This window comes from Streptomyces sp. NPDC088725 (assembly GCF_044751305.1).
Lineage (GTDB): Bacteria > Actinomycetota > Actinomycetes > Streptomycetales > Streptomycetaceae > Streptomyces.
In genome coordinates this window covers 501,731-558,274 of sequence record NZ_JBIVLO010000005.1, presented here as the reverse complement: position 1 = coordinate 558,274, position 56,544 = coordinate 501,731, and the positions used below count along the sequence as shown (strand labels likewise).

Annotated in this window: 49 protein-coding genes, 1 tRNA gene and 1 pseudogene (2 of these 51 only partly in view); 26 read left to right on the top strand and 25 right to left on the bottom strand. The window is 69.9% G+C overall.

The features are described 5' to 3' along the window. Positions 1–684 carry the 3' portion of a class I SAM-dependent methyltransferase gene (locus ACIP6N_RS15890; RefSeq protein ID WP_401816020.1) on the top strand. The gene continues 252 nt to the left of window position 1, outside the view, so the window shows 684 of its 936 coding nt (coding positions 253–936); the start codon falls outside the window, past its left edge; its stop codon occupies positions 682–684. 224 nt (positions 685–908) lie between these two features. On the opposite strand, the gene ACIP6N_RS15885 is transcribed toward ACIP6N_RS15890, so the two are convergent. The 3 genes from ACIP6N_RS15885 to mfd all read right to left on the bottom strand — a co-directional run bounded on the left by ACIP6N_RS15885 (position 909) and on the right by mfd (position 6,663). Next, positions 909–1,670, bottom strand: coding sequence for an HNH endonuclease family protein (locus ACIP6N_RS15885; protein WP_401816019.1), 762 nt, complete (start codon positions 1,668–1,670; stop codon positions 909–911). 99 nt (positions 1,671–1,769) lie between these two features. Next, positions 1,770–2,987 carry an acyltransferase family protein gene (locus ACIP6N_RS15880; protein WP_401816017.1) on the bottom strand — a complete coding sequence of 406 codons (1,218 nt, stop codon included), beginning with the start codon at positions 2,985–2,987 and terminating at the stop codon, positions 1,770–1,772. A gap of 124 nt (positions 2,988–3,111) precedes the next feature. Beyond that, positions 3,112–6,663 carry a transcription-repair coupling factor gene (gene mfd, locus ACIP6N_RS15875; protein ID WP_401816015.1) on the bottom strand — a complete coding sequence of 1,184 codons (3,552 nt, stop codon included), beginning with the start codon at positions 6,661–6,663 and terminating at the stop codon, positions 3,112–3,114. A 385-nt stretch (positions 6,664–7,048) separates the two neighbouring features. Between mfd and ACIP6N_RS15870 the strand changes: the two genes are divergently transcribed. After that, positions 7,049–7,318, top strand: coding sequence for a hypothetical protein (locus ACIP6N_RS15870; protein ID WP_401816013.1), 270 nt, complete (start codon positions 7,049–7,051; stop codon positions 7,316–7,318). After that, positions 7,311–7,997 carry a DUF6879 family protein gene (locus tag ACIP6N_RS15865; RefSeq protein ID WP_401816011.1) on the top strand — a complete coding sequence of 229 codons (687 nt, stop codon included), beginning with the start codon at positions 7,311–7,313 and terminating at the stop codon, positions 7,995–7,997. Before ACIP6N_RS15870 ends, ACIP6N_RS15865 begins: the two co-directional genes overlap by 8 nt. A gap of 520 nt (positions 7,998–8,517) precedes the next feature. Here the strand turns inward: ACIP6N_RS15865 and ACIP6N_RS15860 are convergent. The 4 genes from ACIP6N_RS15860 to ACIP6N_RS15845 are packed head-to-tail and all read right to left on the bottom strand — an operon-like array spanning position 8,518 to position 11,181. Beyond that, a complete protein-coding gene (locus tag ACIP6N_RS15860; RefSeq protein WP_401816009.1) occupies positions 8,518–9,321 on the bottom strand; it encodes an SDR family NAD(P)-dependent oxidoreductase in 804 nt (267 codons plus the stop codon). Next, a complete protein-coding gene (locus tag ACIP6N_RS15855; RefSeq protein ID WP_401816007.1) occupies positions 9,318–9,719 on the bottom strand; it encodes a carboxymuconolactone decarboxylase family protein in 402 nt (133 codons plus the stop codon). The genes ACIP6N_RS15860 and ACIP6N_RS15855 overlap by 4 nt, the downstream gene beginning before the upstream one ends. Continuing rightward, a complete protein-coding gene (locus tag ACIP6N_RS15850) occupies positions 9,713–10,927 on the bottom strand; it encodes a cytochrome P450 (protein WP_401816005.1) in 1,215 nt (404 codons plus the stop codon). The genes ACIP6N_RS15855 and ACIP6N_RS15850 overlap by 7 nt, the downstream gene beginning before the upstream one ends. A 59-nt stretch (positions 10,928–10,986) precedes the next feature. After that, positions 10,987–11,181, bottom strand: a complete 195-nt coding sequence (locus ACIP6N_RS15845) for a ferredoxin (RefSeq protein WP_401816003.1) — start codon at positions 11,179–11,181, stop codon at positions 10,987–10,989. Positions 11,182–11,341: 160 nt separating this feature from the next. On the opposite strand from ACIP6N_RS15845, the gene ACIP6N_RS15840 reads away from it, so the two are divergent. The 3 genes from ACIP6N_RS15840 (at position 11,342) to ACIP6N_RS15830 (ending at position 13,694) form a co-directional block, all read left to right on the top strand. Then, complete coding sequence (locus tag ACIP6N_RS15840; protein ID WP_401816001.1) at positions 11,342–11,989, top strand: TetR/AcrR family transcriptional regulator; 648 nt, start codon at positions 11,342–11,344, stop codon at positions 11,987–11,989. 134 nt (positions 11,990–12,123) lie between these two features. Next, positions 12,124–13,332 (top strand): serine hydrolase domain-containing protein, encoded by a 1,209-nt coding sequence (locus tag ACIP6N_RS15835; protein WP_401815999.1) that lies wholly within the window; start codon positions 12,124–12,126, stop codon positions 13,330–13,332. 170 nt (positions 13,333–13,502) lie between these two features. After that, positions 13,503–13,694: a hypothetical protein gene (locus ACIP6N_RS15830; protein ID WP_401815997.1), complete on the top strand. Its 192-nt coding sequence runs from the start codon at positions 13,503–13,505 to the stop codon at positions 13,692–13,694. Between the two features lie 105 nt (positions 13,695–13,799). Here ACIP6N_RS15830 and ACIP6N_RS15825 read toward each other — a convergent pair. Both ACIP6N_RS15825 and ACIP6N_RS15820 read right to left on the bottom strand, forming a co-directional pair. Further along, a pseudogene (locus ACIP6N_RS15825) lies at positions 13,800–16,407 on the bottom strand (ABC transporter permease). After that, positions 16,404–17,192: an ABC transporter ATP-binding protein gene (locus ACIP6N_RS15820; RefSeq protein ID WP_401815995.1), complete on the bottom strand. Its 789-nt coding sequence runs from the start codon at positions 17,190–17,192 to the stop codon at positions 16,404–16,406. The pseudogene ACIP6N_RS15825 and the gene ACIP6N_RS15820 overlap by 4 nt, the downstream one beginning before the upstream one ends. 405 nt (positions 17,193–17,597) lie before the next feature. Between ACIP6N_RS15820 and ACIP6N_RS15815 the strand changes: the two genes are divergently transcribed. Both ACIP6N_RS15815 and ACIP6N_RS15810 read left to right on the top strand, forming a co-directional pair. Then, entirely contained in the window at positions 17,598–18,146 is a 549-nt protein-coding gene (locus tag ACIP6N_RS15815) for an NUDIX domain-containing protein (RefSeq protein ID WP_401815993.1), read from the top strand. Between the two features lie 213 nt (positions 18,147–18,359). Continuing rightward, positions 18,360–19,820: an MFS transporter gene (locus tag ACIP6N_RS15810; protein WP_401816235.1), complete on the top strand. Its 1,461-nt coding sequence runs from the start codon at positions 18,360–18,362 to the stop codon at positions 19,818–19,820. A gap of 23 nt (positions 19,821–19,843) precedes the next feature. Here ACIP6N_RS15810 and ACIP6N_RS15805 read toward each other — a convergent pair whose 3' ends face one another. Together ACIP6N_RS15805 and ACIP6N_RS15800 are read right to left on the bottom strand one after the other, a co-directional pair. Next, positions 19,844–20,734 (bottom strand): DivIVA domain-containing protein, encoded by an 891-nt coding sequence (locus tag ACIP6N_RS15805; RefSeq protein WP_401815991.1) that lies wholly within the window; start codon positions 20,732–20,734, stop codon positions 19,844–19,846. A 237-nt stretch (positions 20,735–20,971) separates the two neighbouring features. Continuing rightward, a complete protein-coding gene (locus ACIP6N_RS15800; protein WP_401816233.1) occupies positions 20,972–22,993 on the bottom strand; it encodes an SUKH-4 family immunity protein in 2,022 nt (673 codons plus the stop codon). Here ACIP6N_RS15800 and ACIP6N_RS15795 point away from each other — a divergent pair. Continuing rightward, positions 22,929–23,234, top strand: coding sequence for a hypothetical protein (locus ACIP6N_RS15795; RefSeq protein WP_401815989.1), 306 nt, complete (start codon positions 22,929–22,931; stop codon positions 23,232–23,234). The genes ACIP6N_RS15800 and ACIP6N_RS15795 overlap by 65 nt on opposite strands. Before the next feature lie 70 nt (positions 23,235–23,304). Here the strand turns inward: ACIP6N_RS15795 and ACIP6N_RS15790 are convergent, their stop codons facing one another. Next, on the bottom strand, positions 23,305–24,282 hold the full coding sequence (locus ACIP6N_RS15790) for an HNH endonuclease (RefSeq protein WP_401815988.1): 978 nt from the start codon (positions 24,280–24,282) through the stop codon (positions 23,305–23,307). A 237-nt stretch (positions 24,283–24,519) separates the two neighbouring features. Between ACIP6N_RS15790 and ACIP6N_RS15785 the strand changes: the two genes are divergently transcribed. Beyond that, the gene (locus ACIP6N_RS15785) at positions 24,520–25,020 is read left to right on the top strand and encodes a YwqJ-related putative deaminase (RefSeq protein WP_401816231.1); all 501 of its coding nucleotides are present in this window, start codon (positions 24,520–24,522) and stop codon (positions 25,018–25,020) included. 10 nt (positions 25,021–25,030) lie between these two features. Beyond that, positions 25,031–25,519 (top strand): SUKH-3 domain-containing protein, encoded by a 489-nt coding sequence (locus tag ACIP6N_RS15780; RefSeq protein WP_401815986.1) that lies wholly within the window; start codon positions 25,031–25,033, stop codon positions 25,517–25,519. 186 nt (positions 25,520–25,705) lie between these two features. On the opposite strand, the gene ACIP6N_RS15775 is transcribed toward ACIP6N_RS15780, so the two are convergent. After that, the gene (locus ACIP6N_RS15775; protein WP_401815984.1) at positions 25,706–27,040 is read right to left on the bottom strand and encodes a sensor histidine kinase; all 1,335 of its coding nucleotides are present in this window, start codon (positions 27,038–27,040) and stop codon (positions 25,706–25,708) included. A 156-nt stretch (positions 27,041–27,196) separates the two neighbouring features. Between ACIP6N_RS15775 and ACIP6N_RS15770 the strand changes: the two genes are divergently transcribed. From ACIP6N_RS15770 to ACIP6N_RS15740, 7 genes are all read left to right on the top strand, one after another. Next, a complete protein-coding gene (locus ACIP6N_RS15770; protein WP_401815982.1) occupies positions 27,197–28,054 on the top strand; it encodes a hypothetical protein in 858 nt (285 codons plus the stop codon). A 27-nt stretch (positions 28,055–28,081) separates the two neighbouring features. Continuing rightward, a tRNA-Gln gene (locus ACIP6N_RS15765) sits at positions 28,082–28,154 on the top strand. 109 nt (positions 28,155–28,263) lie between these two features. Next, positions 28,264–29,712 carry a bifunctional UDP-N-acetylglucosamine diphosphorylase/glucosamine-1-phosphate N-acetyltransferase GlmU gene (gene glmU, locus ACIP6N_RS15760; protein ID WP_401815980.1) on the top strand — a complete coding sequence of 483 codons (1,449 nt, stop codon included), beginning with the start codon at positions 28,264–28,266 and terminating at the stop codon, positions 29,710–29,712. Between the two features lie 109 nt (positions 29,713–29,821). Beyond that, positions 29,822–30,799 carry a ribose-phosphate diphosphokinase gene (locus tag ACIP6N_RS15755; protein ID WP_401815978.1) on the top strand — a complete coding sequence of 326 codons (978 nt, stop codon included), beginning with the start codon at positions 29,822–29,824 and terminating at the stop codon, positions 30,797–30,799. 250 nt (positions 30,800–31,049) lie between these two features. Continuing rightward, positions 31,050–31,637: a 50S ribosomal protein L25/general stress protein Ctc gene (locus tag ACIP6N_RS15750; protein WP_401815976.1), complete on the top strand. Its 588-nt coding sequence runs from the start codon at positions 31,050–31,052 to the stop codon at positions 31,635–31,637. A 110-nt stretch (positions 31,638–31,747) separates the two neighbouring features. Next, positions 31,748–32,344: an aminoacyl-tRNA hydrolase gene (gene pth, locus ACIP6N_RS15745; protein WP_401815974.1), complete on the top strand. Its 597-nt coding sequence runs from the start codon at positions 31,748–31,750 to the stop codon at positions 32,342–32,344. Positions 32,345–32,513: 169 nt separating this feature from the next. Then, positions 32,514–32,981, top strand: coding sequence for a hypothetical protein (locus ACIP6N_RS15740; protein ID WP_401815972.1), 468 nt, complete (start codon positions 32,514–32,516; stop codon positions 32,979–32,981). A gap of 70 nt (positions 32,982–33,051) precedes the next feature. On the opposite strand, the gene ppc is transcribed toward ACIP6N_RS15740, so the two are convergent. After that, complete coding sequence (gene ppc, locus ACIP6N_RS15735) at positions 33,052–35,781, bottom strand: phosphoenolpyruvate carboxylase (RefSeq protein WP_401815970.1); 2,730 nt, start codon at positions 35,779–35,781, stop codon at positions 33,052–33,054. A 212-nt stretch (positions 35,782–35,993) separates the two neighbouring features. On the opposite strand from ppc, the gene ACIP6N_RS15730 reads away from it, so the two are divergent. Both ACIP6N_RS15730 and ACIP6N_RS15725 read left to right on the top strand, forming a co-directional pair. Continuing rightward, positions 35,994–36,998: an acyl-CoA desaturase gene (locus tag ACIP6N_RS15730; protein ID WP_401815968.1), complete on the top strand. Its 1,005-nt coding sequence runs from the start codon at positions 35,994–35,996 to the stop codon at positions 36,996–36,998. Continuing rightward, positions 36,998–37,792 carry a TetR/AcrR family transcriptional regulator gene (locus tag ACIP6N_RS15725; RefSeq protein WP_401816230.1) on the top strand — a complete coding sequence of 265 codons (795 nt, stop codon included), beginning with the start codon at positions 36,998–37,000 and terminating at the stop codon, positions 37,790–37,792. Before ACIP6N_RS15730 ends, ACIP6N_RS15725 begins: the two co-directional genes overlap by 1 nt. A 57-nt stretch (positions 37,793–37,849) precedes the next feature. Here the strand turns inward: ACIP6N_RS15725 and ACIP6N_RS15720 are convergent, their stop codons facing one another. Beyond that, positions 37,850–38,302: a Uma2 family endonuclease gene (locus ACIP6N_RS15720; RefSeq protein ID WP_401816229.1), complete on the bottom strand. Its 453-nt coding sequence runs from the start codon at positions 38,300–38,302 to the stop codon at positions 37,850–37,852. 67 nt (positions 38,303–38,369) lie between these two features. Beyond that, positions 38,370–39,296 carry a trans-aconitate 2-methyltransferase gene (locus tag ACIP6N_RS15715; protein ID WP_401815966.1) on the bottom strand — a complete coding sequence of 309 codons (927 nt, stop codon included), beginning with the start codon at positions 39,294–39,296 and terminating at the stop codon, positions 38,370–38,372. A gap of 132 nt (positions 39,297–39,428) precedes the next feature. On the opposite strand from ACIP6N_RS15715, the gene ACIP6N_RS15710 reads away from it, so the two are divergent. After that, positions 39,429–39,926, top strand: a complete 498-nt coding sequence (locus ACIP6N_RS15710; RefSeq protein ID WP_401815964.1) for a MarR family winged helix-turn-helix transcriptional regulator — start codon at positions 39,429–39,431, stop codon at positions 39,924–39,926. Here the strand turns inward: ACIP6N_RS15710 and ACIP6N_RS15705 are convergent. Beyond that, positions 39,885–40,658: a LuxR C-terminal-related transcriptional regulator gene (locus tag ACIP6N_RS15705; RefSeq protein WP_401815962.1), complete on the bottom strand. Its 774-nt coding sequence runs from the start codon at positions 40,656–40,658 to the stop codon at positions 39,885–39,887. The two genes, ACIP6N_RS15710 and ACIP6N_RS15705, sit on opposite strands and share 42 nt — an antisense overlap. A gap of 258 nt (positions 40,659–40,916) precedes the next feature. Between ACIP6N_RS15705 and ACIP6N_RS15700 the strand changes: the two genes are divergently transcribed. Further along, the gene (locus ACIP6N_RS15700) at positions 40,917–41,363 is read left to right on the top strand and encodes a GNAT family N-acetyltransferase (protein WP_401815960.1); all 447 of its coding nucleotides are present in this window, start codon (positions 40,917–40,919) and stop codon (positions 41,361–41,363) included. Positions 41,364–41,413: 50 nt separating this feature from the next. Here the strand turns inward: ACIP6N_RS15700 and galK are convergent, their stop codons facing one another. The 3 genes from galK to galT are packed head-to-tail and all read right to left on the bottom strand — an operon-like array spanning position 41,414 to position 44,596. Beyond that, positions 41,414–42,571: a galactokinase gene (gene galK, locus ACIP6N_RS15695; RefSeq protein ID WP_401815958.1), complete on the bottom strand. Its 1,158-nt coding sequence runs from the start codon at positions 42,569–42,571 to the stop codon at positions 41,414–41,416. A 19-nt stretch (positions 42,572–42,590) separates the two neighbouring features. Continuing rightward, positions 42,591–43,559, bottom strand: a complete 969-nt coding sequence (gene galE, locus ACIP6N_RS15690) for a UDP-glucose 4-epimerase GalE (RefSeq protein WP_401815956.1) — start codon at positions 43,557–43,559, stop codon at positions 42,591–42,593. Further along, positions 43,556–44,596 carry a galactose-1-phosphate uridylyltransferase gene (gene galT, locus ACIP6N_RS15685; RefSeq protein WP_401815954.1) on the bottom strand — a complete coding sequence of 347 codons (1,041 nt, stop codon included), beginning with the start codon at positions 44,594–44,596 and terminating at the stop codon, positions 43,556–43,558. Before galT ends, galE begins: the two co-directional genes overlap by 4 nt. A 249-nt stretch (positions 44,597–44,845) precedes the next feature. Here galT and ACIP6N_RS15680 point away from each other — a divergent pair, with 249 nt between their 5' ends. Further along, positions 44,846–46,516, top strand: a complete 1,671-nt coding sequence (locus tag ACIP6N_RS15680) for a sodium:solute symporter family protein (RefSeq protein ID WP_401816226.1) — start codon at positions 44,846–44,848, stop codon at positions 46,514–46,516. Between the two features lie 26 nt (positions 46,517–46,542). Then, on the top strand, positions 46,543–46,878 hold the full coding sequence (locus ACIP6N_RS15675; RefSeq protein WP_401815952.1) for a hypothetical protein: 336 nt from the start codon (positions 46,543–46,545) through the stop codon (positions 46,876–46,878). 36 nt (positions 46,879–46,914) lie between these two features. Here ACIP6N_RS15675 and ACIP6N_RS15670 read toward each other — a convergent pair whose 3' ends face one another. From ACIP6N_RS15670 to ACIP6N_RS15655, 4 genes are all read right to left on the bottom strand, one after another. Further along, positions 46,915–47,604 carry a LuxR C-terminal-related transcriptional regulator gene (locus ACIP6N_RS15670; RefSeq protein ID WP_401815950.1) on the bottom strand — a complete coding sequence of 230 codons (690 nt, stop codon included), beginning with the start codon at positions 47,602–47,604 and terminating at the stop codon, positions 46,915–46,917. Between the two features lie 114 nt (positions 47,605–47,718). Then, a complete protein-coding gene (locus ACIP6N_RS15665) occupies positions 47,719–49,593 on the bottom strand; it encodes a PQQ-binding-like beta-propeller repeat protein (protein ID WP_401815948.1) in 1,875 nt (624 codons plus the stop codon). A gap of 57 nt (positions 49,594–49,650) precedes the next feature. Then, a complete protein-coding gene (locus ACIP6N_RS15660) occupies positions 49,651–51,672 on the bottom strand; it encodes a PQQ-binding-like beta-propeller repeat protein (RefSeq protein ID WP_401815946.1) in 2,022 nt (673 codons plus the stop codon). Between the two features lie 324 nt (positions 51,673–51,996). Next, positions 51,997–53,832, bottom strand: coding sequence for an ABC-F family ATP-binding cassette domain-containing protein (locus ACIP6N_RS15655; protein ID WP_401815944.1), 1,836 nt, complete (start codon positions 53,830–53,832; stop codon positions 51,997–51,999). A 200-nt stretch (positions 53,833–54,032) separates the two neighbouring features. Between ACIP6N_RS15655 and ACIP6N_RS15650 the strand changes: the two genes are divergently transcribed. Together ACIP6N_RS15650 and ACIP6N_RS15645 are read left to right on the top strand one after the other, a co-directional pair. After that, the gene (locus ACIP6N_RS15650) at positions 54,033–54,848 is read left to right on the top strand and encodes a hypothetical protein (protein ID WP_401815942.1); all 816 of its coding nucleotides are present in this window, start codon (positions 54,033–54,035) and stop codon (positions 54,846–54,848) included. 52 nt (positions 54,849–54,900) lie between these two features. Beyond that, on the top strand, positions 54,901–55,422 hold the full coding sequence (locus ACIP6N_RS15645; RefSeq protein WP_401815940.1) for an ATP-binding protein: 522 nt from the start codon (positions 54,901–54,903) through the stop codon (positions 55,420–55,422). 301 nt (positions 55,423–55,723) lie between these two features. Here ACIP6N_RS15645 and ACIP6N_RS15640 read toward each other — a convergent pair whose 3' ends face one another. Further along, on the bottom strand, positions 55,724–56,544 hold the 3' portion of the coding sequence (locus ACIP6N_RS15640; RefSeq protein ID WP_401815938.1) for a hypothetical protein. It continues 541 nt past the right edge of the window; 821 of the gene's 1,362 nt are visible here — the last part of the coding sequence; the start codon falls outside the window, past its right edge — the gene reads right to left on this strand; the stop codon is at positions 55,724–55,726.

Genomic DNA, 56,544 nt, shown 5'->3' with positions numbered 1-56,544 from the left:
GCGGAGATGAAGGGGGTGACCGGCCTCGATGCCAAGGTGGCCCGCCGCAATCTCACCGTCGCCTTCCGCAATGTGATCGCCTTCGAGGCGCTCGCCGTCGGCCGTCTCGCGGGGTCCACGTCCAACGTGTGCGGCAAGCTCGCGACGGTGCCGCTGCTCGCCCCGGCGAACGAGGACGTCCTCGAAATCGGCACGCTGTACGGACTGTTCTCCGCCACGCTGATGCGCATGCTGCACCGCGCGGGCGTGGAGCCCCGGCTGACGATCGTCGACCCGCTGGCCGGCAGCCAGCTCCAGCCGGGCACGAAGCAGGGTTCGGACCCGACCGGCACACCGGTACGGATGGACGTCGTACGGGCCAACCTCGCGCTCGGCGGCCGCGCCGGGTCCGAGGCACGCATCGAGCAGGGCCTCTCCGGCGACCCCGCCGTACGGGCCGCGGTCTCCGACCGGCGGTACGGCGTGATCATCGTGGACGGTGACCACTCGGCCGACGGTGTACTCGCCGACCTGGCATGGGCCGAGGAGATCGCCGCGCCGGGCGGGATCGTGGTCCTGGACGACTACGGCGACGGCCACTGGCCCGGCGTCAAGGACGCGGCCGACAAGCACCTGGCGAGCGGCTCCTCCCGCTTCACCCTGCTCGGCACGGTCGCCACCTCGGCTTTCCTGCGCGCTTCCTGACGCGCGGCCGTCCCTCGCTCCGCCGCGCGGTCGCCCACCGCGAGCAGAAGCCACACCGACGCCGTGCGGATGCCGAAGGCGCGGTCGGGGCGCCTCCCGGCCTCACGCCGCTCTCGCGGTACGGCGGCACCGCGCGGTACTTCGAGAGCGCCGGACGCGCGGAGGTCACCACGCACGCGCGGAGGTCACCACGCCGCCCGCCCCGCCCCGCCCCGCCCGCCGTGCTACCCGCCGCACTGCGCCAGCATCGTCCGCTTGTCGTCCGTCGTCACCGGAAGCTCGTACTTGAGCGACACCTGTGCGAACCGCACCGCGTAGGAGCAGCGGATCTGCTTGCTGGGCGGCAGCCAGGACGCGGGGCCCGAATCGCCCTTGGAGCCGTTCTGCGGGCCGTCGACCGGGATCAGGTTCAGCGGGTCGTTGGCGATCTGCTCGCGCTTGGACGTGTCCCAGTGCGCCGCACCCATCTGCCAGTCGTACGACAGCGGCATCACATGGTCTATCTGGATCGCCGTCGCCTTCTGCTTGCGCCACTCGATCGTCTTGCCCGTGTACGGATCGTGCAGCGTCATCGAGGCCAGTACGCAGTCGGACCCCGCGCGGTACGTGACGTCCTGCCCGTCCCTCTTCAGGACGTCGTTCCTCGTGTCGCAGCCGTTCCTTGCCAGTGCGACCCCTTGGACGGTGTCCTTCCAGGCATAGCCGAACTTGTCCCGGGCGTAACCGGTCTTGGGACCCCGGCCCTTGGTGGCGACCTTGTCGATGATCTTCCGCGCGGCCTTCTTGTCCGCGTCCGACGTGAGCGGCGCGAGGCCCCGCTTCGTCCCGTCCGGGTTGTCCAGCGGGCTGGCTCCGTAACTGCCGCCGGAACCTGTCGCGTCGGTCCCGGCGGCCGGGGCCGACGAGGCGGAGGAGAGGTCACCGGCCTCCACCCTGCACCCCTGCAGCACGGCCAGGGAGAGGACAACGGCCCCTCCACAGAACATCGTTCGCGTAAGTCGATCTCCAGGTATGCGCACTTCCCGCACCTTACGTGGATGGCCTGCGGAGCCGGACAGAAGACGTATGCCCAGTGATGAGGCCGTTCAGCGTTCGGCGGGGGTGCCCAACCGTGAAAACACTCCGGTCAGGCCCTTCTTGAGGAAACCCGACAGCGGCCGTTCGACAAAGCGGTGGATGAGCCAGCTCAGCACGAGAGCCGCCGCGATCAGCCCGGCGACCAGGAGTCGCGCGTCCACCTTGTCGTGCAGGTAGTGGATCGCCGTGGCGCCCGCCGAGTAGTGCACCAGGTAGAACGGATACGTCAGCGAGCCCGCCGTGGCCAGCCACTTCCAGCGGATCCGGTCGGCGAATCCCAGCGCGATGGCCGCCATGAGCAGCAGAAAGACCGTGTAGAGGACCAGCGAGACGCCCCAGGTCGAGACGCTCTCGAACTGGACCCGCCCCATGATCTCCTTCTGTGCCATCACCCAGGACAGGCCGAGGATGCACCACAGCAGCAGGTCCTGACCGAAGCGGTACATGAGGTACAGCGCGAGGCCGGCGATGAAGAACCACGCGGATTCGGGGTTGGCGAACGTGACCAGGAGCGGTATCCCGGACTTCGCCGCGACCGCCGCGACCGCGCCCCAGCCGCAGCAGAAGACGACCACTTTGCGGTAGGTCAGGCCGGTCGCCATGACCAGCAGGAAGACGAGGTAGAAGCGCAGTTCGGACCAGAGCGTCCAGTACACCCCGTCCACGTGCGGCATCCCCGCGCCCTCCTGGAGCATGGAGAGATTCAGGATCCACTGCGTGGGTTCCAGCGGCTGGAAGACCACCGGGAAGAGCGTCAGAACCACGGTGGTGAACAACACCGCGATCCAGTAGGCCGGGTAGAGACGGATCACCCGCGAGACGAAGAAGTCCCTCGGCCGCTTTCCCCACGAGGACATGCAGATGACGAAACCGCTGATCACGAAGAAGAATTCGACCCCGAGCCAGCCGTATTCGGCGACCGGCGAGAGATTCGGGAAGATCTCCGAGACCGGACGGCCCCAGATGGGATTGCCCGACTCCTCGGCGCGCGCCGTGCCGATGTAGTGGTGAACCGCCACCATCAGCGCCGCCACCAGGCGCAGCCCGTCGATCACATAGAGCCGGGGTCTGCGCCGCTCGGCCGGCCGCCGCGCCGCCTCGCTGTCAGCGGTGGCGGTGTTGGTGTTGGCGGTGGCGGCGGTGTTGGCGCCTGGGGAATCACTGGTCTCGGCCCCGGCCGGCTGGGGCGCCCGATCCCCGCCGGCACGTTGTTCAACCTGCTGCATATGTCATTTCGTTCCGCCTTCGGATCACGTCCACCGGGACGTCTCGTCAGCACGGGCGTACGAACCCGCGCGATTTTGCGGCTGCCCCGCCCCGGGCAGCCGCAAAATGAAGGCGAGTTGAACTCTACGACCCCAGAATCGTCGTCAGGAATTCACCCGTCCACGCGAGTAGTTCACGCCCCACCACGGGCTTTCCGCCGATCTTGCCCGCCGTCGGCCTGGGCACCAGGATCTGGTGGGCGCCGGCCTTGATGACCGTACGGGGATGCAGCCGCTTCAGCCGCAGCTCCTGCGATTCGCGCAACTCCACCGGCGCGAAGCGGATGTTGGATCCCTGGAGCACGATCTCGCCGACCCCGCAGGCGCGCGCCAGCATCCGCAGCCCCGCCACCAGCAGCAGGTTCTCCACCGGCTCCGGCAACTTGCCGTAGCGGTCGGTCAGTTCCTCACGGACCGCCTTGATGTCGTCCTCCGTACTGGCGGAGGCGATCGCGCGGTACGCCTGGAGGCGCAGCCGCTCGCCGGGCGCGTACTCGTGCGGGACGTGCGCGTCGACCGGCAGCTCGATCTTGACCTCCAGCGCCGGCGCCTCCTCCGCACCTCCGTCGACAGCGGCGCGGTAATCGGCGACCGCCTCGCCCACCATCCGTACGTACAGGTCGAATCCGACGCCCGCGATGTGCCCGGACTGCTCGCCGCCGAGGAGGTTGCCCGCGCCGCGGATCTCCAGGTCCTTCATCGCGACGTACATGCCCGCGCCCATCTCGGTGTGCTGCGCGATCGTCGCGAGGCGTTCGTGGGCGGTCTCGGTGAGCGGCTTCTCCGGCGGGTAGAGGAAGTACGCGTAACCGCGGTCCCGGCCACGGCCCACCCGGCCGCGCAGCTGGTGCAGTTGGGAGAGGCCGAAGTTGTCGCCGCGTTCCACGATGAGGGTGTTGGCGTTGGAGATGTCGATGCCGGACTCGACGATCGTCGTGGATACCAGCACGTCGAACTTCTTCTCCCAGAAGTCCACCACGACCTGTTCCAGGGCGCTTTCGCCCATCTGCCCGTGCGCGGTGGCGATCCGCGCCTCCGGCACGATCTCGCGCAGCCGCGCCGCGGCCCGGTCGATCGACTCGACGCGGTTGTGGATGTAGAAGACCTGTCCCTCGCGCAGCAGCTCACGGCGTACGGCCGCGCCGATCTGCTTCTGCTCGTACGGCCCCACGAAGGTCAGCACCGGATGGCGCTCCTCCGGCGGGGTGGTGATGGTCGACATCTCACGGATGCCGGTGACGGCCATTTCGAGCGTACGGGGGATGGGCGTCGCGGACATCGTGAGCACGTCGACGTTGGCGCGGAGCTTCTTCAGCTGTTCCTTGTGCTCCACACCGAAGCGCTGTTCCTCGTCCACGATGACCAGGCCGAGGTCCTTGAACTTGGTCTCGGACGAGAACAGCCGGTGCGTACCGATCACCAGGTCGACCGAGCCCTCGCGCAGCCCCTGGAGCGTCGCCTTCGCCTCCGACTCCGACTGGAAGCGCGACAGCGACTTCACGACGACGGGGAACTGCGCGTACCGCTCGGAGAACGTGCCGAAGTGCTGCTGCACCAGCAGTGTCGTCGGCACGAGGACCGCGACCTGCTTGCCGTCCTGCACCGCCTTGAACGCCGCGCGCACAGCGATCTCGGTCTTGCCGTAACCGACGTCACCGCAGATCAGGCGGTCCATCGGGACCGTCTTCTCCATGTCTTCCTTGACCTCGGCGATGGTGGAGAGCTGGTCGGGCGTCTCCACGTACGGGAACGCGTCCTCCAGCTCACGCTGCCACGGCGTGTCCGGGCCGAAGGCGTGGCCGGGGGCCGCCATCCGCGCCGAGTACAGCTTGATCAGGTCGGCGGCGATCTCCTTGACGGCCTTCTTGGCGCGCTGCTTGGTCTTCGTCCAGTCGGCGCCGCCGAGGCGGTGCATCGTGGGAGCCTCGCCGCCGACGTACTTGGTGACCTGTTCCAGCTGGTCGGTGGGGATGTACAGCCGGTCGCCGGGCTGGCCGCGCTTGGCGGGGGCGTACTCCACGAGCAGGTACTCGCGGGTCGCGCCCTGCACCGTACGCTGCACCATCTCGACGTACCGGCCGACGCCGTGCTGTTCGTGGACGATGTAGTCGCCCGCCTCCAGCGTGAGCGGGTCGATCGTCTTGCGGCGCTTGGTCGGCATCCGTACGCCGTCCTTGCCCGCCGCCTTCTGCCCGGACAGATCCGTCTCGGTCAGCACGGCGAGCTTCAGCGCCGGGTCCACGAAGCCGTAGTCGATCGAGCCGCGCGCCACATGCACGAGGGCCGGCGTGATCTCGGTGAGGCCCCGGCCGTCCTGTGCCTCCGGGGTGTCGAGGCGGGCCGGGATGCCCTCGCCGCTCAGCACCTCGACGGTGCGGGCGGCGGTGCCCTGGCCCTCCGTGACGAACACCGTGCGCCAGCCGTCCGCCAGCCAGCCCTTGGTGTCGGCGAGCGCGCGTGCGGTGTCGCCGCGGTACGCCTCCGGGGCGCGCATGCCGAGTGTGATCGTCTCGGGCGAGATCTCCTCGTCGACCGCGAACGGCGAGACCGACCACCACATCATGCCCAGCTCGCGCGCCCGGTCCCGGACGTCCGCGATGCCCCACAGCGAGGCCGCGCCCACGTCGATCGGGGCCCGGCCGCCGTCCGAGGCCGCCGCCCAGGACGCCTGCAGGAACTCCTGGCTCGTCGCCACGAGGTCCGCCGCCCTGGTCCGTACCCGCTCGGGCTCGCAGACGAGGGCCATCGAGCCCTTCGGCAGCACGTCGAGCAGCAGCTCCATGTCGTCCACGAGGACCGGGGCGAGGGACTCCATGCCCTCGACGGCGATGCCCTCCGCGATCTTGCCCAGCAGCTCACCCAGCTCCGGATGCAGCTCGGCGAGCGCGGCGGCCCGCTCCCGTACCTCCGGCGTGAGCAGCAGCTCCCGGCAGGGCGGCGCCCACAGACCGTGCTCGGCGACCTCCAGGGAACGCTGGTCGGCGATCTTGAAGTAACGGATCTCCTCGACGTCGTCGCCCCAGAACTCCACCCGCAGGGGGTGCTCCTCGGTGGGCGGGAAGACGTCCAGGATTCCGCCGCGCACGGCGAACTCGCCGCGCTTCTCGACCAGCTCCACACGCGCGTACGCGGCGGCGGCGAGTGCTTCCGTGACCTCGTTCAGATCGGCGGTCTGCCCGTTCCTCAGCGACACGGGCTCCAGGTCGCCGAGGCCCTTGACCTGCGGTTGCAGTACGGACCTGATGGGCGAGACGACGACGCTGACGGGCCCGGCGGTCGGATCGTCCTTCGACGGGTGCGCCAGCCGGCGCAGCACGGCGATCCTGCGGCCGACGGTGTCGGAGCGCGGCGAGAGCCGTTCGTGCGGCAGCGTCTCCCAGGACGGGTACTCCACGACGGTGTCCGGATCCAGCAGCGTGCGCAGCGCCGCCGCCAGATCCTCCGCCTCCCGCCCGGTCGCGGTCACGGCCAGCACGGGCCGCCCGGCCTCCCGGGCGAGCGCGGCCACCGCGAAGGGCCGCGCGGCGGGCGGCCCGACGAGGTCGACGTGCGTGCGGTGACCGTCGGCGGCGGCCTTCACCGCTTCGGCGAGTGCCGGGTCCTTGGTGACGGCGTCGAGCAGACCGTGCAGGCTCATGAAGGGTGGCTTCCGTCCGGGTCCGAAAAGTCGCGAAAAGCGAGGGACAACGCGAGGGCCCGACACGTCTCACGGGCCGGGGTCTCCCAGAGTACGACGCCCATACGACACCCGGCGGCGGGGCGGCGGCACGGGGGGCCGGGCCGATCGACGGCGGGCGGAGCGCCTGCGCCTCGGCCCTCGTCACCACGGGGACGCCACGGGGGCGCAACGGGGGCAGCCTGCGCCGTCGTGGGTCTGTCCGGCGCGCGGGGTTCCGTCCAGCGCGCGGGCAGACCTCGGCCGACGATGGCGCGAACCGGACCACACGAGACATTGCTCTGCGTAATCACTCCTCGTACAATGGGCAACATTCCGCTGTCGACATCGCCACCCGGGGGGACGGATGCATCGTCTGTGGGAAGCAGATCCGACCGCGTTATTCAGGCGCCGCCTCGGCAAGGCGGCCCAAGAGCTGGGAAACTCGCGGGACGATGACGACTGCCCGGACATCTGGCAGCTCGAAAACGGTGACATCGCGGTGATCGGCCGCGATCTCACGGCGGCCTATTCGTCGCATCTGCCCGCCGGAGTCACTTTGGCAGCGGACGAACGCCTCGTTGTCATTCCCGGCAACATGCTGAGCGCGGCGAAAGCGGACATCCCTGATGCGTGACCCGGATGTGCCGACGGTCGCTGAACCGGATGTGCCGGCGCTCACTCCCGAGCTGGGCGAGCGGCTTCTCAGCAAGGACTACAAACGCGATTTCCGCGAGAGGCAGGCAGCGATCCACGACGGCGCCTCGTGGAAGCTGGAGCGGCGGCAGCACTTCGAGGAACAGGGCGACGCCAGCCGGGACGCCCTCAGCCGCGGCGACTGGCACGAAGCGCTCCGCGTCTTCGACGAGGAGCGGGACGCCCTGATCACCAAGGCCAGGGAGAACAAACGCCGGGGATACGTCTTCCACCGGGTACGCGTCGTCGAACAGCCCGTCACCCCCTACGTGCAATGGGAGTTGCACGCACTGCACCAGCAGGCCGAACTGGGCGGCAACCGCGTACGGATCGTGACGGCGGACGCGGATGAGGTCGCGCGAGCGGAGAGAACACAGCCGCTCCCGGAAATCGTGGTGCTGGGAAGCAGGACGCTCTACCACGTCCTGTACACCGACACGGGCCGCCCGTCGGGCGCGATCCGCTTCACCGACCGGCAGCAGGTCGAAGCCTGGGAGCGGTACATCCGGTCGCTCTACGAGGCGGGCGAGGACATCACCACGTACTTCCCCCGCGAGATCGCGCCACTCCCCGAGCCCCTGTCGGCGCTGTCGCCCGCGCCCGTCTCCTTGCCGGAGTAACCCATCGACGAACACAGCGATGCGTCAGACGCCCCCCGCAGCTCGGACAACAGCATGTCGGGAACGTCTTCCCACGACGTCGTCCAGGCGGGCAGCATCAGCGGTGGCGTCCACTTCCACCAGCACAGAATGCCGGGAGGAGACGGGCACGGAGACGAAAGCCGCGACGGCCCCGTGCCACGGCAGTTGCCGGGAGACGTTCGCCGCTTCATCAACCGTGCCGCCGAGCTGGACCGGCTGAACGCCGTCCTGCCCAGCGCGGACGGCGCTCCTCTGGTCGTCTCGGTGTGTGTCGTCGCAGGCACGGCGGGTGCGGGCAAGACCTCCCTCGCGCTGCACTGGGCGCATCAGCCGTGGGGGCGGTTTGCGCCTGGTCAACGCGGCCCCTCCGGTAAACGTCACGGCCGCGCAGCCGGGATCGCACGACAGGCGGCACGTCTTCGCGGCCGGCGGCGCCCGATCGGCTCCGGGTGCCCCACGTGAAGTTCAGGACACCCGGTGCGTCGTCCGGTACGGCGGGCTACCGCGTGCCCGCTCTGAGCGTGAACCCGCCGTCGACCACGAGAACCGTGCCGGTGATGAACGCCGCGTCGTCCGAGGCCAGGAACAGCGCGGCGTTGGCGACGTCCCAGCTGGTGCCCTGGTGGCCCATCGGGACCATCGCGGCGCGCCGGGCGGCGACTTCCGTACGGTCGACTCCGCCGGCGCGGGCGACGGAGTCGACGCCCATCGGTGTGTCCATCATGCCGGGCGCGACGCAGTTGACGCGTACGCCGTGCGGCGCGTACTCCAGCGCGAGGCTGCGGGTCATCGAGTGCACCGCCGCCTTGGAGGTGCTGTAGGCGATGGCGTCGCCGCCCGCGAGCAGTCCGGCCATGGACGAGATGTTGACGATCGAGCCGCTGCCGCGCTCCCGCATGTGCGGAAGCACGTACTTGGACGTCAACCACATGCCGGTCAGGTTCACTTCGAACCCGTGCCGCCACGCCTCGGCCGTCAGGTCCTCGGTGCGGCCCGCGGGCACGATGCCGACATTGTTGTGCAGGACGTCGACCCGGCCCCAGGCGTCGAGCGCCGCGTCGAGGATGCTCGCGCAGTCGCTCTCCACGGTGATGTCGGCCTGGTGGGAGGCCGCGGATCCCCCTTCGTTCCTGACCAGTTCGGCGGTGTCCTCGGCGGACTGTGCGTCCCGGTCCACCACCAGGACCGTGGCACCTTCACGGGCGAACGCCAGCGCGGCGGCGCGGCCGTTGCCGGTGGTCGTGCCCGGAGTCTGGCCGCCGCCGACCACGACGGCGGTCTTTCCTTCCAGTCGCCCACTCATTCGGCGCCCTCTTTCGTCGCCTCGTCCACGAGCCAGGACAGCGAGGTCGCCAGCGGCCAGCCCGCGTAGTAGGCCATCTGCACTGCCACTTCCCGCAGTTCACCGGCCGTCAGGTCTCCGCTGTCCAGGGCCGCCTGTACGTGCAGGGGCCCGTGAATCCGGTCGCGGCCGAGCATGGTCAGCACCGTGAGGGTGACGATGCGGCGTTCACGGCGGGACAGCCCCGGCCGGTTCCACAGGTCTCCGAAGACGACCTTGGTCGCGAGGTCGTCGATCGTCCCCGTCCCGACCGGGATGGAGTCCTCCGGGACGCACATGACCTCGGCCATGGTCGCCCGGCCCAGCTCTTCGAGGTGACGGAAGTTGTCCGTACGCTCCTCTCCGGCCTCGCTCACCATGTCGCGGGCAGTTCTTCGAGCCCGTACGTGAGAGCGGTGTTGTGGAAGCGCAACTCGTCCTCCCCGACGGCCAGTCGGAGGTCCGGAATGCGCTGGAACAGCCGGGGCCAGGCCACTTGCATCTCCACGCGGGAGAGGTTCTGTCCCAGGCACTGGTGCACGCCGAAGCCGAAGGCTATGTGCTTGCGCTCCACGCGCGTGATGTCCAACTCCTCCGGCGCGGCGAAGACTTCGGGATCACGGTTGGCGGCGGGGAGGTTGCAGATGATGCCTTCCCCGGCCTTGATGAGGACGCCGCCGACCTCGGTGTCCTGGAGCGCGATGCGACGCGGCTCCGTCTGCACCATGCTCCAGTAGCGCAGCATCTCCTCGGTGCAGGTGGCCGCGTACTTCGCCGGGTCGGAGAGCAGGATGCGGCGCTGCTCCGGTTCGCGGATCAGGGCGAGGATGCCCAGCCCGATCATGTTGGCGGTGGTCTCGTGGCCCGCGCCGATCACCAGCGTGCCGAGCCGGACGGCGTCCTCCAGGGTGACGTCGGACCTCTCGTCCACATGGACGTTGATCAGCCGGGACAGCAGTCCGTTGTCGGGCTCGGTGCGCTTGCGCTCCATGTGCGTACGGAGGTTGTCCTGAAGCGCGGTGATCGCGGCCAGCTTCTCCTCCGCGGGAAGGTTCAGCTGCACGAGCTTCTTCGAGGACTCGTGGACGACGTGGCTCTCCTCGTACGGAACCCCCAGCACCTCGCAGATGACGACGGTGGGCAGAGCGAGCGCGAAGTGCTCCACCAGGTCCACCGGCCCGCCCTTGGCGAGGAGTTCGTCGATGAGCTTGTCGGTGAGCTCGGCGACGCGCGGGCGCAGCGCCTCTGAACGCTTCACGGTGAAGTCGGGCGTGAGGATGCGGCGGACCGGCAGATGCTCCTGGCCGTCCTTGCGGAAGAAGATGTCTCCTTCGACCTGCGGCTGGGCGGCGCTGGTGCTCGGGAAGCCCGGCGCGGTGACATCAGCGCCGAACCGCTCGGGAACGCTGAGTACTTGCTGCACGTGCTCGTGCCGGGTGATCAGCCACGGCGTACTGCCGTTCCAGATCTTCACGCGGCGCGGTGCGCCCGCCTCGCGGAACTCGGTGGCCTGCTCGGGCGGGGCGAACGGGCAGCCGCGCCGGAGCGGGAAGTCGGGTACCTCGGTGTGCTCGGTGAGGGTGGTCACGGGGTGCTCCTTGTGAGGGGACAACGGGTCGGGCGAGTACCGCGATGCCGTGGTGGGGTTCACGCGTCCAGCACGATGGCGGCGGCGGGGCAGACGGCCGCGGCGTTGCGTACGTTCTCGTGCTGCCCGGCGGGCGGCTCGGCGTCGAGGAGGACGACGACACCGTCCTCGTCCCGCTGATCGAAGACCTCAGGAGCCACCAGAACGCACTGCCCGGCGCCACAGCACTTGTCTTCCTCGATGGAGATACGCATGGCGGAGGGGTCCTTTCGTATGGAGGGCGGGCGATGCACGCCCAGTAAGTAATCGAGTATTAATTTACGTTCGTTTATTTAGAGTCTCCACCGCGCACGGCCGACGATTCTGTGACCTGCGCCACTCACCCGCGGAGACCGCCTGTGCGATTCTGGGGATATGGCCAGAATCATCAACCCCGCTGCGACGACTGCGACATCCACCGCCGCGGCCCGGTCGCGCAACGCGCGCGGAGAGGGGGACAAGCTCCGTACGGAGATCGTGGAGGCGATGCTCAGGCTGCTCGCCGACGACGAGCGGATGCGGCCCGTACCGCTGTCGCTGCGCGAGGTCGCCCGGGAGGCGGGCATCACCGCACCGGCCATCTACCGCCACTTCGCGGGCAAGGACGACCTGACCCGCGCCGCTCTGGACATCCTCTTCGAACAGCTCCTGGCCGCCATGGACCGCGCCGACGCCGAAGCCGCCGGACAGGAACCGAGCGTGCGACTGGCCGCGCTGGCACACGCCTACTGCCTTTTCGCGCAGGAGAATCCGCCCAGCTTCCGCATCATGTTCAACGCCGCGCCGGACCTCTCGGGCGACGGGACCGCGCGGATCTCGGAGCGTTGGCGCACCTCGATCGCACGACTGGCCGAGACGAACGCCCGAGTGGCACGAGCCCCGGAAACGGCGGCAACATGGGTGTGGTCAGCGGTCCACGGACGGCTGATGCTGGACCTGTCGTCTGCCGGAGCCCTGGGCCCGCTGGGCGACATGCACACCTTCATCGACGACCTCACGCACGACCTGAAAGACGTCAGCTAGGACTGTCTCCGACGGCCCCGATGAGTTCGGGCCGGCCGCGAGGTCTACCCCGTGCGCAGAGAACCGCGTGCGAGCCGCGCGCGAACCGCGCCGGGAGCCGCCTCGAGAGACACGTCGAGAACGAGGAGCCGACGATGACCACCGCCGCGCTGTCGAGCGCAGGCCTCACCCGCCTGCACGACGTCATGACCTCCCACGTCGAGGCCGGCGAACTGCCGGGGCTCATCACGCTCGTGGCCCGGGGCGACGACGTGCACATCGACACCATCGGATCCCCGTCGTTCGCCGACCCCACGCCCCTCCTCCGCTCGTCCCTCTTCCGCCTCGCATCGCTCTCCAAGCCGATCACGGCGGTGGCGGCGCTTTCGCTGGTGGAAGAGGGGGTGCTGGGTCTGGACCGGCCCGTCGACGCTCTGCTGCCCGAGCTGGCCGATCGCAGGGTCCTGCGCGCCATCGACGCCGAACTCGACGACACCGTCCCGGCCGGCCGGCCGATCACGCTGGAGGACCTGCTCAGCTCCCGGCTCGGACTGGGTGTGATCCTGGCGCAACCGGGCAGCTACCCCATCCAGCGGGCGGAGGCCGAGTTGGGCCTCCGGACCATCGGGGGGCCGCCGTGGCCGCCCGGGACGTACGAGACCGACGCGTGGATGGCGGCGCTCGGCACCCTGCCCCTCGTGTACCAGCCGGGTGAGCGGTGGCTCTACAACACATCGGCCCAGGTGCTCGGCGTGCTGCTGGCCCGGGCCACCGGCAAGGACATCGAAACGGTGCTGCGCGAGCGCGTCTTCGACCCGCTGGGCATGCCCGACACCGGATTCACCGTCCCGCGGGACCAGTTGAGCCGCCTGACGACCGCGTACGCCTCCGATCCGCAGACCGGCAGGCTGTCCGTGCTCGACGCCCCCGACGACAGCTGGTGGAGCACCCCGCCGGCGTTCCCCGACTCCGGCGGCTGGCTGGTCTCCACGATCGACGACTACTGGACGTTCGTCTCCATGCTGCTGGCCGGAGGAAGCCTGCGGGGACGGCGGATCCTCTCCCCGGAATCGGTGACGCTGATGACGACGGACCGGCTCACGAAGGCCCAGCGTGAACCGTCGGAACTCATCCTCGGCGAACACATGGGCTGGGGCCTGGGCATGGCGACCCAGGCAACGGACAGCACCGCGCCCCTGCCGAGCGGCTTCGGCTGGAACGGCGGCATCGGCACCACCTGGCGCACCCATCCCGGCAGCGGAGTGACAGGAATCCTGCTGACCCAGCGCCAGGCCAACTCGCCGCTGCCTTCCCCTTTGATCAACGACTTCTGGTCAGCGGTCAACGCAGCCGCCACCCCGTAACCACAACCGAGCCACACGCCGCGCGAGCGAGCCCCTCCGGACCAACAAAGCGCCCACGACGGCCGCTTGCGCAGCACGCCGGAGAACAAACGACCTCCCCGGGCCCACCTCGTACGGGGCGTCCTTCAACCTCAAGGAGCGCACGCCATACCGACACTGCCCGCCTCAACGTGAACGAGCCGGGCCTTCCCGGCAGAATCGGTCTGGGCGTCGCCCTGCGCGACGGTCAGGGAAAGGTCCTCGTCGGCAACACCGCGCTGATGGCCGCGCTGCCTTCCCTGGTCCCGGACGAACTGGAATGGAACACCTCGCCGGTCCAGGACCCGTACTGCACGGCGGTGTACGACTTCACGCACTGGTGACATACCGATTTCCACGCCCCGCGGCCCCGGCAGGCGCCATAAGGCAACGCCTCCCGGGGCCGGACGACCCGCCCCCTACCGCGTCAAACTCCGCGGAGATCGCGATCACTCCGTGGCGATCGCGTTCAGCACGTTCATCCGTCCCGCCCGGAACGCCGGAACCAGCGCCGCGATGAGGCCCACGAAGGCCGAGCCCACGAAAACGGTCAGGATGGTCGGCCACGGTATGTCCAGCACTCCCAGCCCCTGCAAGGCCAGCAGCTTCTGTGCCGCCGTTCCCCAGCTCATGCCGAGGCCGAGGCCCAGCAGTGCGCCGAAGAGGGCGATGACCACCGACTCCAGGCGGATCATGCGGCGCAGCTGCCTGCGGGAGAGGCCGATCGCGCGCAGCAGTCCTATCTCGCGGGTCCGCTCGACCACCGACAGCGCCAGGGTGTTCACCACGCCCAGCACCGCCACGATGATCGCGAGGGCCAGCAGGCCGTAGACGATGTTGAGCAACTGGCCTATCTGGTCCTTGAGATCCTGCTTGAAGTCGGCCTGGTTCTGCACCGTGTACTGCGGATACGCGGCCAGCGCGTCCTTGAGGGCCGCGTACGCCTCTTTCTCCTTGCCGTCGTCGGCGACCGCGAACATGATCAGGTTCTTGGGCATCTTGTCGGCGGGCACGTATTGTCCGGCGGTCGTGACGTTGAGGTACATCACGCCCCCGTCGATGCTCGATTCGTCCGACGTGATCGCGGCGACCTTCAGCCGGGCGCGCTCGCCGGCCTGGAAGGCGACGGTCATCGTGTCGCCGACCGTGATGCCGTGTGCCTTCGCGTACGTGTCACCTACCGACATGGCGTCCTTGCCGTACGCCGCCGCCAGCTCACCGGCCACGGTCTCCCGGCGCAGATCCTGCGCGTACGTCGGGTCGGCCGCGACGAGGTCCTCGTTCCGCGACGTGCCGTCGGGCGCGGTCAGCTTCGCCTCGACCAGCTTGTACTGGGTGACGTGGTCGATGTCGGGCACCTTCTCCAGCGCGGCCTGTGCCTGCGGCACGATCGGCTGGCCGGTGCTCGACTGGACGATGAAGTCCGCGCCCACCGTCCTGTCCAGCTCATCGGTGGCCGAGGCGACCATCGAGGAGCCGACCACCGACAAGCAGGCCACCAGCGCGAGGCCGATCATCAGGGCGGCGCCCGTCGCTCCCGTACGCCTCGGGTTGCGCAGCGCGTTGCGCTCCGCCATCCGGCCGACCGGGCCGAACGCGCGCAGCACCACCGTACTGAGCGCCCGGACCACCACACCCGCCAGCAGCGGGCCGATGACCACGAAGCCGATGAGCGTGCAGACCACGCCCACCCCGAGGAACAGCGAACCGTCCGCCGCCTCGTCGGCCCGCGCCGACATGAACAGCGCGGCGCCGCCCGCCAGGGTCAGCAGCAGACCCAGCACCGCACGGATCAGGCCGGACCGTACGTCGGCCGGCGTGCCCGCGTCGCGCAGCGCGGCCATCGGCGAGACCTTCCCCGCTCGCCTGGCCGGTACGTAGGCCGCGACGACGGTCACCACGACTCCCAGCAGGAGCCCGATCACCGGGGTCGTCCACTTCACCGTCAGGTCCTGCGTGGACAGTTCCAGGTCCATCGCGGACATGAGCTTCATCAGCCCGACCGCGAGCCCGACCCCGGCGGCCACACCGGTGACAGAACCGACGATCCCCAGCAGCACGGCCTCCACCAGCACCGAGCGGTTGACCTGCTTGCGGCTGGAGCCGAGGGCCCTCATCAGCCCGATTTCCCGGGTCCGTTGGGCGACCAGCATCGAGAACGTGTTGACGATGAGGAAGATGCCGACGAGGAAGGCGATCCCGGCGAAGCCGAGCATCGCGTACTTCATGACGTCCAGGAAAGACCCGAGACTGGCCCGGTTCGCGTCCGCGGCCTCTTGCCGAGTCTGGAGCTTGCTGGAGCTTGTACGCGCCCGAGCCAGCCCCCGCGCCCGAGACGCCCAGCGCGGATGCCACGTTCGTCTTGAGCCGCGCGTCGCTGACGCCCTGGTCCGCCGTGACGTTGACGGCCGTGAACTGGCCTGCATCACCGAGCAGTTCACGCTGCGCGGTCGCGGTGTCGAAGTAGACGGCGGCCGCACCCGGGTTGGTGACGGAGAACGTGGCGATCCCGGAGATCTTCGCCGTGAAGTCACCCGTCACCGCGATGGTGCGCAGTTCGTCGCCGAGCGCGAGGTGACGCTTCCGCGCGGTGTCCGCGTCGACCATCACCTCGGCCGGTCCGCGCGGCGCGTGTCCTGACGAGATCCTGGCCGAACGCAGGTCGTTACGCGTCCAGTTGCCGGCGATGGTGGGAGCGCCGCTGGTCGAGCCGATGTTCTCACCAGCGGCGTTCACCACCGTCACGCTCATGCTGCTGACCGCGCCCTCGGCGAACCTCACCCCGTCCGCCCCGCGTACCCGCTCCACCGTCGAGGCGGGCAGCGACTCCGGCTTTCCGCTCTGCGGTGTCTCGTCCGTCGCGTCCGCGCCCTTGGGGCTGACCGTGACGTCCGCCGACGTCTGGGCGAAGAGCTTGTCGAACGTCGTGTTCATCGTGTCGGTGAACACGAGCGTCCCCGATACGAAGGCCACCGACAGCAGCACGGCGACGGCGGAGAGCGCCATTCTCCCCTTGTGCGCGAGGAAGTTGCGCACTGATGTTCTGAAGATGGTCACGACGTACGTCCCCGCGCGTCGAAGTGCTTCATACGGTCGAGCACGGCGTCAGCCGTCGGCCGCGCCATCTCGTCCACGATCCGCCCGTCCGCCAGATACAGCACCCGGTCCGCGTACGAGGCGGCGACCGGGTCGTGCGTGACCATCACGATGGTCTGCCCCAGCTCGTCGACCGACCGCCGCAGGAAGCCGAGCACCTCGGCGCCGGCACGCGAGTCGAGATTGCCGGTCGGCTCGTCGCCGAAGATGATCTCGGGCTGCGCGGCCAACGCCCGTGCCACCGCGACGCGTTGCTGCTGGCCTCCCGAGAGCTGCGTCGGCCGGTGCTTCAGCCGGTCGGCGAGCCCCACCGTCTCCACGACCTGCCGCAGCCATCCCGCGTCCGGCTTGCGCCCCGCGATGTCCATGGGCAGCGTGATGTTCTCCAGCGCGTTCAGCGTCGGAAGCAGGTTGAACGCCTGGAAGATGAACCCCACCCGGTCCCTGCGGAGTTGGGTGAGGCGCTTGTCCTTGAGCTTCGTTATCTCCGTCTCGTCGAGGAAGATCTCCCCCGACGTCACGGTGTCCAGCCCGGCGAGGCAGTGCATCAGCGTCGACTTGCCGGACCCCGAAGGTCCCATGATCGCGGTGAACTGCCCACGGGCGATGTCCACATCGACATGGTCGAGCGCGACGACCCGGGTCTCCCCCGACCCGTACGCCTTGACGACGTGCCGCGCTCGCGCGGCGACGGCCGTACGCCCGCCAGTACCCCCGTGTCTGGGAATCGTCACAGCCGATGTCACCGTATGTCTCCTAAGTCAGCTTGGGCGTCTTGATGTTCCGAGTCTGCTGGCTGCGAGGCCTCCGCGCGCTGGTGCCCAGCGCAGTCTTCACCTGGGGTTTTCCCCACCCCCGTGACGCGGCGCACCCCCCGGCGCCCCGAGTCGCGCAAGCCCCCCTGAGCCCCCTGACCACCCGAAAACCCGCAACTCACGCGATCCCCGTAAACCACGCAGACCGCGTAAGTCCAAGCTAGAGAAGAAGCCCGGCCACTTCCTCATCCACCGGGACGAACCACCCCCCGCACACACCCGAGGACAACCCTTAAGGGTCCAGGACCCCGGCCCCCGAGACCGCCCCCGAAGCGAGGCGGACTCAAGACCCGAACAACGACAGGGCGCCCTGGGCCACGGATAGTCTCGCGGCCCATGAGCGCTTCCTCGTCTCCGTACGGCCCGGATTCTCCGTACGGTCCCGCTTCTCCGTACGGCCCGGATTCTCCGTACCGCCCCGCTTCTCCGTACCGCCCCGACGCTCCACACGGCCCCGACGCGCACGCCTCCGTCGTCGTCGCCCGGGACGACAGCGGCAACGTCGCCGTCCTCAACGCGCCCTTCCCGCAGCACGGCGGCGCGTACCTGTTCCTGCCCGGCGGCCGGCAGGAATCCGGCGAGACACCGCTGGAGTGCGCCCAGCGCGAGCTGCGGGAAGAAGCCGGGGTGAGCGCCCGGTCCTGGGCACCTCTGGGCAGCTACGTCATCACGCTGACCGGCTCCGCGCGCCTGTCCCTCCATCTCGCCGAGGGACTGACTCTCGGTTCGCAGCAACTCACCGGCACCGAGCAGGATTTCGAACTCGCCTGGTGGCCCCTTGACGAAGCGATCAGCGCGGGCGCCGAAGGACGCTTTCTCCTGCCGGGCGGTCCGCTCGCGCTCCTGCTGGCCGAACGGCTCATCGCCCGGCGTCAGGCCGTCTGACCTCAGCCGGGTCTCCATGCCCTGCCGGGCAGCCCCCGCCCCCGGCCAGGGCGCACTGCCGCGCGGACAGGTGCGAATGAGAAGGTGGCTCCGGGAAAAGTACGTGCACAGGGAAAGGATCTCGTGAACGAGGACACGGCACCGGCCGAGGCGATACCCACGTCCCCGCCGGCGAGTGCCCCGCGCGGCCGGGGGCCGGTGGTCGCGGCGCTGATGCTCAGCATGGCGCTGGCCGCGCTGGACGGCACGATCGTCTCCACGGCCGTTCCGCAGATCGTCGGCGACCTCGGTGGGTTCTCCGTCTTCTCCTGGCTGTTCTCCGGTTATCTGCTCGCGGTGACCGTCACCCTGCCCGTGTACGGGAAGCTCTCCGACACCTTCGGACGCAAGCCCGTCCTGGTCGCGGGCATCATCCTCTTCGTCATCGGCTCGCTGCTCTGCGCCACGGCCTGGAACATGGCCGCCCTGATCGCCTTCCGCGTCGTCCAGGGCCTCGGCGGCGGCGCCCTCCAGGGCACCGTGCAGACCGTCGCCGCCGACCTGTACCCGCTCAAGGAACGCCCGAAGATCCAGGCCAAGCTGTCGACGGTCTGGGCCACGTCCTCGGTCGCGGGGCCCGCGCTCGGCGGGCTGTTCGCCGGGTACCTGGACTGGCGCTGGATCTTCCTGATCAACCTCCCGGTGGGGGCGATCGCGCTCTGGCTGATCGTCCGCCACCTGCACGAACCCCACCGTGAGCCGAAGACCGGAACATCGCGCGTCGACTGGGAAGGCGCCCTGGCGGTCTTCGCCACCGGAGCCCTGCTCCTCACCGCCCTGGTCCAGGGCGGGGTCGCCTGGCCCTGGGTCTCGTTGCCCTCGCTGTCCTTCTTCGGCGCCGCGGCGGTGCTCGCCGCCACCACCGTCGTGATCGAACGACGCGCCGCCGAACCGATCATCCCCGGCTGGGTCTGGCGCCGCAGGACCATCGCGTCCGTCAACCTGGCGCTGGGCGCGCTCGGCCTGCTGATGGTCGCCCCGACCGTCTTCGTCCCGACGTACGCCCAGTCCGTGCTCGGGCTGGGACCGATAGCCGCCGGCTTCGTCCTGTCCACGATGACCCTCAGCTGGCCGGTCAGCGCGGCGCTCTCCAACCGCGTCTACAACCGCATCGGCTTCCGCCTCACCGCGATCACCGGAATCAGCTTCGCCTTCCTGGCGCTGCTGGCCTTCCCGTTCCTGCCCTTCCCCGGGTCGGCCTGGCAGCCCGCGCTGATCATGCTGCTGCTGGGCGGCGCGCTGGGACTGTTCCAGCTGCCGCTGATCATCGGCGTGCAGTCCACGGTCGGCTGGTCGGAACGCGGAACGGCCACCGCGTCCATACTCTTCTGCCGCCAGGTCGGACAGAGCGTGGGCGCCGCGGTGTTCGGCGCGGTGGCCAACGGCGTACTGGCGGCCCGCCTGGCGAACGCCCCCGGCCTCCCCAGCGACGTGGACGAGATCTCACACACCCTGGAAAACGCGTCCGCCCTGACCACCCAAACGGCCGATTATCTGCGCCGGGCCGTGGACGCGGCGGTGGACGACGTCTTCCTCGGCGCGGCGGGGGCCGCGGCGATCGCGCTGCTGATCCTCGTCTTCGTGGCGCCGAAGCGCTTCCCGGTCATCCAGGAGCAGGACAAGAGCGACAGCTGACGGCCGGCGAACCGCGGAAAACGTCAGCCCTCCGCCGGCGCACGCCCCGTCAGACCCGCCAGGCTCTCCCGTACGTGCGCCATGTGCGCCCGCATCTCCTCCTGCGCCTCCGTCTGCTCCCGCACCACCCGTTCCGCGTCCCGCGCGATCCGCTCCGCCCGCACCTCCGCCTGCGCCACCAGCTCGGCCGCCTGGGCCTGCGCGTCCTCCACGCCGTGCCGCGCCAGCTCCCCCGCCTCCGCGAACGCGCGCTGCGCGTCGTCCAGCCGTACCGCCGCGTACGCCGTGCGCTCCGCGTCCGCCACCTCCAGCGCCGCCTCGCGCTCGGCGATCTCGCGCTCCGTCGCCGCCAGCCGTTCCGCCTGCTCCTTCTCCTGGTCCACCATCAGCTCGGACGTGCGCCGGCGCACCTCCTTGACGTCGGCCAGCACCCGCCCCCGCAGCTCCTTGGCCTCGACCCGGGCGGCGACCCGTTCCTCGTCGGCCATCGAGCGCGCGGCCGTCAGCACCTCCTGGGCGTACGTCTCCGCCGCCTCCCTGAGCGTTTCGGCCCACTCACGCGCCTGCGTGCGCACCGCACGGGCCTCGACCTCCGCCATGTCGATCACCGACTGCGACGCGTCGCGCGACTCCGTACGCAGCCGCTCGCCCTCGTCCGACGCCAGCGCCAGGATCTCCCGCGCACGGGCGCTGAGCGTGTCGTACGTCTGCGGCGGCAGCGACTCCACCCGCTCCCGCAGCTGCTCGGCCTCGCTCTCCATCCGCTTGGCGAGGACGGTGAGCCTGGCCACGCGCTCCCACGCGTCGTCGCGGTCCTGGGACAGCTCGGCGAGCAGCCGGTCGACCTGCTCGGGTCGGTAGCCACGGCCCCGTACGGGCGTGAAGCCATGAGCCGACAACGGTGCAGCACTCATCCTTGAAGCCCTCCTCCGACACACAACACACAACACGATCCGGCGCACATCCTGCTGGATCGAAGCGAAATGCGCATAATGCGACACTCCGCCCATCCATCTCGCTCAAGGATGCGTCATGAGACGACGAAGGCGCCCCTCGCGGTGTGCGAGGGGCGCCTCAGCCGTTCTCACGGCGGGACCGAGCGCTCGGAGGACGACCCGAAGGCGGCCCCGGGGCGGGGCCGCGGGACGCGGCTACAACAGGCCGTCCCACATCTGCTCGAGCAGCACCGACCACCAGGTGTCCGGCGACGACAGCGAGGCCGGATCCAGCGCGGCCAGCTGCGCCTGGAAGTCGACGGTCCACCGCCCCGCCTGCTCGGGCGTGAGCCCGAAGCGCAGCCGCCACATCCGGCCGAGCATCGCCATGCACCGGGTGAACTCCGGCAGCCCGGTGTTCACGAACTGCGCCGCCGCCGGCTGACCGCCGGGACCCGCCTCGACCGGCACGGCCATGATGTGCGCAGTGCCGTACTGCACACAGATCGCCCGGCCGAAGTCGGACCCGAGCACCAGGTACGACGACGCGTCGGGAGCCGCAGGCACCTGCCGCTGCGCCGCCAGCTCCGCGAGCGTCGGCACCACGGGCTGCGGAGGCTGCGCCCAGAAGAACGGACCGAAGTCCGCGGGCAGCCCCGCCCACACCAGCGTGCGCGCCACCGTCTCCGGCACGCCCTGGCGGGAGACCGCGCGCTGATCGAACCGGCAGATGCCCTGCGGACCGAACGCTCCCATCAGCTCCTGCGCGATGCCCTCCGGCGGGACCGGCGGCGCCGGAGGCACCGGCTGGAGCGGCGCCCGCATCGGCGCTGGACGCGCGGGACCGTCCGCCACCTGGTGCAACTCCCCCTGATGGGTGAGCAGATGCCGAATGCCCTGCTGACGGCTGGCGTGATCCTGACCGTACGGGGCGACGCTGGTGATCCGTACCTGCGGCCAGGTCTCCCGGATCATCCGCGCGCAGTAACCGCCGGGCAGCTCGCAGGACTCCAGCTCCGTGTGCAGTTCGAGCACCTGCTGCGGCGGCACGTTCATCGCGCGCAGCTCGTGCAGGATCTGCCACTCGGGGTGCGGCGTACCGGGCGCGGAACGCCGGATGAGCTGCGCCTCCGACCCGTCGGGCGCGCGGTAGCGCAGGACGGCCTGGTAACCGGGGCCCACAGTCGGGAGCCCGGCCTTGGGGTAGCCGTACGCGGGCGGCTGTACGCCACCGGGGCCCGGGCCGACGCCGGGGCCTGGGCCGACGCCGGGGCCCTGTGGCATACCGGGAGGGCCGGGGGGCGCCGGGGGGCCGGGGGGCGCCGGGGGGCCGGGCGGCTGAGCCGCCTGGCCGGGTCCGGCGAGCATCGTCGCGGCATGATGCACCCCACCGGGCGGAGTACCCGGCGGCTGACCAGCCCGGCCAGGACCAGGACCCTGGCCCGGTCCTCCCAGCGTCGTCGCCCCGTGGCGCACACCACCCGGCGGGCCGGGCGGAGTGGGCGCACCAGGTGGCCCCGGAGGCACCGGCGGACCCGGAGGCTGTGGCGGTACGGGGCCGGCCACGGGCGGGCCGGGCGGCGCCGAAGGCGGCGGCGGAGTCGCGCCGGGCCGTCCCGCCCCCGGGTCACCGGGAGCCCCGGGTACACCCGGAGCACCAGGAGGCGGCGGAGTCGCGGAACCGCTCCCGCGCGGACGTACGGGAGGGGACGCCATGCCCGTCACGGCGTCGGCGATGTCACCGGCGCCCGCACTCGGACCACGCCCTGCCGTGCCCGGCCCCGACGGCCGCCCCTGTCCCTGCCCCTGCCCCTGCCCCTGCCCAGCAGGCGTCGCCGGCGGCGGCGAAACCGCGCCGGGCGGCGGAGTCCGGAAGTCGTCCCTTTCCGGGAGCGGAGGCGCGAACACGGTCTGGGGCAGCGGTACGGAGGCGTCGTCCGCCGCCCCGTTGGTGTCCGTCCCGTCCCACGGCGTGACACCGCTCACCGAGCCACTCCCGACCGAGCTGTCCGAGCCACCCGCCGGCGGCGCGTCCGGCCGAGAGGCCTCACCCTGAGGGGACACGGCCCGGGGAGGCTCAGCCCGAGGAGGGTCAACCCGCGGAGGCCCGACCCGAGGAGGCGAATCCGCCGCCGCGTCCGCCCGCGCACGCCGGTGGTCCGGAATCCCCAGCTTGTCCGCCGCGTCCTGCAGCCACTCCGGCGGCGTCAGCAGGAACGACGTCTGGTTGAGGTCGATCCGCTGCGGCGCCTCGGCCGCCCCCGCACCGGCCCCCGCCGCGTCCTGGACGCCGTACTCCTCCTCGTACCGCCGGATCACCTCACCCACCGGCAGCCCCGGCCACAGCGTCGCCTCGCCGCTGTCCCTGGCGATCACCAGCCGCTGGCGGCCGCCGTCCGACGTCGGACCGTTCGCGCGGTCCTCCGCCCACACCACGAACCCCAGCTCGAACTCCCGTACCCGCACTTCACGGTGCTGATGGCCGGGCACATCGCCGTTGGCCCACTCTTCCGCGCGCTCCTGCGCCTGCGCGAAGGTCACCATCGCGGTCATCCCTCCACCGGGACGGCGCGCGCGAAGCCACCGTCCACCATCAGATTCGCCACGGTCTCCAGCTCCGGCGGACTGCCCGCGAGGCGCTGCAGAAACGCGTCGAAGTCGTCCCCGCAGGGCAGCATCAGCCGCTCCACGCGCTCCTGCACCGCCCAGCCGTCCTGGTCGCGCGCGTCGTCATACGCGCAGAACCAGACAGAACCGACCCGCTCGCCGCGCACCTTGACCGCGAGGATGCCGCCCTGGACGAACGCCACCCCCAGGTAGTCCTTGGTCATGTGGTCACGCAGGCACTTGTTGACGTACACGAGGTCGTTGACCGCCGCCTGATCCCGCACCGTGAAGAACGGCTGGTCCACCAGCAGCCCCAACTCCGGGTCCAGCGCCGCGCCCACCGGTGCGCAGCCGCCCGCCGCCTTCAGGAACGAACGGTAGGCACCCGGGAGCCGGTAGCCCAAGTCCTCCTCGATACCGAGAACTTGCTGCTCACCGACCGCCTCCGCGCCCTTCGGCAGCCTGAAATGAGCGGGACGGGTCTCCTGGAGCGGCCGTGTGCCCCGCTTGCCGTGGTCGACCGGCGTCGTCGCCAGACCGCCGTGATGCCGCAGCAGCGCCTTCACCTCGACCGGTACGAGCACCATCCGGCGCGAGGCCGGCTCGTGGTGCCAGGTCCAGCCGTGCGGCGTGGCCACCGCCGGGATCGTGTCCCACAACTCGTGCCCCGACGCGGCCAGCGCCGCGTTCGCCGACACGTAATCAGTGAGCCGCAGCTCGTCCACGCCGAACCCCTCCGGGGGCTCCGCGATCTCCGCCGCGGCACGCGCGTACGGCGAGAAATCCGGGTAGCCGCTGTCGTCCACACGCACACCTCTGGGATGGCGGGAGGCCCGGACCGGGTCCGGGAAATGCACGACCTGCCCGGCGTAGGCCGCGTTCGGTGGCGCGGCTCGCTGCCCGAGCCGACCTGTCGTCATGGCGGTTGCCCCCTGCTGCTCCTGGACGGTTCGGCACAGCCTATGCCGTGAAGCAATACGAAGCCCCGACGAACCTTTCCGGTGACAAACGGTCACAGCCGAATCACCCACCGCCGACGCCACGCCCTGAAACACGCCCCAGCTACCCGATGACCGCCCGCATTTGGCAGGCTGTCACCGCAACTGGGGGACGTGACACCAGCGGCCACCGCCGCGGGCACGGAGAGGGACAAGCACTTGTACACGGAACCAACAGACACACAGGGCGACCCGCGCCTCAGCTGGAGCAGCGTCGCGCCCCGGCGCGCACCCGGTCTCCAGCAGCGCAGGGACGGCATCCTGCCCGCCGTCGGCGCCGCGCTCTCCGTCCGCGGCGAGACCCTCACCTGCACCGCGGGCAAGGCGGAACAGCCGCCCGCCCTGCACCCGCTCGTACAGGACTTCCTCGACACCCTCACCAGCGGCCAGCGCGAACGCTTCACCGGCCGCTGCCCCGAGGCGATCCTCATCTCCCGCCACCTCACCGCCGTCGAAGCCGGGCGTTCCAAACGCGCGAGACGCAAACCGATCACCCACGGCGAAGCCCGCCGCGCCCTCAAACAGGCCAAGCTGACCGCCCGTCGCATCCGCGAGGACGGCGATCCGCTGCACGGCAGCTACGCGGCGCCCTGCCGGTCCTGTACCGCGATGCTCGACCACTTCGGCGTACGGCCCGTCGACCCCACCCAGAACGGCTGAACCGGCGACCATGCCCGACACCGACCCCACCCGCTTCCCCGCCCCCACCGACGCGGCGCTGCGCGACGCGGGCTGGCAGCCAGGACGCTGGGACATACAGCAGGCGGAGGAGTGGGCCGACGCCCTGCGCGCCCACGTCACCCCGTCGGGGCACCAGCACACGGTCTTCCCCGCGGCGGTCGAAGTCTGGGCGGAATTCGGCGGACTGCGCATCGCGGGCCCCGGACCCGGCCGCCAGATCGCCCCGGCGACCGTACGGATCGACCCGCTGGCCGGCGTACACCTCGCCCGTACGCTCTCCGACCTCGGCCGGGCCCTCGACACGGAGATCAGCCCGCTGGGCGAGGAAGGCGACGGGCAGGCGGTCCTCGCCATCGACGTCACCGGACGCGTCTACGGCATCGACCACACCGGCGACTGGTACCTGGGACGGAACTTCGCCGAGGCACTGACAGCCCTGATCACCGGCATGGAGCCGACGCGGCTGACGCCGGCCTGATCCGGCCGACGTCGTCCCGGTCGGGCCCAGGGCCCGGCGGCCCATACGGGTCCGCGCGGCAGGCCGCCGGGCCCTGGGCCGCCGTACGCGGCCTACGCGGCCCGCAGCGCACTACGCGGCAGGCGCGGGCAGCGGCCCCCGCGAGGCTGAGCCGCCGACACCCGCGAGGCTGAGCCGCCGTACCCCCTACGCGGCCCGCAGGTCAGGCAGTACGGCCGACACCCGGAAGCCCCCCGCGTCCGTCTCCCCCGAGACGAACACCCCGCCCAGCGCACTGACCCGCTCCCGCATCCCCAGCAGCCCGTTCCCACCGCTCGGCAACTTCGCGTCCCGCGCGCCACCGTCCGAAGGTCCGTTCTCCACCTGCATCGCGATCTCGGCGTCCCGGTGCGCGAGCCTGACCATCACCTTCGAACCCGCCGCGTGCTTGTGCACATTCGTCAGCGCCTCCTGCACGACGCGGTACGCCGTCTGCTCCACGGCGGGCGCGTACGCGCGCACAGGGCCGTGCACCGCCAGTTCCACCACCATCCCCGCCTCGCGGGACTGCCCCACCAACGCCTCGATGTCCTCCATGCCGGGACCGTCGTCAGCGGCCGCAGCGGCCGCCGCGGCGGCCGCCACCCCCACCGCGGCGAGCGGCGCCGGCTCCGGGGCGGGCGCCCCGTCAGCGGCCTTCCGTGCCGCCACCCGCTCGCCCGTACGCAGCACCCCGAGCATCTCCCGCAGCTCGGTCAGCGCCTGCCGCCCCATGTCCCCCACCAGCGCGGCGTTCTTCACCGCCTTCGCCGGATCCTTCAACGCCACCGCCTGCAACGCGGCCGCGTGCACCACCATCAGGCTCACCCGGTGCGCCACCACGTCGTGCATCTCCCGCGCGATCCGGGTCCGCTCCTCCGTACGCGCCCACTCCGCACGCTGCTCGGCCCGGTCGGCGAGCAGCGACAGCTCCTGCTCCAGGCTGTCCGCGCGCTCGCGCAGGCTCTCCATCAGCCGCCGCCGCGCCCCGACGTAGAGGCCGAACAGCACCGGCGGCGCGGTCAGGCCCAGCGACATCAGGACGGCGATGAACGGCACGTACCAGGGGTGCGCGTCCAGATTGGCGTGCGTCACGTTCTGCCGGGTCCGCACGAACGTCACGATGAGCGTCGCCGCCAGCGACATTCCGGCCAGCGCCCCGGTCATGCGGCGCGGCGCCTCGGAGGCGGCGAGCGTGTAGAGCCCCACGATGCCCATGACGTAGCCCATCTCGGCGGGCGTGACAGCGATCGAGACGAGCACCACGGCGGCCGGCCACCGGCGCCGCAGCAGCAGTACGGATCCGGCCAGCAGCCCGAGGAGCACCGCCACGGGCACCGGCACCGCGGCCGTGTCCGCGAACCGGACCCCCTCCAGCCCGCCTTCCAGGGCCGACACGGCGGCCAGCCCCACATCCAGCACAACACTCCGCCGACGCTCCCACCACCAGTAGCGGCGGGTGGTCATGCCCGTGACGCCCTGGAGTGCCCCCGTTGTGGTCATGTCTCCCAGCGTACGGGCGGGCGCCACTCATTTTCCGACGCCCACGCCAGCCAAAAACGAGCATCCGTTCGAGTCACATACAGGTTGATCACTCGACGTGATGAATCGCCCGCACATTCGAGCCGGAACCCCGTATTCCGTACGACGATCACCCACATGACCTCAATCAGCGGCAAATACGGCGACTTCGAAGCACTCAGAGAACAAGCGGTGGCCCTCCGCAGGCAGGGCCTGAGCCGCCGGCAAATCCGCGACCGGCTGCACGTCGACAACAACGACATCCTGAACAGACTCCTGGAGGGCGAGCCCCCACCGGAATGGACGAAACGCCCCAGAGCCAAGGACGACCTGCGCGACAAGGCACGAGAGCTGCGCCTGAAGGGCCTTACCTACGACCAGATACAGGTGGAGCTGGGCTGCTCGAAAAGCTCGATCTCACTGTGGGTTCGGGACCTGCCGAAACCGGTACGGCGCGATTCCGTCGAGCAGGCAAAGCTGGCTTCACGCAAGCGCTGGGAACACGAGTTGGCTGTACGCGACGAAGCACGGCAGGAGACGAAAGCCGCCGCATCGCGCGAGATCGGCACGATGACCGACCGAGAACTCTTCATCGCCGGGGTCGCTCTCTACTGGGCCGAAGGAACAAAAGACAAACCGTACGACCGCCGCGAAACCGTCGCCTTCGTCAACAGCGACCCCGGCGTGATCCAGGTCTACCTCGCCTGGCTCGACTTGCTCGGAGTGACACCCGAGCGCCTTTGCTACCGGGTCATGATCCACGCATCGGCCGAGGTGGAAGCCGCCGAAAGGTACTGGGCCGATCTTGTGGGCGTCGAGGTGTCCGCCCTCCAGAAGACCACCCTGAAAAAGCACAACCCGAAGACGGCACGGAAGAACGTCGGAGAGGAGTACCGGGGCTGCCTTGTCATCCGAGTCACCCAAGGAGCCGATCTGTACCGTCGCATTGAGGGCTGGTGGTACGGCATAGTGTTCAGTGCCCAAAGGACGAGCTGACCGATTGCCCGGTTTGACCGCCCTTGATCCCCCATGGTGTAATCAGGCAGCACTGCGCACTTTGACTGCGTCTGTTCAGGTTCGAATCCTGATGGGGGAGCCGGCAGTTCCGGGTCCTGACCTCCACGGTCAGGACCCGCATTCGTTTCCGGCCCGAAACCCCCCGGTATCCTGCGGGTGTCCATCACCCGAAGCCGAAGGGCATTCCCGTGAGCGCCAACCGCCCGGCAGCCGTCGTCGTCCTCGCAGCGGGTGAGGGCACCCGCATGAAGTCGAAGACCCCCAAGGTTCTGCACGAGATCTGCGGGCGCTCGCTCGTGGGACACGTGGTGTCCGCCGCCCGTGAACTCGCTCCCGAACATCTCGTCGTGGTCGTCGGCCACGCCCGTGAGCAGGTCGAGGACCACCTCTCCGCCGCCTTCGACGACGTACGCACCGCTTTCCAGGCCGAACAGAACGGCACCGGCCACGCCGTCAGGACCGGCCTCCAGGACCTCGGCAGCACGCCCGACGGGACCGTGATCGTCGTCTGCGGCGACACCCCGCTCCTGACCACCGGGACGCTGCGGACCCTCGCCGCTACGCACGCCGCCGACGGCAACGCCGTGACAGTCCTGACGGCCGAGGTGCCCGACGCCACCGGCTACGGACGGATCGTCCGCGACGGGGCGAGCGGCGCCGTGACCGCGATCGTGGAACACAAGGACGCCACCGACTCGCAGCGCGCCATCCGTGAGATCAACTCCGGCGTGTTCGCGTTCGACGGCGCGCTGCTGGCCGACGCGCTGGGCAAGGTCCGCACGGACAACAGCCAGGGCGAGGAGTACCTCACCGACGTGCTCGGCATCCTGCGCGAATCCGGCCACCGCGTCGGGGCCTCCGTCGCCGGGGACCACCGGGAGATCCTGGGCATCAACAACCGCGTCCAGCTGGCCGAGGCCCGCCGGCTGCTCACCGCGCGGCTGCTCGAACGCGCGATGCTCGCCGGGGTGACCGTGATCGACCCGGCGTCGGTGCAGGTGGATGTGACGGTCACGTTCGAGGAGGACGCGATCGTTCACCCGAACACGCAGCTGCTCGGCACCACACACCTCGCCGAGGGCGCCGAGGTGGGCCCGAACTCGCGGCTGAACGACACCACGGTGGGCGCGGGCGCCCGGGTGGACAACACGGTGGCGGACGGCGCAGAGGTGGGCGACCGGGCACTGGTCGGCCCGTACGCCTACCTGCGCCCCGGCACGAAGCTCGGCGCGAAGGCCAAGGCGGGTACGTACGTCGAGATGAAGAACGCGACGATCGGTGAGGGCGCGAAGGTTCCGCATCTGTCGTACGTCGGGGACGCGACGATCGGCGAGTTCACGAACATCGGCGCAGCGAGCGTCTTCGTGAACTACGACGGTGTGAACAAGCACCACACGACGATCGGCGCTCATTGCCGGACAGGTTCGGACAACATGTTTGTGGCTCCCGTCACGGTCGGGGACGGCGCCTACACCGCGGCCGGGTCCGTCATCACGAAGGACGTACCGGCCGGTTCGCTGGCCGTGGCCCGTGGCCAGCAAAGGAATATCAACGGTTGGGTGGCCCGGAAGCGTCCTGGGAGTGCCGCGGCGCAGGCCGCCGAGTCGGCATCCGGGAAGGCTGAGAGTGAAAGCTGACCGGAAACAGACGCGCCGTTCTCGGCGTACCGTGATATCTGCACGATTCGGCCGGCTCGCCGCGAAACGCGAGCGCGGCAGCAATCAACACGTCTGAGGAGACTGTGCTGTGACCGGGATCAAGACGACCGGCGAGAAGAAGATGATGTTCTTCTCCGGCCGCGCCCACCCCGAGCTGGCCGAGGAGGTAGCCGCCCAACTGGGGGTCGGGATTGTGCCGACCAAGGCTTTCGATTTCGCCAACGGTGAGATTTATGTGCGCTACCAGGAGTCGGCCCGTGGCGCGGACTGCTTCCTGATACAGAGCCACACCGCTCCGATCAATAAGTGGATCATGGAGCAGCTGATCATGATCGATGCTCTGAAGCGGGCTTCGGCCCGGAGCATCACCGTGATCGTGCCGTTCTACGGCTATGCGCGGCAGGACAAGAAGCACCGCGGGCGTGAGCCGATTTCGGCCCGTCTGGTGGCGGATCTGATGAAGACGTCGGGTGCCGACCGCATCCTGACCGTGGACCTGCACACCGACCAGATCCAGGGCTTCTTCGACGGCCCTGTCGACCACCTCTTCGCGCTGCCGGTCCTGGCGGACTACGTGGCCGGCAAGGTGGACCGGGACAAGCTGACCGTCGTGTCGCCTGACGCGGGCCGGGTGCGGGTCGCGGACCGCTGGTGCGACCGTCTCGGCGCGCCGCTGGCCATCGTGCACAAGCGCCGTGACAAGGATGTCGCCAATCAGGTGACCGTCCACGAGGTCGTCGGCAATGTGGCGGGCCGGGTCTGTGTGCTGGTGGACGACATGATCGACACCGGTGGCACGATCTGCGCCGCGGCGGACGCGCTGTTCGCGCACGGCGCGGAGGACGTGATCGTGACGGCGACGCACGGCGTGCTGTCGGGTCCCGCCGCCGACCGTCTGAAGAATTCGAAGGTCAGCGAGTTCGTGTTCACGAACACCCTGCCGGACCCCGGCAATCTTGAGGTCGACAAGATCACGGTGCTGTCGATCGCGCCGACGCTGGCGCGTGCGGTCCGTGAGGTCTTCGAGGACGGTTCGGTCACGAGCCTCTTCGAGGAGCAGGCGTAGCCACGCAACGTGTCCGGCTCCGCCGCCGGGCGGCGGTCGGAAGATCGATTTAGAATGCGGCCTCCCCGCCGGGTAGACTCACTGAGTTGCTCGGCGAGGGAGGCCGCACTTGTGTGCGGCGGTCCGTTATCGACGCGCTCTTCGTAGCAGGCCTGTCGTGGGCCGGGTGACCATCGTTTTTCTGTCACCTAGTACGTCAACCAGTACGTCGACGTCACGTGCGTCGCGTACATCTACGAGGAGTGCACTCATGGCCGAGCTGAAGCTCACCGCCGAGGTCCGCAGCGAGTTCGGCAAGGGCGCCGCCCGCCGTATCCGTCGTGAGGACAAGGTCCCCGCGGTCATCTACGGCCACGGCGCCGACACCGTCCACGTCACCCTTCCCGGTCACGCGCTGATGATGGCGCTGAAGACCGCGAACGTGCTGATCGACCTGGACGTCGAGGGCCGCAGCGAGCTGGTCATCCCCAAGGCTGTCGTGCGCAACCCGATCAAGGGCTTCATCGAGCACGTCGACCTGCTCGCGGTGAAGCGCGGCGAGAAGGTCAACGTCGAGGTCGCGGTGCACACCGAGGGCGAGCTGGCGCCGGGCGCCAACCTGCTGGAGAACGTCCTCAACACCCTCACCGTCGAGACCGAGGCCACCAACATCCCGACCTCCGTGACGGTCTCCATCGAGGGCCTGACCGCCGGTGACTCGATCCACGCGAAGGACGTTCCGCTGCCCTCGGGCACCACGCTGGTCACCGACGAGGACGCGGTCGTCATCCAGGTGCTGGCCGCCCAGGCCGAGGAGCCGTCCGCGGCCGAGGCCGCCGAGGCCGGCGCCGAGGCCTGAGTTCACGCACTGCCCCACGGGGTGGTGGGTTGTGGGCCGTTTCGACGGCCCGTGCCCGCCACCCCCGTTTTTCTGTCCGGAACCGGTACGCGAGGAGAGCTGAGGCTCGGATGACGACGGACGCCAGTGCCCCCTGGCTGATCGTGGGCCTGGGCAATCCAGGTCCTGAGTACGCGGCCAACCGGCACAATGTCGGTTTCATGGTGGCCGATCTCCTCGCGGAGCGGATCGGCGGTTCGTTCAAGCGGGCGCAGAAGGCGCAGGCCCAGGTGATCGAGGGCCGGATCGGTGCGCCGGGTCCGGCGAACCGCCGTGTGGTGCTGGCCAAGCCCGGTTCCTTCATGAACCTGTCCGGTGGTCCGGTCACCGCGCTGCGGGATTTCTACAAGGTGCCGACGGCGAACGTCGTCGCGGTCCATGACGAGCTGGACCTCGACTACGGCGCGCTGCGGGTGAAGCTCGGTGGCGGGGACAACGGTCACAACGGTCTGAAGTCGATGACGAAGGCGATGGGCGCGGAGTACCACCGGGTGAGGTTCGGGATCGGCCGGCCGCCGGGGCGTATGCAGGTGGCGGACTTCGTGCTGAAGGATTTCTCGTCGGCGGAGCGCAAGGAGCTGGCGTACTTCGTCGACCGTGCGGCGGACGCGGTGGAGGCTCTGGTGACGGAAGGCCTTGAGCGGGCGCAGACGGCGTACAACTCCTGATCCGGTCGCGTAGGGGCCCGCGTGCGGCCAGGGGCCCGTGTGCGACGCCTGAGCCGGCAACTGCGCTCCCCGGCGGGCCCCGCATACAACTCATGACAAGCCCGCGCATTTTCTGGCCTTCTCTGGCCAGAAGTTGACCGCGTGCGCCCGCATGGCCAAGGATCGCGCCATGCCGAGCCCGACCCACCCCGCACTGTCGTTCGGACGTACGGCCGCGATGGCCGTGGTCGCCCTCCTGCTCCTGGCCGGGGGCGTCTGGGCGTCCTGGAGCACGGCGCAGCACGTGATGCTCCCCAAGGGCCGTGAGCACGGCACTCTCTCCGTCGCGAGCTGCCGCGACGAGATCTGCACGGGCCCCTACGATCCCAAGGGTCCTGGCGGTCCGCGGGCCGGGATGTTCATCGCCGAGTCGGTGGCCGTGAAGCGGGGCGATACGTTCCCGGTGGTGGTGAAGCCGGACACGAACGAGGTGGTGCGCACGGGCACGGCTGGTGTGCTGTACGCCTGGGTGCCGCTCGGAGGTACGTTCCTGCTGGGGGCGCTGGTGGTCGGCGGCGGGATGCGGCTGACGCGTACGGCCTGGGGTCTGGCGGCGGCGGGCTCGGCCCTGCTGTTCGGCGCGTTCCTGGCGCTCTGAGCGCCGACAAGGCACCACACACGTACGGCGGCTGCCGGAGCAGCCGCCGTACGTGTGTATGGGGCGGTGATCAGCCGGTGTTGCGCAGTCCTGCCGCGACTCCGTTGACCGTCAGCAGCAGCGCCCTGGACAGCAGCGGGTCCGGTGTCTCCTCCCGCTCCGCCGCCGCGCGCTGGCGGGCCAGCAGCGAGACCTGGAGGTAGGAGATCGGGTCGAGGTAGGCGTCGCGGATCGCGAACGTCTGCTGGAGCACCGGGTTGGAGTCGAGGAGCTTCTGGCCCCCGGTGATCCGCAGTACTTCCTGCACGGTCAGCGCGTGTTCGGCCTCGATGGTCTCGAAGACGTGCCTGAGGTGGTCGGGGACAAGGGTGTCGACGTAGTGCCTGGCGATGCGCAGGTCGGTCTTGGCGAGCGTCATCTCGACGTTCGAGAGGAAGTTCTGGAAGAAGTGCCAGTGCTCGTGCATCTCGTCGAGCACGGTGTCGAGGCCGGCCTCGCGCAGCGCCTTGAGCCCTGATCCGACGCCGAACCAGCCGGGCACGATCTGCCGCGACTGCGTCCAGCCGAAGACCCACGGGATGGCCCGCAGTCCGTCGAGTCCGGCGCCCGAGTCGGGGCGGCGCGATGGTCGGGAGCCGAGGTGCAGGTCGGCGAGCTGGTCGACGGGGGTGGAGGCGAAGAAGTACGCGGGCAGGTCGGGGTCCTCGACCAGCCTGCGGTACGCGGAGTGCGCGGCGTCCGAGACGGTGTCCATGGCGGCGTCCCAGCGGGCCAGCGCCTCGTCGGACTGGCGCGGCGCGGTGTGCAGCGCGGAGGCCTGGAGGGTGGCGGCGACGGTCAGTTCCAGGTTCTCCCTGGCCAGGGAGGGGATGAGGTACTTGTCGGAGATGACCTCGCCCTGTTCCGTCACCTTGATCTCGCCTTCGAGCGTGCCCCACGGCTGCGCGAGGATCGCGTCGTGCGAGGGGCCGCCGCCGCGGCCGACGGTGCCGCCGCGGCCGTGGAAGAGGCGGAGCCGTACGCCGTGCCGGTGCGCGACGTCACGCAGCCGGCGCTGGGCGCGGTGGATCTCCCACTGGGAGGTGGTGATGCCGCCGAACTTGGAGGAGTCGGAGTAGCCGAGCATGACTTCCTGCACGTCACCGCGGAGCGAGACGAGCCGGCGGTACGAGGGGTCGGCGAGCATCTCGTCGAGGATGATGTCGGCGGCGCGCAGCTCGTCGGTGGTCTCCAGGAGCGGCACGATGCCGATCTTGGCCCAGCCGCCGTGCAGGTCGAGCAGGCCCGCTTCGCGGGCGAGGACGGCGGCGGCGAAGACGTCGTCGGCGCCCTGGCACATCGAGATGATGTAGGACTCGATGACCTCGGGGCCGAAGCGCTCGAAGGCCTGCTTGACGGTGTGGAAGACGCCGAGGGTCTTCTCTCCCGCGGCGTCCAGCGGGGCCGGGGTGGGGGCCAGCGGGCGGCGTGAGCGCAGCTCCTTGGCGAGCAGCTTCTGCCGGTAGTCGCGCGGCATGTCGGCGTAGCGCCACGATTCCTCGCCGAGCCGGTCGAACAGCTGGCCGAGGGCGTGGTGGTGGGCGTCCGCGTGTTCGCGTACGTCCATGGTGGCGAGCTGGAGCCCGAACGCGGCGAGGGTGCGGATGGTGCGGTCCATGCGGCCGTCGGCGAAGAGGCCGCCGCGGTGTTCGCGCAGGGAGGTCTGGATGAGGGTGAGGTCGGCGAGCAGTTCGGCGGTGCCGAGGTAGTCGCGGCCGTCCTCGTGGGGGATGTTCTTCGCCAGGCGTTCGCGGGTGTTGACGAGCTTCTGGCGGATGCAGGTGGCCTTGAGGCGGTACGGCTCTTCCGCGTTGAGGCGCTTGTAGCGGGGACTGATCTCCGGGAGACGCGCCAGGTCGGTCTGGAGCGAGTCGAGGAGTTCGTCGGTCGCGCCGGTGTAGCGGATCGAGTTGGAGAGCAGGCCGCGCAGGTAGTCGATGAGTTCGAGGGCGTCGGTGATGCCGTGTTCGTGCTGGAGTATCAGCACTTCGCGGGTGACGTCGGGGGTGACGTTCGGGTTGCCGTCGCGGTCGCCGCCGATCCAGGTGCCGAAGCTGAGCGGGCGGGTGCCGGGGGGAAGCTCGACGCCGACTCGTTCGAGTTCGGCCGTGAGGTCTTCGAGGACGTCACCGACGGCGCCGACGTGGAGTTCGTCGAGGTAGTAAATGGCGTTGCGCGCCTCGTCGGCGGGCTCGGGCCGGACGACGCGCAGTTCGTCGGTCTGCCAGATGAGGTCGATGGATTCGGCCAGCCGGAGGTCGTGGCGGCGCCGGTCGGCCTCGATCACGGGCGTTTCGAGCAGTTCGGCGATGCGGCGCAGCTTGTTCAGCACGGAGCGGCGGGCCGCTTCGGTGGGGTGCGCGGTGAAGACGGGCCGTACGTTGAGGTTCCTGACGGTCTCGCGCAGGTGTTCGGGATCGGCGTCCTTCAGCCGGTCCGCGGTGCGGGCGAGGAGTCCGCCCTCGGCGGCGCGCCGTTCGCGCATCTCGCGGCCTCGGTGCACCTGTTCGGTGACGTTGGCCAGGTGGAAGTAGGTGGAGAAGGCGCGCACCAGCTTGGCCGCGGTCTCCAGATCGGTGGCTCCGAGCAGTTCGGCGGCGGCTTCGCCGTCCTCGCGCGTGAGGGCGCGGACTCGCTCGACGAGTTCGAGCAGATCAGGGCTTTCCTGCCGGACGAGGGTCTCGCCCAGCAGGTCGCCGAGGCGGCGAATGTCGGAGCGCAATTCCGCGCTCGCGGATGTGGTCTGGTCGGCACTGCTCACAGGTGCGGCTCCTTGCAGTGTTCGAGCACGTCTGGAGTGGTTCTGGAAGCTTCGCGGGACCGCGCTGTCCGGCACCCCCCAGGATAGGTGCCCTTCTCTTTGTGTTATCCACAGGCCTCTTTTCGCGCCGTTGAGCACTGCCATACTGACGATGCCGTAGGTTACTCACCCGTATCCGGGCATCTGCCGTTTTCTCACCCCAGGGGACCCTCATGGCCACAAGCCCCGATGTGATCGAAGATTCCACCGAGCCCCCGCCGTCGTCCGACGGCGCGCCGGTCCCGTCCGCCACGCTGGGCGCGGACAGCAAGGGCTCCGTCGAGCAGTTCGCGCTGCTGCTGTTCATCGCCGTGCCGTTCGTCGCGCTGGTGGCGGCGGTGCCGCTGGCGTTCGCCTGGGGCGGTGTGAGCTGGCTCGATCTCGGCCTGATGGTGGCGATGTACTTCATCGGCTGTCATGGCATCACGATCGGCTATCACCGCTACTTCACCCATGGATCCTTCAAGGCCAGGCGTCCTTTGCGCATCGCGCTGGCGGTGGCGGGTTCGCTCGCCGTGGAGGGCCCGCTGGTCCGCTGGGTGGCGGACCACCGCAAGCATCACAAGTTCTCCGACGCCGAGGGCGACCCCCACTCGCCGTGGCGTTTCGGCGAGACGCTGCCGGCGCTGCTGAAGGGCCTGTGGTGGGCGCACATCGGCTGGCTCTTCGACGAGGAGCAGACGTCGCAGCACAAGTACGCGCCGGATCTGATCAAGGATCCGGCCCTGCGGGCGGTGTCCCGGCAGTTCGCGTTGTGGACGGCCGTCTCGCTGCTGCTCCCGCCGCTCGTCGGCGGTCTGGTCACGATGTCGTGGTGGGGGGCGGCCACCGCCTTCTTCTGGGGGTCACTGGTTCGGGTGGCTCTGCTGCATCACGTGACGTGGTCGATCAACTCGATCTGTCATGCCGTGGGGAAGCGTCCGTTCAAGTCGCGTGACCGGTCGGGCAATGTGTGGTGGCTCGCGGTCCTCTCCTGCGGGGAGTCGTGGCACAACCTGCATCACGCGGACCCGACGAGCGCGCGGCACGGCGTGCTGAAGGGGCAGGTGGATTCGAGCGCGCGGCTGATCCGCTGGTTCGAGCAGTTCGGCTGGGCATCGGACGTGCGCTGGCCGAGCCCCACCCGTATCGACTCCCGGCGGCAGGAATCGACAGGCGCGGCCTCCAACGCGGCATGATGGGCACCGTGGCGATCGACGGAAATACGAGCAACACGGGCGGCACTGGCGGCACAAGCGGTACGAACGGTGCGCGTGGCGCGAGCGCGGCGCGCACTGCGGGCGGTGCGCGTGGCGCGAGCGGCGCGCGCACCGGGAGCAGCACCGAGAAGGGCCGGCCCGCGGAAGGCGGGCGCACTCGCCGTGTCCGTATGACCGGGGCCGAACGCCGCGAGCAACTGCTTGACATCGGTCGCACGGCCTTCGCCGAGAAGGGCTTCGAGAGCACGTCGGTCGAGGAGATCGCGGCGAAGGCCGGGGTCTCCAAGCCGGTGGTGTACGAGCACTTCGGCGGCAAGGAGGGGCTGTACGCGGTGGTCGTGGACCGCGAGATGCGCCAGCTGCTGGACATGGTGACCGGCGCGCTGACCGCCGGTCACCCCCGCGAGCTGCTGGAACAGGCCGCGTTCGCGCTGCTCGACTACATCGAGACGTACACGGACGGCTTCCGCATCCTGGTCCGCGACTCGCCGGTCGCGCAGTCCACGGGTACGTTCGCCTCGCTGATCAGCGATATCGCCACGCAGGTGGAGGACATCCTCGGCCTGGAGTTCAAGGCCCGCGGTTTCGACCCGAAGCTGGCCCCGCTGTACGCGCAGGCGCTGGTGGGCATGGTGGCGCTGACGGGCCAGTGGTGGGTGGACGCCCGCCACCCGGAGAAGTCCGAGGTCGCGGCCCACCTGGTCAACCTGGCCTGGCACGGCCTGGGCAACCTGGAGGCGAAGCCGCGCCTGATAGGCCACCGCAAGTTCTGACGGCGGGGCGCGATGCGGTGCCGGCGGGTCTGGGTCCTGGTCCGGGCCCGGGTCCTGTCAGGAGCGAGTGATCGCGCCGCCGATGGCGAAGCCCTTGGCGGGACCGTCCGGGATGATCGCGTCCGTGCCGTAGGGGACGCGGTGTTCGTCGGCGTAGGTGGCCTTCTCGCTGTCGGGACCGGCCAGCACGGAGACGATTCCCTCTCCGTCGGAGTCGTCGACAAGCACGTAGAGCGGAATCCCGGCGCGCGCGTATTCGCGGCGCTTGCGCACCCGGTCGCGTTCGATGTTCCGATGGCCGGGCGAGACGACCTCGATGACCATGGCGACTCCGGCAGCGTCTACACCGAGGCCATCTTCATCAGGGATCTCGTCCAGATCCACAGGTGCGACAAAGAGATCCGTCATCCACGACCTCCGGCCGTGGATGACGTTGATGTGTTGGTAGGGCGCGAAGTCAGCGTCGGCCGGACAGACCTCCAGCGCACTACGCAGACGGTTGATGAGCACGCCGTGTTCAGTCTGGACATGGCCGCCGCTGCGGCACAAGCGACTGACGCGGAGTGACGAGGCAGCATCAGGACGCCGTGCGGGCGACGGCGAAGATGCGGCGGAAGGGGAACACCGTGCCGTGCTCGCCCGGTGGGTAGGCCTCGCGGAGCAGGTCGCGGTACTCGGTGGTGAACGCGGCCGTGGCCTCGGGGTCGTCCGCGAGTTTGGTGAGGACCGGGCGCAGCGCCGTGCCCTTGACCCAGTCGAGTACGGGGTCCTCGCCGGTGAGCAGTTGCAGGTAGGTGGTTTCCCAGACGTCCGCCGCGCAGCCGAGGTCCGAGAGGCGGTCCAGGTAGTCCGCGGGTGCCAGGACCGGTGTGTCGCGCCAGCCCGCGCCGGCCAGGCGGTCGCGCCAGCGCGGGCTGCCGCTCAGTTCGGCGAGCAGGGTGTGGCTGGGGCCGGTGAAGTTGCCCGGCACCTGGAAGGCGAAGGTGCCTCCGGGGACGAGTCCTTCGATCCAGGCCGCGAAGGAGCCGGCATGGCCGGGGACCCATTGCAGGGCCGCGTTGGAGACGATCAGGTCGTACGGCTCCTGCGGTGTCCAGCGGCGGGCGTCGGCGGCGCGGAAGTCCATCGTTCCGCCGCCGGGCGTGGGGCCCTCGTATCCTTCCCGGGCCTTGTCGAGCATCTGCGGCGAGTTGTCGAAGCCGGTGATGCGGGCGGTCGGCCAGCGCTCCGCGAGGAGCGCCGTGACGTTGCCCGCGCCGCAGCCGATGTCGGCGATCCTGGCGGGCCTGTCCGTCGCGGGCGGTTCGGGGATGCGGGCGAGGAGGTCGAGGAACGGCCGGGTGCGGTGGCCGGAGTGCCTGAGGTACTGGTTCGGGTCCCAGGTCGGTGAGGACGACGGGGCGACCGGGGACTCTCCGGCCGAGGGCCGCGTCGTCGGCGACTGTCCGGCCGAGGACTGTCCGGGTGAGGGGTCTCCGGTCGGGGGCTGTGCGGTCGAATTCATGTGCGGACCTCCTTGCGGGTACGGGAAAGCCCGGCGTGAAGGTGTGTGCGCCCAAGCCGTGATCCAGCTTGCACCCCGAAATGTCTTGACGTCAAGAGACTTCATGTCGAGGGACCCCCTACACTGATTCCCATGGAGGACGAGGTCGACCGACTGGTTGCAGCATGGCGCCGCGAGCGCCCTGACCTCGACGTGGAACCGCTCGAGGTACTGAGCCGCGTCAGCCGGCTGGCCCGCCATCTCGACCGCGCCCGCCGGCTCGCGTTCGCCGAGCACGGTCTGGAGCCCTGGGAGTTCGACGTACTGACCTCGCTGCGGCGCACCGGAGCGCCGTACCAGCTCTCGCCGGGACAGCTGCTGACCCAGACGCTCGTCACCTCGGGCACGATGACGAACCGCATCGACCGGCTTGCCAAGAAAGGCCTGGTCGAGCGGTTGCCCGACCCCAGCGACCGGCGTGGGGTGCTCGTACGGCTCACGGTCGAGGGACAGGACCGCGCGGATCAGGCGCTCGCCGGGCTGCTCACCCAGGAGCGCGCGATCCTCGCGGAACTGTCCCGTGCGCAGCGCGCGGAACTGGGCGCGCTGCTACGCCAGTTGACCGCCCCGTTCGACAACGTTCCCGGCTAGGTCGACGGGACCGACCCCGGCCCTGCGCGCCAGCGCCACGGCGGCGAGCGTGGAGTGGACGCCCAGCTTTCCCAGCACGTTCTGCATGTGCGTGCGCACCGTGTGCGGGGAGAGGAACAGCCGCTCGGCGACGGCCTTGCGTCCGAGCCCGGCGACCATGCAGCGCAGCACCTCACGCTCGCGCGGTGTCAGCGACTCGACGAGCAGTTCGCTCTCGGTGCGGTGCTTGCGGGTGGCCGTCAACTCCCGCAGTACACCGGTGAGCAGAGCGGGCGGCAGATGCGTCTCGTCGCGCAGGACTCCCCGTATCACCGCCAGCAGCCGTTGCAGCGAGCAGTCTTTGGCGACCCAGCCGGACGCGCCCGCCTGGAGCGCCTGCGCCGCGCGGTGCTCGTCGTCCTTCTCCGCGAGCACGACCGTGCGGATGGACGGCTGGCGCGAGCGGACGCCGGCGACCAGCGAGAGGCCGTCGACCAGAACGATGTCGCCGTTGTCGGGCACGGCCCGCGCGACCGGTACCTGAACCGGTCCCGTGACCGCGCCGAGGTCGGCGTCGACCAGCATCACGTCGAACTTGCGGCCCTCTGCCGCCGCCCGCTCCAGGCATCGCAGCGCGGCGGGACCGCTGCCGGCCGCCGCCACGTCCACATCAGGCTCGGCCGCCAGAGCAGCCGCCAGCGACTCGGCGAAGATGCGGTGGTCGTCCACCACCAGAACCCGAATACGTATCAATGGACACCCCCAGATGGTGAGGAGTGGACATCCGCGGGTACGGCGCCCGGCGTACGGGAGTTACGTCAGTGACGCGGCCGCCGCCGCGCGCCGGCCGTAGCCCCGCCCCGGGCGTCCGTGCCCGATTCGTCTCCACCCCTGATCAGCACCGGCCCCCACCGGTGCTGTGCATCAGCGTACGGGCGGTGGCCCCGGGGGGAAGGAAAATCGCGGAAATGGTTGCCCCAAGCCTCTGTCCGGGTGTTTAGGGTGGGGCGCATGTTTCGTATTGAGACAGAAATCGACAAGGACCGGCGCAACGTGCTCCACGAGCGGCTGCGGGACACCAACACGGAGCGCTCCCCCGTCCTGCGGGCGCTGCGGACCAGTCCGCTCGACAACGAACTGCCGCTGCACGTCTGGCTGATGGAGGAGTCGACGGGCGAACTGGCCGGCGGTCTCACCGGCCGCACCTGGGCGCGCTGGCTGCATGTCGACCTGCTCTGGGTCGACGCGCGGCACCGCGGCACCCGCCTCGGCGCGGGTCTCCTCGCGGAGGCGGAGCGGCTGGCCCGCACCGAACGTTCCTGCGCGCGCTCGCGGCTGGAGACCTGGGACTTCCAGGCGCCGGACTTCTATCGCAAGCAGGGCTACGAGATCGCCGGGCAGGTCACGGACTACCCGCCCGGCGTCACCGAATACATCCTCACCAAGAAGATCGGCTGAGCCGACAGGACCGGCTGAACCCGCCTGTCCCATCAGCCCACTCGGCCCGCTCAGGCCACCCGGCGCGCCCCCTGCGAGGGAACGGCGGGGAAGATCCGCGGGGCGGTGTGGCCGGCCGCCGCGAACGCCTCCGTGACCGCCTTCGACACCACGGCCGCCGTCGCCTCCTCGACCAGGACGATCGCCGAGCCGCCGAAGCCGCCGCCCGTCATCCTGGCGCCGAGCGCGCCCGCCGCCGTCGCGGAGCTGACGACGAGGTCCAACTCCGGGCAGGACACCCGCAGATCGTCGCGGAGCGAGACGTGCCCCTCGACCAGGACCGGGCCGACCGCGCGGACATCGCCCGCGTCCAGCAGTGCGATGACCTGCTCCACCCGGTGGTCGTCGCTCACGACATGGCGGACGTAACGGCGTACGTTCTCGCCCTCGTCCGCCAACCGCTCCAGCGCCGAGGGCAGTTCGGCGTACGGAACGTCACGCAGCGCACGGACGCCGAGCGCCCGCGCGCCCGCCTCGCAGCCCGCGCGCCGTTCCGCGTAAGCCCCGTCGCCCAGCGCGTGCTTGACGCGGGTGTCGACCACCAGGAGCTGGAGTCCCTGGGCCGCGAGGTCGAACGGCACCTGGCGCTGGGACAGATCGCGGGTGTCGAGGTACAGCGCGTTGCCCTCGGTACAGCACGCGGAGGCCATCTGGTCCATGATTCCGCACGGGACGCCGACGAAGTCGTTCTCGGCGCGCTGCGCCAGGACCGCCAACTGCGATGCGCTGAGGCCCAGTTCGTACAGGTCGTTCAGCGCGGTCGCGGTGACGACCTCCAGCGCCGCCGACGAGGAGAGCCCGCCGCCGGTCGGCACCGTCGAGGAGAGGTGGATGTCCGCGCCGGTGACCGGGTGGCCCGCTTCCCGCAGCGCCCAGACGACGCCTGCCGGGTAGGCGGCCCAGCCGGTGTCGGAGAGCGGTTCGAGGGCGTCGAGGCGCAGTTGGACGACGCCCTGCGACACGTCGGCGGAGTGCACCCGCAGGACGCCGTCCGTACGGCGTGAGACCGCCGCGACCGCGGTGTGCGGCAGTGCGAGCGGCATCACGAAACCGTCGTTGAAGTCGGTGTACTCGCCGATCAGGTTGACCCGGCCCGGCGCGGCCCAGACACCCTCGGGCCCGGCGCCGTACAGCTCCGTGAACGCGTCCTCGATGGTCACCGTCGTCACTGTCGGCTCTCCCTCTTCGTCACCCTTGGCTCTCCTTCTGGCGTGCGAACGCCCACGCGTCCTCGACAATGCCCGCGAGATCGGGGCGGCTCGGGGTCCAGCCGAGCCGCTCGTGCGCGGCGCGCGCGGAGGCGACCAGGACCGCGGGGTCGCCGGCCCTGCGGCCGGCCAGGATCTCGGGCACGGGGTGCCCGGTGACCTGCCGTACGGTCTCGATGACCTGGCGGACCGAGAATCCGGTGCCGTTGCCCAGGTTGCAGATCAGGTGCTCGCCGGTCACCGCCGCGTCCAGCGCCCGCAGATGGGCCTCGGCGAGGTCGGCGACGTGAATGTAGTCACGTACGCAGGTGCCGTCCGGGGTCGGGTAGTCGTCGCCGTAGACGAGGATCGACTCCCGCTTGCCGAGGGCCACTTGCAGCACGAGCGGGATGAGGTGCGATTCGGGGTCGTGGCGTTCGCCGCAACTGCCGTACGCGCCAGCCACGTTGAAGTAGCGCAGCGAGACGGCCGCCAGCCCGTGGGCGGCGGCCTCGCTGGTGATCATGTGGTCGACGGCGAGCTTGGTGGCCCCGTACGGGTTGGTGGGCGCCGTCGGGTCGCTCTCCGTGATGGGGGTGGAGACGGGCTCGCCGTAGGTCGCGGCGGTGGACGAGAAGACGAGCGTGCGCACGCCCGCCGAGCGCATCGCGGCGAGCAGCGCCATCGATCCGCCGACGTTGTTGTCCCAGTACTTCTCGGGCGCGGTGACGGACTCGCCGACCTGCGAGGAGGCGGCGAAGTGCAGCACCGCGTCGTACGAGGAGTCCAGCCACTTCGCGGCGTCCTGCACGCGTCCTTCGATGAAGTCGGCGCCCGCGGGGACTCCGGCGCGGAATCCGGTGGAGAGGTCGTCGAGGACGGTCACCTCGTGTCCGGCTTCCAGCAGGTGCGTCGCAACTACGCTGCCGACATATCCCGCACCGCCTGTGACCAGGTACTTCTTGCTCACTCGCTCGCTACCTCTCGCAGTCGTTCCGCCGCGGCCTCCGGCGGCACATCGTTGATGAACACACTCATGCCGGACTCTGAACCCGCGAGGAACTTCAGTTTGCCGGAGGTGCGGCGGATGGTGAAAAGCTCGAGGTGGAGGGCGAAGTCCTCGCGCCCCGGCGCGCGGAACGGCGCCTGGTGCCAGGCGGCAATGTACGGGGTCCTCGGCTCGCCCTCGCCGAAGATCCGGTCGAAGCGCTTGAGCAGCTCCAGGTACAGCCGGGGGAACTCCGCGCGCTGTGCGTCGTCCAGCCCGCGCAGGTCGGTCACCCGGCGCCTGGGGTAGAGGTGGACCTCGTACGGCCAGTGCGCGGCGTACGGCACGAACGCCACCCAGTGCTCGCCGTCGAGCACCACCCTCCCGGACCCGCTCTCGCGTTCCACGACGTCCTCGAAGAGGTTGCGGCCGGTCTCGGCGCGATGCCGTTCCACGTTCCTGAGCATCAGCGCGCTGCGCGGGGTGACGAAGGGGTACGCGTAGATCTGGCCGTGCGGGTGGCCGAGGGTGACACCGATCTCCGCGCCGCGGTTCTCGAACGGGAAGACCTGCTCGACCTGCGGCAGTTCGGCCAGTTCGGCGGTGCGGTCGGTCCAGGCGTCGAGGACGAGTGCGGCCTGTTCCTCGGTGAGGTCGGCGAACGAGGCGTCGTGGTCGGAGGTGAAGCAGACGACCTCGCAGCGCCCCGAGTCCCCGGCGAGTGAGGGGAAGCGGTTCTCGAACACGGCGACGTCGTACGCGGAGTCCGGGATCTCGCTGAGCCGTCCTTCGCGCGAGGGGCAGAGCGGGCATTCGTCGGCGGGCGGGTGGTACGTACGGCCCTGGCGGTGCGAGGCGATGGCGACCGCGTCCCCGAGCAGCGCGTCCTGGCGGATCTCGGAGGTGGTGGCGACCGGGCCGAGCGGCCGCCGGTCGACGGCATCGCGCACGGCGTCGTCCCGGGAGTCGTAGTAGATCAGGTCGCGGCCGTCGGCGAGCCTGGTCACCGTCTTCTTCATCGGTTGCCTCCCGGGCACCCACACCTAAACAGAATCCGACACAACAAAGCACAAGCAAACAGCTGCGTCAATCCCGAGCAAACCACCAGCCCCTGGGCACACGAGCTGTCGCCCCCGTGCCGCCGACAACGCCGCCCTCATCACGATCGAACAAAGAATGCCAACATAACTGTTCATTTTCCGAACACAGGGGCGTACGTTACCGATGAGTTTTATTCTTGCGACGAAGCGAGTTCCCCCATGTCCCCCGTGAATTACCTGGCCGAAGGGCTCCGGCTCCCTACAAACGGGCTCGATTACACCATCCTGGCCATCTACTTCGTAGTGGTCCTCGGCATCGGGTTCGCCGCCCGTGCCAGCGTCAAGACCAGTCTCGACTTCTTCCTCTCCGGCCGTTCCCTGCCCGCCTGGGTGACGGGGCTCGCGTTCGTCTCCGCCAACCTCGGCGCCACCGAGATCCTCGGCATGGCGGCCAACGGCGCGCAGTACGGCGTGTACACGGTGCACTGGTACTGGATCGGCGCCATCCCCGCCATGGTCTTCCTCGGCCTGGTGATGATGCCCTTCTACTACGGCTCGAAGGTGCGCTCCGTACCGGAGTTCCTGCTGCACCGGTTCGGACCCTCGTCCCACCTGCTCTCCTCGATCATCTTCGCCGTCTCGGCCGTGCTGATCGCGGGCGTCAACCTCTACGCGATGGCGATCGTGCTGGAGGCGCTGCTCGGCTGGCCGCAGTGGGTGGCGATCGTGGTGGCGGGCCTGTTCGTGCTCGCGTACATCACCGTCGGCGGTCTCTCCTCGGCGATCTACAACGAAGTGCTCCAGTTCTTCGTGATCCTCGCCGCGCTCATACCCCTGACCATCGTCGGCCTCAAGCGCGTCGGCGGCTGGGACGGCATCACCGACTCCCTGACCGACTCGCACGGCGGCGCCTTCCTCACCGCGTGGCAGGGCACCGGCGTCGGTTCGCCCAACCCGCTCGGCGCCAACTGGCTGACCATCGTCCTCGGTCTCGGCTTCGTGATGAGCTTCGGTTACTGGACGACCAACTTCGCCGAGGTGCAGCGCGCGCTGTCCGCGAAGAACCTCTCCGCCGCCAAGCGCACCCCGCTGATCGCCGCGTTCCCGAAGATCTTCATCCCGCTGGTCGTGGTCGTCCCCGGTCTGATCGCGCTGGTCATGGAGCCCTCGCTCGGCAAGGTCGGCAGCGGCCTCCAGTACAACGACGCGATCCCGGTCCTGATGCGCGACCTGCTGCCGAACGGTGTGCTCGGTATCGCCGTGACGGGTCTGCTGGCCGCGTTCATGGCCGGTATGGCCGCCAACGTCTCGTCGTTCAACACCGTGTTCACGAACGACATCTGGGCCGCGTACCTCAAGAAGGACCGCGAGGACGCGTACTACCTGAAGACCGGACGCGTCGTGACGGCGGTCGGTGTGCTGATCGGCATGGGCACCGCGTTCATCGCGGGCAGCTTCAGCAACATCATGAACTACCTCCAGACGCTGTTCTCGTTCTTCAACGTCCCGCTGTTCGTGGTCTTCATCATCGGCATGTTCTGGAAGCGGACGACCCCGGCCGCCGGTTTCTGGGGCCTGCTCTCCGGCACGCTCGCCGCGATGCTCAACTACTTCTGGCTGTACAAGGGCGGGGTCATCTCCATCCCGTCCGACCAGGGCGCGAACTTCGTCTCGTCGATCGTCGCGTTCGTGGTCGGCGCCGTGGTGATGTTCGTGGTCTCGTACGTCACCAAGCCCAAGCCGGCCGAGAAGCTCAACGGCCTGGTCTACGGCACCCGTTCGCCCGGTATGGACGAGCTGCCGTCGGAAGGTGACGACGCCTGGTACCGCAAGCCGGCCCTGCTGGGCTGGGGCGCGGTCGTCCTCGCCACCCTCTGCTACATTCCCTTCTCCTTCTGACCCGGTCTGCGAGGAACGCACACACCATGAGCGACTACCAGAACGACGTCAAGGAGCTGGAGGCCACGTCCGCGACGGCGGCACGGCTCTTCGACGTACGCCGCATCATCGGCGGACTCTTCGTGGTCTACGGGATCATCGTGACGATCGCCGGGATCAGCCCGTCCGACGCCGACCTGAAGAAGGCGGAAGGCATCCACATCAACTTGTGGACGGGCCTGGGCATGCTGGTCCTCGGCCTCTTCTTCCTGGTCTGGATGAAGCTGAGCCCGACGGCGCCGCCGACCCCGGCCGACGACGGCGAGTCCCCCGCGACCGCCGAGTCCGCCGCGTCCAGTACGTCCGGCGCGCCGGGCGAGTAATGCCGATCGAGTAAGCGCGCGGCGAGGGGCCGGACTTCACCCGAGGTGGTGAGAGTCCGGCCCCTTCGCCGCGCGGTCGAGCAGTCCCGTACGGGCCGCGAGAGCCGCGGCCTCCAGCCGGGAGCCGACCCCTAACTTCATGAGCACACGCTGGACATGAGTACGTGCCGTACTCGGCGCGATGCTCATCCCGGCCGCGATCAGCCGGGTGTCCTCGCCCTCCGCGACCCGGACCAGCACCTCGATCTCGCGCGGGGTGAGCATCCGCAGCAGCCGCTGCCCCTCGTCGTCCGGCTGCACCGCCGGGTTGAGCAGTTCGGAGAAGGCGCCCTGGAGCAGCTGCGGCGAGACCGCGGCCTCACCGGCCCGCGCCTTGAGCATCGCCCGCTCCACCCCTTCGATGCGCTCGTCGTGACGCACATAGCCGGAGGCACCGGCCGCGAACGCGGCAGCGATACCACGGGGGTTGGGCACGGGCCCGAGGACCACCACGGCGACCTGCGGGCGGTCGCGCTTGATCCGCACGACGGGGTCGAAGGCGCCAGGCGCGGCCGGGGCCGCCGTCCCCATCAGGCAGACCTCGGGCGACCGGCTCACCACCAGGTCGGCCACGCCGGCCGTCGGCGCGGCGGCCGCGAGTACGCGGTGGCCGCGCAATTTCAGCGCCGACGCCAGCGCCTCCGCCAGCAGTCGGTGATCGTCAACCACCATGAGCCGCACGCCCATCGAGCAATCCCCATCCCCACCGAAGCCCGCCCCCGGCCTTCTGACCCGGCAAGCTACACGCTTGTTCGACCTCGCGCGCGCTTTACCGGCCAGAAGACGCCCGGATTGCCGAAATCAGTGGGTCGTGTACGCGATGGCCAGGAAGCTGACGATGTCCAGATCCGCCGACGAGGACGACGGTTCACTGACCAGCTTGTCGGAGATGAACAGCCGGCCGTCCGCGTATGCGAACTCGGATCCCTCGGGCAGGAAGCTGTTCTCGGCGTCCCGGCTCTTCTCGTCGGCGGGGTTGTCCATGAGCACGGTCTGCTTGAACGTACCGCCGTCGATGGAGACGACCCGGCCGCCGCCCTCGTACATCCCGACCCGGTAGGCGATGATGTTGCCACCGTCCATACGCAGCGGGAACAGCGTGTGCCGCTCGCCCGCCTCGGCGCGCTCGGAGGTCGTCTTCCCGGTCGCGAGGTCGAAGGCGACGATCTCGTTGGTCTTGGCGATCTGGTCCGCGCCGGCCCCGTCGTGCTCCTCGGTGGGCAGGTAGATCTTGCCGTTGCCGACGGCGAACATCTGGCAGCTCTCCACCCTGGTGGAATCGCACTCCGCCGCGTACCTGTCGGCGTCCGCGGGGATCTTGACGGTGAGATCCCCGGTCTTCTCGTCGATCACGAAGAAGTCCGAAATACCACTGCCGTCGTCGGCGGTGTCACCGACATCGGCGGCCACGACCAGCGGCTTGGTGGACAGGACGTGCGCGTACTCGACGCCGGGCGGCAGCTTGAACTGGGAGACCGGCGCGCCCGTGACCGGGTTCAGGTTCTGGACGGAGATCTGCGGGTCTTCGTACGAGCCGCACTTGCGGACCGCCACCAGTCCCTCGCCGCCGCCGTATCCCTGGTCGCGGCAGTCGTTCACGTCGACCTCGGGCTTCCACCGGACATCGCCGCTGTCGAGGTCGAACCCGGCGCCTCCGCCGGACCCGCCGACCGCGACGGTCGTGCCGCCGATCGTGACCTCCTCGAACCTGGCGTCCTCGTCACCGCCTGAGGAGCCCTGAACCGGCTTGTGCCACACCAGCTTCCCCGCCTTCAGGTCGACCACGGCGACCTGTGTGCACGGCTGGTACTTCGTGGCGGCGCTGGGCTTGGCGGGAGCGTAGACGATCGCCGTCCTGTTGTCCTCGGTGACGTGCTTGGTCGTCGCGCACACCTGGCCGGGGAGCGGGATCGACCAGAGCCGTGTGCCCTTGTCCAGGTCGTAACCGACGATCTCGTCCACGCCCGTCTTCACATAGGCGCTGCCGGTGACCCAGGAGCCGCTGAAATCCACCAGGTCCTTCACCTTGGGCGTTGGCAGCTCGAAGGAGATCCCGGACTTGTTGTCCGAGGGCACCTTCTCCTTGCCGGGCCCGTCCGCGCCCGTCCCCGCGCCGGTGGACCAGTGGCCCCTGGAACCGCCGCCCCGCGCCTGGTTCTCCGGGCCGTCGCCGCCGGAGAAGGCGTACCAGACACCGGCGCCGACGATCAGCACCACGGCGAGGGCCGCGGCGATGATGATCCGCATCTGGGTGGACACCTTCTTGCCGCCGCCCTGCGGGGGATGCGGGGGCTGTGTGGCGTACTGCGGCTGGCCGTACGGGGGTTGGCCGTACGGCGGTTGGCCCTGGGGCGGGCCGTACGGCGGTTGCCCGTACGGCGGTTGGCCGGGCGCTGTCGGGTAGCCGTAACCGGGCTGCTGCGTCGGCGGGGTCGGGTAGCCGTAACCGGCCGGCTGGTCCGGCGGGGTCTGCGGGAAGCCGTACGGGGTGCCCTGCGGGGGCGTGATCGGCGCGCCGAAGCCTCCCTGCGGGTTCTGCGGGGGCTGCGTCGGCTGCGGGTTCTGCGGGGGCTGCTTCGGCTGCGGGGGCTGCGTCGGCTGCGGGTTCTGCGGGGGCTGCGTCGGCCGCGGGTTCTGCGGGGGCTCGTTGGGCGAGGGCGGTGGCGGCTGCGTCATGGTGTGCGTACCTCGGAGAAGGCTCGGAAGAGAGGGAGTCGGCCGGATCGGGAGCGGTCAGTCGCCGAAGACCATCATGGTCTTCGCCTCCAGCTCCTCGTCGTGCTTGCCCCCGTACACCGAGCTGGCGAGCAGATAGAAGCGGCCGTCCGTGTACGCGACCGTCGAGGAGTAGAAGGAACTCTCGATCCCGGCCGTGGAGTCGGGATGCTTCTGTACGACCTTGGGGGTGCCGCCGGTCGGCGCGATCGTCGCGATCTCGCTGCCCTGGTTGTACGACGCCTCCATGTAGACCAGGACGTTCCCGCCGTCCATCCGCAGCGGAGCCATCGTGAGGCCGTCGGGCGCCTTGGAGCGCCATGTGGCCTTCCCGGTGTCCAGGTTGAAGGCGATGACCTCGTTGCCGTCCGCGCTCTCGTCGCCGGGCTCCGCGGACGCGGTGGCGAGGTAGAGGGTTTTCGCGTCGGCGGCGACGCTTGTGCAGTTCTCCAGGTCGTGGTTGAAGACATCGGCGAGGCCGCCGCAGCCCAGCGTGAACGAGTCTTTTCCGCCTTCGAGTTGGGAGCGCACGGTGCCGTCGGCGTTGAGCGCGACGACGCCCCACTTCTTGTTGTCCTTCTCGTTCCGCAGGGACACGACCAGCGGATCGACCGAGAAGATCTTGTCGGCTTCCCAGTTCGTCTGGAGCTTGTACGTCCACTTGGCCTTGCCGGTGGCCGGGTCGAGCGCCTGAACCTGCTTCTGCCCCTTGTCGATGTCGGCGGTGGGGCAGTTCTCGACAGCTATCAGCTGAGAACGCTTCGGGTCGGGGCCCGAGGCGAACGCGTACGGCTGGCAGGACTGCGGCAGCTGGCCGAAGAGGTGTTTGCCGTCGCTCACCCGGTACGCGTCGGCGTGGCCGGTACGGCCGGCCGCCACCGTGTTACCGCTGATCGTGAGGTCGATCGAGTCCAGCATGTCGAAAACGCCGCGCTTGGCGATCTCCGTCTTCCAGCCGCCCTTGCCGGTGTTGAGGTCGAGCATCTGGAGCTGGTTGCAGTCGGCCCGGTCGCCGGTGCCGTTCATGAAGCCGATGACTATCTTGCCGTCGGCCGTGGTCTTCTTCGGCCCTGCGCAGATCTTCTCGGGCGTCGGGAAGGACCACTTCTCCGTGCCGTCGGTGACCGAGTAGGCCACCACCTTCTTGTACATGGCCTTGACGACGGTGTCGCCCACGAACCACGGGCCGAACAGGTGAGCTCCGTCGCGCGGCAGGTCGACGTCGTTGGTCTGGAGCCAGAGCACCTTGGACTCGCCGTCCTCGCGCCCGGCGTTGAGGTCGTCGTCGGCCTCACGGCCGCCGCCGGTGCCGTCCCCCCGGTCGACGGGGTCGTCGGTCGGCCTCGGGTCGCGGCTCTTTGTCGCGGCGGGCGTGGAGTCGCTGTCATCACCGCCGTTGAGCGCGAACACGGCGACGCCGCCGGCTATGACGAGCAGCGCGGCGACGGCCGCGGCGATGATCACGCCGGCCTTGCTCTTGCGGCCGCTCCCGCCACCGGTCGCGGGCGGGACGGGCGGGCCCGGGTACGGGTAACCCGCGTACGGATTGGGCTGCTGCGCGTGAGGCTGCTGACCGTAGGGGCCGGGCTGCTGGTTGTACGGACCCGGCTGCTGATAGGGGCCGGGCTGCGGCGGCTGGTTCGGCGGCGTCTGGGGCTGCTGGGCGTACGGGCCCGACGCCTGGTTGTACGGGCCCGGCGCCTGGTTGTACGGGCCCGGCGCCTGGCCCGGCGCCTGCGGGTAGCCGTAACCCGGCTGGCCCGGCGGCTCGGCCGGGGCGGGCGCCGCCTGCGGATAGCCGTACCCGGGCGGCGGATTCTGCGGCGGAGGCTGCTGCGCCTGCGGCGGAGTCTGTGGCGCCTGCTGCGGTACGGACTGCGGGGCCTGCGGCGCGGGCGGCTGGGCCTGCTGCGGTGCCTGCGGTGGCGGGCCCTGCTGAGCCTGCGGCGGCTCTTGGCGCGGTGCCTGCGGCGGCGTCTGCGGTTCCCGCGGAACGCCGTATCCCCCCTGCGGCGGTTGCTGGCCAGGTGGTTGGGTCATGAGCGCTTCCCCCTTGAAGTACGGTCCACAGCCCGCTCGGCCTCCCCCGCGTTCGCGGCGGACTCGCCCCGGAACGGAGTGACGCGGACATGGATCCCGCGTCGCCAAAGCCAGTCCCACAGCCAGTCGGCGCGGCAGTCGGCACGTCGGTCGGCACGTCGGTCGGCAGTCGGTCAGCGCATCAGCCGGGACAGCTGTCGGGACATCAGTCGAGCGGGCCCTACTTTCTATCATCGGACCGCTGTACGAAAGGGCCGGTCCGCCCCCTGTTCCCAAGGGTGGACCGGCCCGTGACGTGCCTGTTATGCGCTCTCCACAGCGCCTTTACGCGTCCTCCGCCAGCTCCATCCAGCGCATTTCCAACTCGTCCCGTTCAGTGACGAGTTGGCGCAGCTCCGCGTCCAGTTTCGCCACCTTCTCGAAATCCGTGGCGTTTTCGGCGATCTGCTGGTGGAGCAGCGTCTCGCGGCTGGACATCTTGTCGAGCTGGCGCTCGACCTTCTGCAGTTCCTTCTTGGCCGCACGCCCGTCCTTGGCGGAAGCCGCCGGGGCGGCGGGAACGGCCCCTGCGGAAGCGTCCGTTGACGGGACCGAGGCGGCCGGAGCCGCCGGGACCCCGGACTCCGCCTGCTTCTTACGGCGTTCCAGGTACTCGTCGATGCCGCGCGGCAGCATCCGCAGCGTCCTGTCGCCGAGCAGCGCCAGCACCTTGTCGGTGGTGCGCTCGATGAAGAACCGGTCGTGCGAGATGACGACCATCGAGCCGGGCCAGCCGTCGAGCAGGTCCTCCAGCTGGTTGAGCGTCTCGATGTCGAGGTCGTTGGTGGGCTCGTCGAGGAAGAGGACGTTCGGCTCGTCCATCAGCAGCCGCAGCAACTGGAGCCTGCGCCGCTCACCACCGGACAGGTCACCGACCGGCGTCCACTGCTTCTCCTTCGTGAAGCCGAACTGCTCGCACAGCTGTCCCGCGGTCATCTCCCGGCCCTTGCCGAGGTCGACGCGGTCACGTACCTGCTGCACCGCTTCCAACACCCGCAGGGTCGGCTTCAGTTCGGCGACCTCCTGGGAGAGGTACGCCAGCTTCACGGTCCTGCCGACCACGACCTTGCCCGCGGTGGGCTGCACGTCGCCCTGCGTACGGGCGGCTTCGGTGAGCGCGCGCAGCAGCGAGGTCTTGCCGGCGCCGTTGACGCCGACCAGGCCGACCCGTTCGCCGGGCCCCAGCTGCCAGGTGAGGTGCGTCAGCAGCACCTTCGGCCCGGCCTGGATGGTCACGTCCTCCAGGTCGAAGACGGTCTTGCCGAGGCGCGCGTTGGCGAACTTCATCAGCTCGGACGTGTCGCGCGGCGGCGGTACGTCCGCGATCAGCTCGTTGGCCGCCTCGATCCGGAAGCGCGGCTTGGACGTACGGGCGGGTGCCCCGCGCCGCAGCCAGGCCAGCTCCTTGCGGACCAGGTTCTTCCGCTTGACCTCTTCCGTGGCCGCGATGCGCTGGCGCTCGGCGCGGGCGAAGACGTAGTCCGAGTAGCCGCCCTCGTACTCGTGGACGGCGCCGCCCTGCACGTCCCACATGCGCGTGCAGACCTGGTCGAGGAACCACCGGTCGTGCGTCACGACCACCAGCGCGGACCGCCGCGCCCGCAGGTGCTGCGCCAGCCAGGCGATGCCCTCCACGTCGAGGTGGTTGGTGGGCTCGTCGAGCACGATCAGGTCCTGCTCGGCGATGAGCAGCTTGGCGAGCGCGATGCGGCGCCGCTCACCACCGGAGAGCGGCGCGATCACGGTGTCGAGGCCCTGCGGGAAGCCCGGCAGGTCCAGCCCGCCGAAGAGGCCGGTGAGCACGTCGCGGATCTTGGCGTCGCCCGCCCACTCGTGGTCGGCGAGATCGCCGATGACCTCGTGCCTGATGGTGGCGGACGGGTCGAGGGAGTCGTGCTGCGTGAGCACACCGAGCCGCAGCCCGCCGTTGTGCGTCACACGTCCGGTGTCGGTCTCCTCCAGCTTGGCGAGCATCCGGATGAGGGTCGTCTTGCCGTCACCGTTGCGGCCGACCACCCCGATCCTGTCCCCTTCGGAGACGCCGAGGGAGACACCGTCGAGCAGCGCACGGGTGCCGTACACCTTGGTGACTGTCTCGACATTGACCAGGTTGACGGCCATTTCACTCCTGTACGGGGGAATCGTTCGACGTCCCAGCGTAGTCGCCCCGCGGACCGTCCCGTCCGGCCGGTTCACCGAGCGGACGGGACGGTCGGCGGAACGCCGTCGGTGCGGACATCATGAAGGTGACCGATACGCCGGAAAAGCCGCTCCGAAGGCGGCCGTGCCCGTGGGAGGCGTCCGTGGATGTGGATGTGGATGTGGATGACACCGGCCCGCACGACCCCACCTTGATCATGGGGATCCATGGCGTCTTCCACCGGCATCCGTGGCTCGGGCGGGTGAGCGAGGCGTACGACCTGGAGGAGGACGTCTTCAGCCTGGCCGTGAAGCGGGCCGAGGCCTACGGCTTCAGCTCGACCCACCTCGGTTCCGGCCGCGAGGTGGCGGGTCAGCGCTGGGCGCACCACGACGCGGGTGGTGACTGGACCGAGGACGGCCGGGTGCGCGAGATCGCCTGGCTCCTGGTCTCCGTCGCCGAAGCGCCGCACGGGCAGCTCCTGCCGGTGGTGCCGGTGGCGACCGTCCTCGGCGACGTCCTGAGCCGCGTGGGCCGCTTCCGCCTCACCGGCACGCACACGCTGGTCCCGCTGCACCTGGCGCCGGACGCGAGCGCGGCTCTCGTCGGCTCGGCGGCCTGGTTCGCCCTCGCCGACCCGGACGGCGCGACGGGCCTGACGGTCACGGTGTCGGCGCGCCCGGACGCGGGCCTGTCCGGCCGCGCCGACCGGATCCGCGACCTGGCGCTTGAGCGCACGTACGGGCAGCTCACGGTGGAGGCGGCGGCCGGTGGATCCGGCCCCGCGCCCGAGGGCCCGGCCCCGAGGCTCACGGGCGGGACGCGGACCGACGGAATGCGGACTGACGGGATGCGGCAGGTCATGGCCTTCCGCTGCGAGGTACGGGCCTGGTCCCTGGACGTGGCCGCCTGGACGACCGAGGTCTTCACCGACGCCCTGCGCGCCACCGGGACGCGTGACCCGGTCCTGATCACCGTCTCGGGGCCCGCGGTGTGACGGAACGCCGATGTGCCGGTTCTCGCGGCCCGCGCGCCGCTAGCGTTGGCGCATGATCGTATGGCTGAACGGCACCCACGGCGCGGGCAAGACGACAACCAGCCCGCTCGTGCAGCAACTGATCCCGGAATCAAGGGTGTTCGACGCCGAGAAGGTCGGCGAAACCCTCATGGACATCAAGCCCGGGCTGCCCTGGACGGGCAACTTCCAGCACTGGCCACCGTGGCGGCCCCTCGTGGTCGAGACCGCCCGTCACGTACTCGACTACACCGGCGGCACGCTGGTGATGCCCATGACCGTCCTGGTGGAGCGGTACTGGCGCGAGATCAGTACGGGCCTCGCCCAACACAACATCCCCGTAAGGCACTTCGTCCTCCACGCCGACCAGGACACGCTGCGGGCCCGCATCGACGGCGACACCGATCTCGGCCCGTCCACGTTCCGCCACGCATATCTTGAGCCATACGCCGAGGCGGCCCGCACCTGGCTGCACGCCGAGGCCGAGGTCATCGACACCACACACCTGACGCCGGCCGAGGCGGCTGAGCGGATCGCGAAGGCGGTTGGGAGCTGATCGCCCTCCCCCCGCTGGCTGAACTCCGCGTAGAACGCCATCCGCTTGGCGCCGACGAGAACGGCGGCTACGGCGTGGGTCGCGTGCGGGATCGCGTGAACCCGAGGGATCTGTCGGGCAGTCGGGTCGAGCACTCACCGCGCGGCCCCTCCTGTCGCTGGTGGCGCAGGTCCGTTCCCGCGGGTAGCCACGGAAGTCGCGGTCCCATTCCAGAATCGCTTCAGGCACGCGGGCAGCCCGTTCACCGCCGCCAAACCCATGCCCGATGACGCCGAACGGCCCATCCTCCCCGATCAGGGGCTTAGACGCTGAGGAAGTCGATCGCACGCTCGTCGAGCTCTGCCGCACAGCGCACCCCGCGGGCGCGGAACCGCGCGAGGTCCTTACGCATGCTCTTGACCGCCTTACGCGTGCGTACCGACTGCACGCCGCTCATGTGGTCGATGGCCCGGTTCCAGCTCTGGCACGCCTCCTCGATCCGGCCGCGCTTCAGTTGCATCTCTGCGCCGGCTACGAGGTCAAGGGAGACGATCCGCGCGTACGTAGCGGGGCGTGCAGTCGCCGCACGGACGTACTGGTTGGCGGCGGCGTTGTAGTCCCCCAGCGTCTCGTACACCTTGGCGGTGCGGGAGTAGACGGATGGGGCGGGCGGCCCCCAGGCCAGAGCCCAGAAAGGGGTCTCGTCGCCCTTGTCGGCGGTGAGGAGTTCGCGGGCCTGGTCGGCCTCGGCGATGGCCGCTCGCCGTTGGTCTCCCTTGGCGAGGGTGTGGGCGTGGACGACGCGGAACAGGGCCATGGTCGCGTTGTCGACCTTGCCTTTGGCGCGGTTCAGTCCCGTCTCCGCGAGGCCCTGGCAGTGTTCGGGGCGGTGGAGCTTCAGGCCCTGCATAGCCATGGTGCGCATGATGAACCCGTCGTGCCCGGTGATCCCTGATTCGACGGCGAGTGCGTAGGACTGGAGGTAGTACCGCTGGGCGAGCCCTTGCTGTCCGGCGTCGTAGGACTTCCAGCCCAGGAGGTGAACACCTCGGCTGGCGGCGGAGAGCATGTGCTGACGCATCTCCTCGTTGCGGAAACGGGCGCGGCACAGCGGGGCGACGTCATCACGGAGGTACTGGACGA

Coding starts and splice junctions, on each gene's coding strand:
- ACIP6N_RS15730 (WP_401815968.1), top strand. CDS start 35,994: ATGGCCACAAGCCCCGATGTGATCGAAGATTCCACCGAGCCCCCGCCG.
- ACIP6N_RS15885 (WP_401816019.1), bottom strand. CDS start 1,670: ATGTTCTGTGGAGGGGCCGTTGTCCTCTCCCTGGCCGTGCTGCAGGGG.
- ACIP6N_RS15815 (WP_401815993.1), top strand. CDS start 17,598: ATGAGCGCTTCCTCGTCTCCGTACGGCCCGGATTCTCCGTACGGTCCC.
- galT (WP_401815954.1), bottom strand. CDS start 44,596: ATGAAGAAGACGGTGACCAGGCTCGCCGACGGCCGCGACCTGATCTAC.
- ACIP6N_RS15660 (WP_401815946.1), bottom strand. CDS start 51,672: ATGACCCAACCACCTGGCCAGCAACCGCCGCAGGGGGGATACGGCGTT.
- ACIP6N_RS15670 (WP_401815950.1), bottom strand. CDS start 47,604: ATGGGCGTGCGGCTCATGGTGGTTGACGATCACCGACTGCTGGCGGAG.
- ACIP6N_RS15710 (WP_401815964.1), top strand. CDS start 39,429: ATGGAGGACGAGGTCGACCGACTGGTTGCAGCATGGCGCCGCGAGCGC.
- ACIP6N_RS15775 (WP_401815984.1), bottom strand. CDS start 27,040: ATGACCACAACGGGGGCACTCCAGGGCGTCACGGGCATGACCACCCGC.
- ACIP6N_RS15715 (WP_401815966.1), bottom strand. CDS start 39,296: ATGAATTCGACCGCACAGCCCCCGACCGGAGACCCCTCACCCGGACAG.
- ACIP6N_RS15645 (WP_401815940.1), top strand. CDS start 54,901: ATGATCGTATGGCTGAACGGCACCCACGGCGCGGGCAAGACGACAACC.
- ACIP6N_RS15835 (WP_401815999.1), top strand. CDS start 12,124: ATGACCACCGCCGCGCTGTCGAGCGCAGGCCTCACCCGCCTGCACGAC.
- ACIP6N_RS15780 (WP_401815986.1), top strand. CDS start 25,031: ATGCCCGACACCGACCCCACCCGCTTCCCCGCCCCCACCGACGCGGCG.
- ACIP6N_RS15870 (WP_401816013.1), top strand. CDS start 7,049: ATGCATCGTCTGTGGGAAGCAGATCCGACCGCGTTATTCAGGCGCCGC.
- mfd (WP_401816015.1), bottom strand. CDS start 6,663: ATGAGCCTGCACGGTCTGCTCGACGCCGTCACCAAGGACCCGGCACTC.
- ACIP6N_RS15840 (WP_401816001.1), top strand. CDS start 11,342: ATGGCCAGAATCATCAACCCCGCTGCGACGACTGCGACATCCACCGCC.
- ACIP6N_RS15725 (WP_401816230.1), top strand. CDS start 36,998: ATGGGCACCGTGGCGATCGACGGAAATACGAGCAACACGGGCGGCACT.
- ACIP6N_RS15855 (WP_401816007.1), bottom strand. CDS start 9,719: ATGGTGAGCGAGGCCGGAGAGGAGCGTACGGACAACTTCCGTCACCTC.
- ACIP6N_RS15805 (WP_401815991.1), bottom strand. CDS start 20,734: ATGAGTGCTGCACCGTTGTCGGCTCATGGCTTCACGCCCGTACGGGGC.
- ACIP6N_RS15700 (WP_401815960.1), top strand. CDS start 40,917: ATGTTTCGTATTGAGACAGAAATCGACAAGGACCGGCGCAACGTGCTC.
- ACIP6N_RS15750 (WP_401815976.1), top strand. CDS start 31,050: ATGGCCGAGCTGAAGCTCACCGCCGAGGTCCGCAGCGAGTTCGGCAAG.
- ACIP6N_RS15655 (WP_401815944.1), bottom strand. CDS start 53,832: ATGGCCGTCAACCTGGTCAATGTCGAGACAGTCACCAAGGTGTACGGC.
- ACIP6N_RS15675 (WP_401815952.1), top strand. CDS start 46,543: ATGAGCGACTACCAGAACGACGTCAAGGAGCTGGAGGCCACGTCCGCG.
- ACIP6N_RS15880 (WP_401816017.1), bottom strand. CDS start 2,987: ATGCAGCAGGTTGAACAACGTGCCGGCGGGGATCGGGCGCCCCAGCCG.
- ACIP6N_RS15790 (WP_401815988.1), bottom strand. CDS start 24,282: ATGACGACAGGTCGGCTCGGGCAGCGAGCCGCGCCACCGAACGCGGCC.
- ACIP6N_RS15740 (WP_401815972.1), top strand. CDS start 32,514: ATGCCGAGCCCGACCCACCCCGCACTGTCGTTCGGACGTACGGCCGCG.
- ACIP6N_RS15845 (WP_401816003.1), bottom strand. CDS start 11,181: ATGCGTATCTCCATCGAGGAAGACAAGTGCTGTGGCGCCGGGCAGTGC.
- ACIP6N_RS15865 (WP_401816011.1), top strand. CDS start 7,311: ATGCGTGACCCGGATGTGCCGACGGTCGCTGAACCGGATGTGCCGGCG.
- ACIP6N_RS15860 (WP_401816009.1), bottom strand. CDS start 9,321: ATGAGTGGGCGACTGGAAGGAAAGACCGCCGTCGTGGTCGGCGGCGGC.
- ACIP6N_RS15665 (WP_401815948.1), bottom strand. CDS start 49,593: ATGACGCAGCCGCCACCGCCCTCGCCCAACGAGCCCCCGCAGAACCCG.
- ACIP6N_RS15810 (WP_401816235.1), top strand. CDS start 18,360: ATGCTCAGCATGGCGCTGGCCGCGCTGGACGGCACGATCGTCTCCACG.
- pth (WP_401815974.1), top strand. CDS start 31,748: ATGACGACGGACGCCAGTGCCCCCTGGCTGATCGTGGGCCTGGGCAAT.
- ACIP6N_RS15770 (WP_401815982.1), top strand. CDS start 27,197: ATGACCTCAATCAGCGGCAAATACGGCGACTTCGAAGCACTCAGAGAA.